General features: G+C 43.3%; 48 protein-coding genes (2 of these 48 cut by a window edge). 10 read left to right on the top strand and 38 right to left on the bottom strand.

The genetic code is table 11. From position 1 onward, the window contains the following. The 3 genes in view from proB to DKT75_RS03070 are tightly spaced (at most 33 nt apart) and all read right to left on the bottom strand, a layout consistent with a single transcriptional unit that may run on beyond the window. On the bottom strand, positions 1-977 hold the 5' portion of the coding sequence (gene proB, locus DKT75_RS03080; RefSeq protein ID WP_109821960.1) for a glutamate 5-kinase. It extends 151 nt beyond the left edge of the window; 977 of the gene's 1,128 nt are visible here — the first part of the coding sequence; the start codon lies at positions 975-977; the stop codon falls past the left edge of the window. 11 nt (positions 978-988) lie between these two features. Next, the gene (cgtA, locus tag DKT75_RS03075) at positions 989-2,029 is read right to left on the bottom strand and encodes an Obg family GTPase CgtA (protein ID WP_109821959.1); all 1,041 of its coding nucleotides are present in this window, start codon (positions 2,027-2,029) and stop codon (positions 989-991) included. 33 nt (positions 2,030-2,062) lie between these two features. Continuing rightward, positions 2,063-2,551 carry an FKBP-type peptidyl-prolyl cis-trans isomerase gene (locus DKT75_RS03070; protein WP_109821958.1) on the bottom strand — a complete coding sequence of 163 codons (489 nt, stop codon included), beginning with the start codon at positions 2,549-2,551 and terminating at the stop codon, positions 2,063-2,065. 180 nt (positions 2,552-2,731) lie between these two features. On the opposite strand from DKT75_RS03070, the gene DKT75_RS03065 reads away from it, so the two are divergent. Together DKT75_RS03065 and waaA are read left to right on the top strand one after the other, a co-directional pair. Next, on the top strand, positions 2,732-3,136 hold the full coding sequence (locus tag DKT75_RS03065) for a DUF4332 domain-containing protein (RefSeq protein WP_109821957.1): 405 nt from the start codon (positions 2,732-2,734) through the stop codon (positions 3,134-3,136). Between the two features lie 44 nt (positions 3,137-3,180). Continuing rightward, entirely contained in the window at positions 3,181-4,449 is a 1,269-nt protein-coding gene (gene waaA / locus DKT75_RS03060; RefSeq protein WP_109821956.1) for a lipid IV(A) 3-deoxy-D-manno-octulosonic acid transferase, read from the top strand. 22 nt (positions 4,450-4,471) lie between these two features. On the opposite strand, the gene DKT75_RS03055 is transcribed toward waaA, so the two are convergent. The 7 genes from DKT75_RS03055 to DKT75_RS03025 form a co-directional block, all read right to left on the bottom strand. Continuing rightward, complete coding sequence (locus DKT75_RS03055) at positions 4,472-5,701, bottom strand: PilT/PilU family type 4a pilus ATPase (protein WP_109821955.1); 1,230 nt, start codon at positions 5,699-5,701, stop codon at positions 4,472-4,474. Positions 5,702-5,877: 176 nt separating this feature from the next. Continuing rightward, complete coding sequence (locus tag DKT75_RS03050) at positions 5,878-8,565, bottom strand: hypothetical protein (RefSeq protein WP_109821954.1); 2,688 nt, start codon at positions 8,563-8,565, stop codon at positions 5,878-5,880. A 91-nt stretch (positions 8,566-8,656) separates the two neighbouring features. Continuing rightward, positions 8,657-9,436 (bottom strand): OmpA family protein, encoded by a 780-nt coding sequence (locus tag DKT75_RS03045; protein WP_109821953.1) that lies wholly within the window; start codon positions 9,434-9,436, stop codon positions 8,657-8,659. A gap of 2 nt (positions 9,437-9,438) precedes the next feature. Then, a complete protein-coding gene (locus tag DKT75_RS03040) occupies positions 9,439-15,834 on the bottom strand; it encodes a DUF11 domain-containing protein (protein ID WP_109821952.1) in 6,396 nt (2,131 codons plus the stop codon). Positions 15,835-15,992: 158 nt separating this feature from the next. Continuing rightward, positions 15,993-18,998, bottom strand: a complete 3,006-nt coding sequence (locus tag DKT75_RS03035) for a beta strand repeat-containing protein (protein WP_109821951.1) — start codon at positions 18,996-18,998, stop codon at positions 15,993-15,995. A gap of 158 nt (positions 18,999-19,156) precedes the next feature. Continuing rightward, the gene (locus DKT75_RS03030; RefSeq protein ID WP_109821950.1) at positions 19,157-19,654 is read right to left on the bottom strand and encodes a DUF11 domain-containing protein; all 498 of its coding nucleotides are present in this window, start codon (positions 19,652-19,654) and stop codon (positions 19,157-19,159) included. Positions 19,655-19,895: 241 nt separating this feature from the next. Further along, positions 19,896-20,681 (bottom strand): inositol monophosphatase family protein, encoded by a 786-nt coding sequence (locus DKT75_RS03025; RefSeq protein WP_109821949.1) that lies wholly within the window; start codon positions 20,679-20,681, stop codon positions 19,896-19,898. A gap of 53 nt (positions 20,682-20,734) precedes the next feature. Between DKT75_RS03025 and DKT75_RS03020 the strand changes: the two genes are divergently transcribed. The 3 genes from DKT75_RS03020 (at position 20,735) to DKT75_RS22350 (ending at position 21,727) form a co-directional block, all read left to right on the top strand. Then, positions 20,735-21,052: a DUF3301 domain-containing protein gene (locus tag DKT75_RS03020; protein ID WP_109821948.1), complete on the top strand. Its 318-nt coding sequence runs from the start codon at positions 20,735-20,737 to the stop codon at positions 21,050-21,052. Positions 21,053-21,157: 105 nt separating this feature from the next. Then, positions 21,158-21,358, top strand: a complete 201-nt coding sequence (locus tag DKT75_RS03015; protein ID WP_109821985.1) for a dodecin family protein — start codon at positions 21,158-21,160, stop codon at positions 21,356-21,358. A 234-nt stretch (positions 21,359-21,592) separates the two neighbouring features. After that, a complete protein-coding gene (locus DKT75_RS22350) occupies positions 21,593-21,727 on the top strand; it encodes a hypothetical protein (RefSeq protein WP_281271400.1) in 135 nt (44 codons plus the stop codon). A gap of 90 nt (positions 21,728-21,817) precedes the next feature. Here DKT75_RS22350 and DKT75_RS03005 read toward each other — a convergent pair whose 3' ends face one another. The 5 genes from DKT75_RS03005 to DKT75_RS02985 form a co-directional block, all read right to left on the bottom strand. Then, positions 21,818-22,747 (bottom strand): Nudix family hydrolase, encoded by a 930-nt coding sequence (locus DKT75_RS03005; RefSeq protein WP_109821947.1) that lies wholly within the window; start codon positions 22,745-22,747, stop codon positions 21,818-21,820. Continuing rightward, a complete protein-coding gene (locus DKT75_RS03000; RefSeq protein WP_109821946.1) occupies positions 22,748-23,572 on the bottom strand; it encodes a polysaccharide deacetylase family protein in 825 nt (274 codons plus the stop codon). Further along, complete coding sequence (gene argJ, locus DKT75_RS02995; protein WP_109821945.1) at positions 23,572-24,780, bottom strand: bifunctional glutamate N-acetyltransferase/amino-acid acetyltransferase ArgJ; 1,209 nt, start codon at positions 24,778-24,780, stop codon at positions 23,572-23,574. Before argJ ends, DKT75_RS03000 begins: the two co-directional genes overlap by 1 nt. 22 nt (positions 24,781-24,802) lie before the next feature. Then, positions 24,803-27,526, bottom strand: coding sequence for a preprotein translocase subunit SecA (secA, locus tag DKT75_RS02990; protein WP_109821944.1), 2,724 nt, complete (start codon positions 27,524-27,526; stop codon positions 24,803-24,805). Positions 27,527-27,777: 251 nt separating this feature from the next. Beyond that, complete coding sequence (locus tag DKT75_RS02985) at positions 27,778-28,671, bottom strand: M23 family metallopeptidase (protein WP_146201311.1); 894 nt, start codon at positions 28,669-28,671, stop codon at positions 27,778-27,780. A gap of 57 nt (positions 28,672-28,728) precedes the next feature. Here DKT75_RS02985 and DKT75_RS02980 point away from each other — a divergent pair, with 57 nt between their 5' ends. Then, positions 28,729-29,094, top strand: coding sequence for a DciA family protein (locus DKT75_RS02980; RefSeq protein ID WP_109821942.1), 366 nt, complete (start codon positions 28,729-28,731; stop codon positions 29,092-29,094). Here the strand turns inward: DKT75_RS02980 and lpxC are convergent. The 13 genes from lpxC to gspG form a co-directional block, all read right to left on the bottom strand. Next, entirely contained in the window at positions 29,091-30,008 is a 918-nt protein-coding gene (lpxC, locus tag DKT75_RS02975; protein ID WP_109821941.1) for a UDP-3-O-acyl-N-acetylglucosamine deacetylase, read from the bottom strand. The two genes, DKT75_RS02980 and lpxC, sit on opposite strands and share 4 nt — an antisense overlap. 136 nt (positions 30,009-30,144) lie before the next feature. Then, positions 30,145-32,025 carry a 1-deoxy-D-xylulose-5-phosphate synthase gene (gene dxs, locus DKT75_RS02970; RefSeq protein WP_109821984.1) on the bottom strand — a complete coding sequence of 627 codons (1,881 nt, stop codon included), beginning with the start codon at positions 32,023-32,025 and terminating at the stop codon, positions 30,145-30,147. A gap of 6 nt (positions 32,026-32,031) precedes the next feature. Further along, complete coding sequence (locus DKT75_RS02965) at positions 32,032-32,919, bottom strand: polyprenyl synthetase family protein (RefSeq protein ID WP_109821940.1); 888 nt, start codon at positions 32,917-32,919, stop codon at positions 32,032-32,034. After that, positions 32,912-33,136: an exodeoxyribonuclease VII small subunit gene (locus tag DKT75_RS02960; protein ID WP_109821939.1), complete on the bottom strand. Its 225-nt coding sequence runs from the start codon at positions 33,134-33,136 to the stop codon at positions 32,912-32,914. The genes DKT75_RS02965 and DKT75_RS02960 overlap by 8 nt, the downstream gene beginning before the upstream one ends. Positions 33,137-33,427: 291 nt before the next feature. After that, a complete protein-coding gene (gene rpoH / locus DKT75_RS02955) occupies positions 33,428-34,291 on the bottom strand; it encodes an RNA polymerase sigma factor RpoH (RefSeq protein ID WP_109821938.1) in 864 nt (287 codons plus the stop codon). Positions 34,292-34,411: 120 nt separating this feature from the next. Next, positions 34,412-35,692 (bottom strand): glutamate-1-semialdehyde 2,1-aminomutase, encoded by a 1,281-nt coding sequence (gene hemL, locus DKT75_RS02950; RefSeq protein WP_109821937.1) that lies wholly within the window; start codon positions 35,690-35,692, stop codon positions 34,412-34,414. 27 nt (positions 35,693-35,719) lie between these two features. Further along, positions 35,720-37,138, bottom strand: a complete 1,419-nt coding sequence (locus DKT75_RS02945) for a dynamin family protein (RefSeq protein ID WP_109821936.1) — start codon at positions 37,136-37,138, stop codon at positions 35,720-35,722. A 190-nt stretch (positions 37,139-37,328) separates the two neighbouring features. Next, positions 37,329-38,096 carry a tetratricopeptide repeat protein gene (locus DKT75_RS02940; protein ID WP_109821935.1) on the bottom strand — a complete coding sequence of 256 codons (768 nt, stop codon included), beginning with the start codon at positions 38,094-38,096 and terminating at the stop codon, positions 37,329-37,331. A 27-nt stretch (positions 38,097-38,123) separates the two neighbouring features. Beyond that, complete coding sequence (locus tag DKT75_RS21720; protein ID WP_146201310.1) at positions 38,124-39,629, bottom strand: hypothetical protein; 1,506 nt, start codon at positions 39,627-39,629, stop codon at positions 38,124-38,126. Between the two features lie 275 nt (positions 39,630-39,904). Further along, positions 39,905-40,498 carry a type II secretion system minor pseudopilin GspJ gene (gene gspJ, locus DKT75_RS02930; RefSeq protein ID WP_109821934.1) on the bottom strand — a complete coding sequence of 198 codons (594 nt, stop codon included), beginning with the start codon at positions 40,496-40,498 and terminating at the stop codon, positions 39,905-39,907. Continuing rightward, entirely contained in the window at positions 40,495-40,881 is a 387-nt protein-coding gene (gene gspI, locus DKT75_RS02925) for a type II secretion system minor pseudopilin GspI (protein ID WP_109821933.1), read from the bottom strand. The genes gspJ and gspI overlap by 4 nt, the downstream gene beginning before the upstream one ends. Then, positions 40,868-41,398: a type II secretion system minor pseudopilin GspH gene (gene gspH, locus DKT75_RS02920; RefSeq protein WP_109821932.1), complete on the bottom strand. Its 531-nt coding sequence runs from the start codon at positions 41,396-41,398 to the stop codon at positions 40,868-40,870. The genes gspI and gspH overlap by 14 nt, the downstream gene beginning before the upstream one ends. Further along, on the bottom strand, positions 41,399-41,833 hold the full coding sequence (gspG, locus tag DKT75_RS02915) for a type II secretion system major pseudopilin GspG (protein WP_109821931.1): 435 nt from the start codon (positions 41,831-41,833) through the stop codon (positions 41,399-41,401). 130 nt (positions 41,834-41,963) lie between these two features. Between gspG and rrtA the strand changes: the two genes are divergently transcribed. Continuing rightward, complete coding sequence (gene rrtA / locus DKT75_RS02910; RefSeq protein WP_158278786.1) at positions 41,964-42,491, top strand: rhombosortase; 528 nt, start codon at positions 41,964-41,966, stop codon at positions 42,489-42,491. Here the strand turns inward: rrtA and purD are convergent. After that, the gene (gene purD / locus DKT75_RS02905) at positions 42,488-43,777 is read right to left on the bottom strand and encodes a phosphoribosylamine--glycine ligase (protein ID WP_109821929.1); all 1,290 of its coding nucleotides are present in this window, start codon (positions 43,775-43,777) and stop codon (positions 42,488-42,490) included. The two genes, rrtA and purD, sit on opposite strands and share 4 nt — an antisense overlap. Positions 43,778-43,939: 162 nt before the next feature. On the opposite strand from purD, the gene ispH reads away from it, so the two are divergent. After that, complete coding sequence (gene ispH, locus DKT75_RS02900; RefSeq protein ID WP_109821983.1) at positions 43,940-44,881, top strand: 4-hydroxy-3-methylbut-2-enyl diphosphate reductase; 942 nt, start codon at positions 43,940-43,942, stop codon at positions 44,879-44,881. Here the strand turns inward: ispH and DKT75_RS02895 are convergent. The 9 genes from DKT75_RS02895 to def form a co-directional block, all read right to left on the bottom strand. Beyond that, a complete protein-coding gene (locus DKT75_RS02895) occupies positions 44,878-45,438 on the bottom strand; it encodes a GspH/FimT family pseudopilin (RefSeq protein ID WP_109821982.1) in 561 nt (186 codons plus the stop codon). The genes ispH and DKT75_RS02895 overlap by 4 nt on opposite strands. A gap of 84 nt (positions 45,439-45,522) precedes the next feature. Then, complete coding sequence (locus tag DKT75_RS02890) at positions 45,523-46,974, bottom strand: TrkH family potassium uptake protein (protein ID WP_109821928.1); 1,452 nt, start codon at positions 46,972-46,974, stop codon at positions 45,523-45,525. A 5-nt stretch (positions 46,975-46,979) separates the two neighbouring features. Further along, positions 46,980-48,356 carry a Trk system potassium transporter TrkA gene (trkA, locus tag DKT75_RS02885; protein WP_109821927.1) on the bottom strand — a complete coding sequence of 459 codons (1,377 nt, stop codon included), beginning with the start codon at positions 48,354-48,356 and terminating at the stop codon, positions 46,980-46,982. Between the two features lie 3 nt (positions 48,357-48,359). After that, complete coding sequence (locus DKT75_RS02880; RefSeq protein WP_109821926.1) at positions 48,360-49,754, bottom strand: sigma-54-dependent transcriptional regulator; 1,395 nt, start codon at positions 49,752-49,754, stop codon at positions 48,360-48,362. Then, positions 49,744-51,966 (bottom strand): sensor histidine kinase, encoded by a 2,223-nt coding sequence (locus tag DKT75_RS02875; RefSeq protein WP_109821925.1) that lies wholly within the window; start codon positions 51,964-51,966, stop codon positions 49,744-49,746. Before DKT75_RS02875 ends, DKT75_RS02880 begins: the two co-directional genes overlap by 11 nt. After that, positions 51,951-52,538, bottom strand: a complete 588-nt coding sequence (locus DKT75_RS02870) for a DUF4390 domain-containing protein (protein ID WP_158278785.1) — start codon at positions 52,536-52,538, stop codon at positions 51,951-51,953. The genes DKT75_RS02875 and DKT75_RS02870 overlap by 16 nt, the downstream gene beginning before the upstream one ends. A 1-nt stretch (position 52,539) precedes the next feature. Next, positions 52,540-53,829, bottom strand: coding sequence for a 16S rRNA (cytosine(967)-C(5))-methyltransferase RsmB (gene rsmB / locus DKT75_RS02865; RefSeq protein WP_109821923.1), 1,290 nt, complete (start codon positions 53,827-53,829; stop codon positions 52,540-52,542). Then, positions 53,826-54,770 (bottom strand): methionyl-tRNA formyltransferase, encoded by a 945-nt coding sequence (gene fmt, locus DKT75_RS02860; protein ID WP_109821922.1) that lies wholly within the window; start codon positions 54,768-54,770, stop codon positions 53,826-53,828. Before fmt ends, rsmB begins: the two co-directional genes overlap by 4 nt. Continuing rightward, a complete protein-coding gene (gene def / locus DKT75_RS02855) occupies positions 54,767-55,273 on the bottom strand; it encodes a peptide deformylase (protein WP_109821921.1) in 507 nt (168 codons plus the stop codon). The genes fmt and def overlap by 4 nt, the downstream gene beginning before the upstream one ends. A gap of 98 nt (positions 55,274-55,371) precedes the next feature. Between def and DKT75_RS02850 the strand changes: the two genes are divergently transcribed. Continuing rightward, on the top strand, positions 55,372-56,571 hold the full coding sequence (locus tag DKT75_RS02850; RefSeq protein WP_109821920.1) for a LysM peptidoglycan-binding domain-containing protein: 1,200 nt from the start codon (positions 55,372-55,374) through the stop codon (positions 56,569-56,571). An 18-nt stretch (positions 56,572-56,589) separates the two neighbouring features. Further along, on the top strand, positions 56,590-57,671 hold the 5' portion of the coding sequence (gene dprA / locus DKT75_RS02845; RefSeq protein WP_109821919.1) for a DNA-processing protein DprA. 46 nt of this gene lie beyond the right edge of the window; the window shows 1,082 of its 1,128 coding nt (coding positions 1-1,082); its start codon is at positions 56,590-56,592; its stop codon lies off the right edge, out of view.

The following is a 57,671-nucleotide window of genomic DNA, read 5'->3' as shown; positions in this document are numbered from 1 at the left end:
TTACCATCGACACAATTAACTCGATCGCCTCGCTTAAACACACCTTCACAACGAACCACCCCGACGGCTAATAAACTTTTTCCTTTATTAGCCAGCGCTGACGCAGCGCCTGCATCAAGATGAAGTGTTCCTTTTGCTTGAGTTTGCCCAGCAATCCACTGCTTACGAGCCGCTAATTTTGTCGCTTCTGGCATCAGCAGCGTGCCTATATTTTCACCATTTCGCAAGCGAGTAAGCACATTTTCTTCACGCCCAGAAACAATCACAGTCGCACAACCTGATTTAGCTGCTCGCCTTGCAGCTTTGACCTTAGTGGCCATACCACCACTACCAATCGCAGTACCAGCAGCCCCAGCAAATTTAACATAGTCAGGATTCATAGCAGAACCTTCACTAATAAACATTGCATCTGGGTTTAAACGCGGATCGCTGTCGTAAAGGCCTTTTTGATCCGTCAAAATAACCAATAGATCAGCCTCAATCAAACTAGCTACCACAGCGCCTAAGGTATCATTATCACCAAGACGAATTTCTTCGAAAGCAACCGTGTCATTCTCATTCACTATCGGAATTGTGCCTAAGCGAATCAAGGTACGTAGTGTGTTTTTTGCATTGAGGTAACGAAGACGATGACTCACATCATCATGCGTCAATAGAACTTGCGCCGCTTGTGCACCGTACTTTTGAAACTCAGTTTGATAGGCCTGAATTAACCCTGCTTGACCGACTGCCGCGGCTGCTTGAAGTTCAGGCAGCGATGTTGGACGAGCGGCCCAACCCATGCGACTCATACCTTCGGCAATAGAGCCGGAGGAAACCAATACGACTTCGATTCCCTCCTCTCTTAACTGAGCAATTTGCTTCGCCCAATCAGCGATAGCCGTATAATCAAGTCCCTTACCATCTTGCGTTAGTAAGGCACTGCCGATTTTAACAATCCAGCGGTGACTCTTTTTTGTGTATTTTATACGGCTCATATCGCATTATTTTAACTGTTGTGGCTAGATGGCTCGACAATCATTGCCTGCTCATCAATGTACTGCATGATTTTATAACCCAAGTCTTTTGTTCCAACACTTGTGGCTGCTGAAATAATAAACGCTGGGCCTTTCCAATCAAGCTTATCAATGATTTGCTGACAGTGTGCTTCAGTTTCATCATTAGGCAGTAAATCAATCTTGTTCAGAACCAACCAACGCTCACGAAGGCCTAATTCATCACTGTACTTCACTAGCTCATTTTCGATAACACGAACCGACTCAACTGGATCGCTTTCGTCAACCGGCGCCACATCAACAATGTGTAATAGCAAACTAGTACGAGAAAGATGCTTAAGGAAGCGCACGCCTAAACCTGCCCCTTCTGCTGCACCTTCGATCAAACCCGGAATATCCGCAATTACGAAACTCTTATAGTTCGCAACCTTCACCACACCCAAATTAGGGTAAAGCGTCGTAAACGGATAGTCTGCAATTTTAGGTCGAGCTGATGACATACTAGAAATCAGCGTCGACTTTCCTGCATTAGGTAATCCTAATAATCCAACATCTGCAAGTACACGCATCTCAAGACGAAGCTGACGTAACTCACCTGGCGAACCAGGCTTTGCTTGACGAGGTGCACGGTTTACAGAACTTTTGTATCGCAAGTTCCCCAGACCATGAAAACCACCCTGAGCAACCAAAATGCGACCACCATCTTCAGTGATATCACCGATTAGCTCATCAGTTTCATCATCGTAGACTGCTGTACCAATAGGAACTTCAAGCTCCTTATCTTCGCCACGATGGCCCGTCATATTACGACTCGCGCCATTTTTTCCACGGCCCGCTTCAAAATGACGTGAGTGACGATAGTCAACTAGCGTACTTAGATCTTTACTACCGACCAAATACACACAACCACCATCGCCACCATCACCACCATCCGGTCCACCGTATTCGATGTACTTTTCTCGGCGGAAACTGACGAATCCATTACCGCCGTCTCCGGCTTTTATCTGAATACGCGCTTCATCTACAAATTTCATTGAATTATTATCTTAAAACCTAAAGGTTATTTCTTAGTGCTGGTGTCCACCAGGACCGTGTGGGTGACCATGGCTGATTTCTTCTTCAGTCGCATCACGCACATCAAGGATATCAACATTGAAATGCAACGTTTCACCCGCCATCGGGTGGTTGCCATCAATTTTAATAGTATCGCCGTCAATTGCAGCAACCGTAATGATTTCAACACCTTGATCTGTCTGTGCTTGGAACTGTGCACCAACGACCATTTCTTCGTCAGGAATGTTACCAAACATGTCGCGAGGAACGTCTTGAGTCAAACTTGGGTTGCGCTCGCCATAAGCGGCTGCTGGCTCAATAGACACAACGATGTTGTCGCCAGCTTTACCTGACTCAAGCGCTTGCTCTAAACCAGGGATCATGCCGCCAACGCCGTGCATGTATAAAAACGGGTTGTTCTCGTCCGCTACGTCCAAAATTTCACCCGCGTCATCTTTAAGCGTGTAATGAAGTGTAGCAATAGAGTTTTTTACGATGGTCATGCTGCTGTCCAAACTATGAGAAAACAACGAATTTTGACACACTTGCTAGTTGAACGATAGTAACTGGTCGGATTTAAATGCAGCTTGTCGAGTGGTAGTTCTCAAGCAGTCAAAGCAAATGATAGAATATTCATCAAATAACACTAATAGCTAATAACAAATATAAAAAGGTACACCAATATGGCTAAGCTATCTGAAATCAAGGGTATTACAATTCGTATATCCTACCTGATCGAAGCTCAAGGCATTAAAACAGTTGAGTCTCTACTAGATTATTGCAGTACTCCTAAGGGTCGTAAAGACTTATGTGAAAATGCAGGCCTAGAACACAAAGACGTTCTCACATGGGCTAATCGTGCAGACCTTGCTCGTATTAAAGGTATTGCAACACAAAATGCTGACTTACTTGAAGCCGCAGGCGTAGACACCGTACCAGAGCTTGCTCAGCGTAATCCTGAAAACCTTCATGCTGCCATTTTAGAAGAAAACAACAAGCACCGTATTGTGTCTAAAATGGCCAGTTTAAACCAAGTTAAGGACTGGGTTTCCCAAGCGAAAGAATTGCCTCGTGTAATCAACTACTGAGTTTGGCACAATGGGCACGGCTTCATTTTCTCTTGGAATAACTCATGTCCGTGTATCTTCTGCTCTACTCATTGTTGTGGTATGTACTGTGCCCTATCATCTTGATTCGTCTTTTTTGGCGCTCTCGACAAAATAGTGCCTACCGTCAGCATTGGCAACAACGACTTGGATATATCAAGCTTGATAAAAAACCACGTATTTGGCTTCATGCGGTTTCGGTTGGCGAAACCGTTGCAGCCAAACCCTTGGTTGATGCACTCATAAGTCGCTATCCTACTCACCAAATTCTTGTTACAAACACAACACCTACCGGCTTAGAAACGTCCGTTCGCCTCTATGGTGATAGCGTTGAACATAGCTATTTCCCTTATGACGCTCCACATATGGTGAGCCGTTTTCTTAAACGAGCTAATCCTGACCTACTAGTCATCATGGAAACAGAGATTTGGCCAAATCTAATTTCTGCCTGTAATAACCATAACGTCCCTACCTTAATTGCTAATGCTCGCTTATCTCAACGCTCCACCAAGGGATATGCGCGACTCAGTAAATTGATTGCACCTGTCCTTAAAAAGGTTTCTCATATTGCCTGTCGTAGTGAACAAGATATTGAGAACTTTATAACTATTGGTGCTAATCCAAACTCACTGGGCATGGCTGGTAATATCAAATTTGATATTTTAAACAATCAGAACACTGACACTAAACCCGCACTAAAAGAGCAGTTAGCTAGTTCTTGTTTGGTCTGGGTCGCTGCCAGTACACACAAAGGAGAGGATGAAATTATCCTCGACTGTTACGCAACACTTAAACAACAATTCCCATCCCTTATTTTGATTTTAGCACCGCGCCATCCAGAACGTTTCAATGATGTTTATACCCTTTGCTCACAAACGCCCTTCACTACCGATCGTCGTAGTGAGAATAAAGTATTTAGTACCAACACTGAAATAATACTAGGCGATAGCTTAGGTGAAATGGCGTACTGGTATGCAGCAGCAGATGTAGTTTTCGTCGGAGGCACATTAGTAGAAACCGGTGGTCACAACCCACTTGAAGCATCAGTCTTTGGCGTACCGGTTGTAACAGGGCCCGCAGTATTTAACTTTGAGGATGTGTTTAAAATATTAACGGAGGCGGATGTTGCTTGGGTGGAGCACTCACCAAAACAATTAACTGAGCGATTAAGCAGCCTATTAACACTGGATATCGAGGATAAAAACGCATTGAAACAACGCGCGATTAAAACACTTGAAACAAACCAAGGCGCTACTCAACTTATTATGGAACAAGTCGAGCAGCTACTGCCCTAGTCGTTTGGCTATAAGGAATTAACTACTTCCCTGCTGCTTTGGCTTCTCGCTCTGCTTTCAAACGAAGTAGCTCTTCTAGCTCTTCGTCTTCAGTCATGACTTTATCTTCTTCTACAACAATTTCTTCAAGAGATAGACTACTCAACTCTTCCGCTCGAGCTTGCTTCGCTTCAGCCGTATCTTGACCTGGAGCATCTTGCATAAGATTGATTTTCACCTTCATGTTATTAGGTGAGTCGGCATTTTTAAGCGTTTCATCAAGTGAAATACGTCCTGCCTTGTAAAGCTTGAGCAAGTGACTATCAAACGTCTGCATACCTAACTCTTCAGACTTCTCCATGATCTCTTTCAAGGCATGAACATCACCCTTCATAATCAAGTCTTGAACCATCGGTGTACCAATCAAAATTTCGATAGCTGCGACACGCTTTCCATCAATAGTGGGAATAAGACGCTGAGAGATAAAAGCTTTGATATTTAGTGAGATATCCATCAACAGCTGCTTATGGCGCTCTTCTGGGAAAAAGTTAATAATTCGATCTAACGCTTGGTTAGCACTGTTAGCATGCAAGGTAGACAGACATAGATGCCCTGTTTCAGCAAACGCCAAGGCATGCTCCATTGTTTCTTCGGTACGGATCTCACCAATCAGAATAACGTCTGGCGCCTGTCGTAATGTATTTTCCAGCGCGTCCTCATAAGAGTCGGTATCAACACCTACCTCTCGCTGACTCACTAAGCATTTTTTATGCGGATGCACGTACTCAATAGGATCTTCAATCGTGATGATATGTCCTGTTGAGTTTGCATTTCGGTGATCAATAAGTGCAGCCAAAGAAGTTGACTTACCAGACCCCGTTCCACCAACAAATAAAATCAACCCTCGCTTATCCATGATGACTTCTTTCAGCACCGCTGGCAGACCTAAAGAGTCGGCATTAGGAATATCAACTTTGATATTACGTATCACCATCGCTAAGTGTGTACGTTGTTTAAATATGTTAATTCGGAATCGACCAATCCCCGGCTCATCAAGCGCTAGGTTCATCTCAGGCTTTTTTTCAAACTGCTTCTGTTGATCTTCATTCATCAACTCAGCTGCAAGTTCATTCAGCGTTTGGGCATCCAGCTTATCGGGGCCAAGTGCACGTAATGTGCCTTGGAACTTAGCCGCTGGAGGTGCATTAAACGTGAGGTATAAATCAGAGCCATCGTTTTTCACGAGGATGCGAAGTAAGTTTTTGAAGTCCATTGTGATCACCGGATCTTGTTATTATATTTACAGTGTATAAGGAGTTAGAAAATAATGAGTTATTTTCCGACAAACAGAGCATTAGTCACTTCTGGCTGTGTTCAAACAAAAAAGCCGCCACACAATACTGTAAAAACTACAGCACCACGTGACGGCTTATGTATCAGCTGTCGCTGTTACTCAACGCGTACACCAAAGGTAAGTGATACCGCGTCTCCTGCAATAACGTTTCCAGCATTTCCAGCAACCATACCTGTGTCACCCTCTGGAGGCTGAGTGGTAATCGTACCCACAGTTATTACTGGTAGAGTACCACCGTTAGTGAAGTGAGTCGTAAACTCAGGAATCGAATCATCAATTCTCACGTTTACAGCTAAGCCAGCACTCTGATTAGTCGCTGTTAACTGATACAGCACGCAAGTATTAGGGCCCGCTTGGAAAGTATCAAAGCTAAAACTGAAACCACTATCAACCGCACCATCACAGTTAGCATCCGGACCTTGACGTTTAGCTATCGTCATATTGCTTTTAGCTACATACGTCATGTCTTGCGCTGAAACAGTTACAACAACTGGAGTACTACCACCCGCATCAGTTGATCCTGAAGCAGTGATACCCGTTAAGTTAGTTGCACCTAGTGGAGCACTAGAGGGCGCAAATACCTTAGCAAAAATTATCTGAGTCTCACCCGGAGCAAGCGTATAAGTTCCAACTGGCTGATCAGCTGATGACAATACACCGTCACCATCAGTATCTTCGTATAGCTTAGTTGTCCAACCTTCAGCAGACAGTGTGTCAGTCGCAGCAAGGGTAATATCTGTAAACGTAGTATTACCTGGATTATGCAAATTATGTACATAAGTCTGCGTTCCACCTGGCTCAACTTGAGCGTGGTGATCAGGCTCTAGAATCAATCTATGGTCTGCAGTCAAGTACACCGCATCATGCTTGATATCACTAACGCCTGTTAACGGTGACTCAGCTTTAAAGTAAATACTAACCGCATTTCCATCAAATGCTGTACCTGCTGCAACACTCACTTGAGCACAGATTAACTTACTCGTATTTGGTGCAATGATTGACGTATTACTAACAACTGGCCCAAGTACTGAACAGTCAGTCGCGCCGGCATCAACATGGAATGAAACACCCCAACCTGCTGGTAATGATCCTTTAGCAAATGGGTCATCTTTACTGTAGCTAAGGTCAAAACTATCAGCGACGTCACTGATGTTATTGATGTAAAGCTGGAACACTCCTGACTCGCCCGGCGCAAACACTAACTGCGTTTGAGCGGTTGTTTCAGGCCCTATGCCTTCACCCTTGACACCTGCACCACCAATTGCTGCAACGTTAGTAATATCGACGCCACTACCCGTAATTTCAACGAGGTGATCTGTTACTGAGCTAGTTATAGATGGGTCGGTTGTTGACGTTGCTGTCTTAGTTACGTCAAATCCCAAACCACTATTATCTCCAACTGAACTGCCAGTCATTGGTAGCTTAGCTTTCAGTACAACATTATAGAACTCGCCAGCACCTAAAGGGCCTGTATCAGCCACGCTTGAGTTGTCGGTATCTAACAACGGTGTAAAACCATCACTTTGATACAGCGTAAACGTCGTTCCAGCAGGGAATGTAGAAGCAACCTCGTCTACACTAATATCAAAAGTATCCGTGCTATTACCACGATTCCAAATAATATTATCAAACGCTACTGTACTACCTAATGTGCCTGTCGCTTGATTGACTGGCTCTTCAGCACCTTCAGTATTAATAGTATCCGATCCGTTAGCGACAACACCCGGTGTTGAGATAACTTCTAATGGCACTGTATTCGTTTCTTGGTCTGCAATGACTACGCTACCGTTATTGTAGCTAAACTCACCCGTATTCAAAAGAGTCTGAGCGTCAATATCGCTATCCAACTCTACTTGGAAGCTAATCGTACCGCTATCGCCCGAAATAACCTGAGCTATGACTGCCGTTACTTGATCTTCTATATTGGTACAGCTTGTATCATAAGCACAATAAACAACGGTATCAGTACCGACACCCTGTGCATCACCTGGGTTAGCATCCGTAAGTACAACAGCACTCCCAGTTAAGCTCCACTCAGCTGAACCATCAACATAGGTCATACCTACTGGCAGCTCATCGATTAACGTTACGTCTGTAGCGTCACTCGTGCTTTGGTTACCATACGTTAGCGTTACCGTGTATGGACCAGTTCCTGCTTCACCACTATTAGCGCTAATGCTCTTAGTGACAGTAATAACGGCTTTATCAGAAACAATAACTTCATCTGTGTTTATTATTGTCTGTAGTGTCGGATCGAATTCACTGGTACCCGTCACATCAAACTCACCAGTATTTCCATCCAATGCAGTCAATGGCACTTTGGCACTAACAACGAAGTAGAATGACTCACCGGCTGCTAATACACCTGTTGTTGTAATTGGCGTATTACTGTCAGCAACACCATCTTGATTAGCATCAGGATAAATATTGATCGAGTCGAAATCAAAAGTATCACCAGTGTTATCACTGGCGCCTAGTGTAAAGGAGTCATCTCCATTACCTGTGTTAGTTAGAATATGTGGGAACGATGTAACTTGATCCGCAATTCCATAACGCGACTGGCTTTGCTCTAAAGCAAATGCACCAACCTGCTGTATAAGTGTTTCAACTAAGTTAGACGTCGTCGTTTGTTCAATGCCTGACGAATCTTTATAAGTTGCTGTCGCTTGGTTTTTAATGACAGTACCTGCAGCGGGTGCTGCTGCTAACACCGGCCCTGAGATCAATAAAAAGAAGACCATCAGGTAGTTTATTAAATTACGACTTTGTTTATTTTTAATCATTTTACAAGCCTATTATCTTACGTTGTAAGCATATCCCCATACCCACTAATTAAGGCCTTACCCAGTAGGCAAGACCTTAATTGTGTACTATCTACTTCACTGGTGCTGGAGCATTAAAAGATGTACTTTGTGGTCGAATAGTTAGACTCAAAGGACGTCCCGCTGCATCAAGCAACATCAACTCGACACGTCGATTAATGACTCTCTCATTCGTGCTATTACCAAGAATCGGCAACTCTTCACCCAGTGGTGAAACAAGAATACGATCTTTTTCTAAGCCTTTAGCTATCAGGTAAGATTGAACTGTATTTTGACGTTTTAATGCCAACTTACGGTTATAACTTTCAGAACCTTTACTATCCGTAAACGCTTGAATACTTAACTTCAACTTAGGATTCTTCTTCAATACCAATAAGTCACGATCCAATCGAACATGCTCTTCCACATTCAAGGAAGCTAAGTCAAAGCCGAAGTAAACTGCAGGCTCCCAGACTTCGCCCAACATCGGCTGTTTGATGTACTTATTAACCGTTTTAACTCTCTCAACAACTTTGACCTTCTCAACAATCTTAACCTTCTCAACCACTTTAATGGTTGGAACCTCTTTAATTGTCTCAACGATCTTAATGGTTGGAACCTTCTGAATACGATCAACGTATTTAATGGTCTCAACAGGTTTGATCTTTTCAATGATGCGGTCTTTATGAACCACTTCTTTGACTATCTTAATACGTTCCTCTACCTTGGCCTTTGGCACTTCACATAGGTCTTCGTACTTAGCGTACAAATCACTGGTGCTTGCACACCCACCTAAAAGTGTCATCGCACCGACTACCGGCAGGATACGCTGAGCTAACTTGCGACGTTTCATTATTATTTTTCTCCTGTCAGCCAGTTGAGGCTATTTTCATCAAATTTATACTGAAGACCGATATGTAGGCCTTCATCGTTGTAGTTTTCTGGGTCTAGATCTTCATCTTTAAAGCCAACGACATTATAACCAATACCCAGTCTTAGATTTTCTTTAACCAAGTAGTTAACACCTGCGCCTAGTGAGTACAAAGTTTCACCGGCGCCATCAGTCGCTAACGCTCCAGCATGAAGGTCTATATCAAATCGGTTTGTGATATCCCAAGTTAGACGGCCATCCAAGACAACTGCTTCACTAACGTTACCGTCACAATCTTCTTGCTTTCCACCCAATCTTCCAGAGATAAGTACATCCTCTTTAATTGCGTAGTTTTGATGTGTCGACAATATATGCGTACTACAGTCGCCATTATCACCACCACGCTCTTCAATATTTTGGTAGAAGAACAATCCGTGAAGCTTGTTCTCAGTACGAGGACGGTAAGCAAAGCCGACAGTTAATGTGTTATCAACTAAGTCATCACCCTCATCTGGTGCCTCGTAACGAAGCGTGTCTTTAAGCAACATGCTCCAGTTAGTATCAAGACGCTTTACATAGTTTGCCTGTAATCCGTAGTACTCTCTGTCATCGTCATAACGTGTCTCTAAACGAATACCTGCTATCTGGTCTTTAAACCGAGAGTCTTTAACTGCAATAGATGCAGCAACCGAATCTCCTTCAGTACCATCTAAACTTTTCACGTACTCCAAGTGAGGTGCAATAGACAAGCCCTTAGTAATCTCATAAGTACCTCGAACACCCGATGCAGTCTCAAGATCTCTACCATCGATAGCACCACGAACACGATATTCAGAGTAAAGCTCAGTAGACTTCAAGATGTCCGACTTAACACCAATAGAGAATGTATCTTGAGTACTTGTTGATGATGAAAGCCCACTTACACCCGTAAGACTATTAATTCGCTCACCTGTTGCGTAAAGCTTAACTTTGTCATGAACCTGAATATCAGCGGTTATAGCGACACGACGACGGTCTGTATCATCAAAGTCTTGCTCATACTCGGCACCGATAGAACCTTTTTTACCCATAATGTCTAGTGCACGCTTTGCACCAACAATGAAGGTCTGGAAGCTCTCGTCTTCAGTAGAGTTTTTCTGCTTAATATGGCGTACACCACCTTTAAGCGTCCAACCCTGGACTTTAACGTCTGCTGTTACTCCTATACTTTGCTCAGTATCATCCGTATCTAGATTACGACTATGAATAGCTTCAAGTTCAGCACTGATATCTTCATATATACGTTGTTTATGCTTTAAACGTAGCTCTTCACGGTTCTCAGAAATACCCGCTGCACTATTTGTGAAACCTTCTGTAGCACGACCAATCGTCAGTGATGTCTGACTGTCTTTAGTCCAGTCTTTCGACAAGTACATACGAGCCGCTCGACCTTGCGCTTTTGCCCCATCTTCATGAGTCATTTGAGCAATACTGCCTCGAACGACAAGTCCCTTGTCATCTTTATAGTCCAACAGCGCACCATAAACTTCGAAGCCTTCTTCAGCATCTTGGTCAGTGGTATAGCTCAGTCCAACTTTAAAGTTTTCATCTAGCTTATGAGTAAAGCGAGCGCCAGCAACAATATACTTATCGCCACCGTCATCTAGGTCATAACTCGCGCGGATATAGATAGGGTTTAAGTCCTCATCAATACTCGCAACCGTTTCACTAAAGCTCAGCTCACCAGTTACTTCATCCAATGTGTAGTCACCAAAGCGACTTAAGCTCTCAGTACTTAGAACAACACCAGGGTTATCTCTAGATACAGTGATAATCTCGATAGTTTCACTGTTCATAACCAGCGGTGCTTTAGAAAGCTTGTAGTTCAAAGCAACACCCTTACCACGGATCTGCTCTACCACATGCTGTTCATCCTGCTCCGAGATGAAGAACTGCCATTCATTTTTATCACTTTTGCTTATTACGTTAGCGCCAGTCAAAGTACGTTGAACACGTGTTACATCTTCATTGATGGTATTACCATCTGTAACAAAGTCACCCCACATAATGCTGTCGTCATCTTTCTCAAGCTTCGCATAAACCTTACTACGACTCTGGGCTTCATAACCACGCTGCGAGCTATCACCATGTATTGGATACGACTTGTTAGGATTGATATCGCGGAACAACTCAGCATCATCTTCTTTATCAGTATCAACTGACATTGTCAGATGCATATCACCACGGATACGTCCTTTCAAAAATCCAGAAACTCGACCATTAATATCTTTGTCATCAATTACATCTGGTGAAGCATCATCTCTGTTGAATCGATTAGCACCGATCTCCACAAGACCAATGGCAATCAATGGACGTAGCGGTGCAATTTGAGTGATTTCTAACTCATCTCTCATTGACCCATCCGTTACACGGATACGCACATCACCACTACGCTCTGAACTCTTAAGGTGAACAACACGCAAACCGTTAATGACTCGAATCTGGCGCCCTTGGATCTGATCCTGGACGTCACGCTCAACCCACTCACCATCACTTGCTTCGATAGTAACAAAGTTCACTCCACGAGCTAGATAACCATTAGCATCAAGTAACTTGATTGTTACTGGCAGGTACGAACGGCCGCCATCTGCTGGTAACTTCTTAACTTTTGTCACAACTTCTATTTTTTCAGCTGAAACAGGTCTAGTGAAAGTACCTTTAGCTAGTACACGCTTGTTACCAAACATGTCTTTAGCAACAACCTCTAGCTCATTTTTACCTGGCTCTAGTTGAACACCATACCAAGCAGCAACCTGTGCTTTCTCACGACGGTTTTCAATCTGCTCACCAAGCTGTGATTTAGGTACTGCCTTACCATTCACCATCAATGTAGGTGAAAGACCTTTTCTTACTGTGACCATAAAGCGGCCATCAAAACTCACATCTGTTTTAGGCCATAACCAAACACCTTCTTTAGCTTGTTTATTATTAACAGACTTAATCGCTTCTTTTGCTTCTATCATTGTCTCGAAACCGCGCGGTGTTTCTAATTTATCCGCAACTTCATCTGAAACCTGTTCATAGACAGTAGGAACAACTCTTGTCCCAGCACCTAAATTTAATGTTTTATTAAGTACTTTCATTTCTTGCTTGTACAAAGAGAAGCCGTATCTAACCGTGAAGAAGTCACCAGCCTGATGAACAAATGATGCTTTACGGATATCAATTGGTAGTTCAGACAAGGCTTTCTGAGCTAATGCCTTCTCTCTGAACTGCGACATTAAAACAGAGTAACCCGTTGTTACCGATTGTTTTTTCAGGCGCTTTCCGTTAGTACGTAAAAGACCAGTTTCACGACTATCAATACCGTTAGAAATATCGCCATCTGTTTCTGACTTACGCTGCTCATCAGTGGTCAGAACTTTGTCTGGGTCATATTTCTGTGCATTTTCAAGCATCCAATCAGTCTGGCCTTGATTACGCGCTTTAATTTCTGAATAGATCTCTTCACTGTTTTCTTTTGGACAAACTGCTGCAAAGTCAGCACGATGAAACTCACCATCCTTCAAATCAACTAAACGACTATTTGGGTCAGCCATTTGACGGTTATCAGTTGGCTTAAAGATAAGACCTTCTGGCAAAGTTATCGGGTCCATCTTGATAGCATGGTTACCAGGACTTAGCCCATAGATGCTGTACTGACCGTTAGAGTCGGTGATTGCCCATGTACCATCCTGAAGGTATAGCTTAACCCCACCAATCGGCCACTCACCACCATTGTGGATATTATTGCAATCAGCATCGATAAATACCTTACCGAATACAATACCCTTATCTGAAAGTACACCATCACGTTGAACTTCAACCGTGGCACGACTAATGTTTGATGTCACCAAAGCACTTGTGACTGTAAATCCTGTTGCTTGAGCTGTGTTCACGCCATCGCTACCTACTGCTGCAGCTGTTGTACGAACCCGATAGGTTAAAGTGTGCTCGTTAAGTGCGGCCATAACACCAGGCTCACCTGGCTTATCTTCCATAAATGGTAGGTTAGAAAATATCAAATTAGGTCGTGGAGCACCTTCTGGTTCATAGTCACTAAGGTCTCTTCCATCTAGCGTTACAGTTCCCGGAATAAGGTTAAAACCTCTTGGTAAAGCATCATATATTTTGACTGCACTCAACTCATCATTCGAATAATTATTGATTACAACAGTGTAAGTGACAGACCCACCAATACTTACCTCTGTTAAGGAGGCGGTCTTATTAACCGTTAGGTCCATATCAAGCTCAGGATCTAGTGGAATATCAGCAATCAACAATGATGTTAGGAAGAACACACCACTATTCTCAACTTGGTTAAAACCATCTTTACCATATGAGTACTGATTAACTTCTCTTGTAGGGAAGCTAGTTGCGTCCATGTAGCTTGGGAACGTATATTGTTCTGGCGGTGTAACATCTAAGTAGTAGCTTTGATTTGGATATAGGAATGGGAATTGATATACACCATCCGCACCCGTTACTTGAGGCTCATACTCTTGATCTGTCAATGGATCAGTTGCTACCGAACCATCAGCGTTACGAATAATAACAGTCGCACCTTCAACTGGTGTGTTGTAAGCCGAGTCAAAAACAATACCCAGTGGATCAACTAATGCCGCGTCTTTTAGGACTTCGACTGTCTGCGTGTCACTCAATGTAACTAATGCACTTACGTTCAGATCACCGCTTGGGCTAGCGTTTAATACACAATTATCATCAGTTACAGAGTAGTTAGGCGTCAAGCTCGACCCTGCTGGGCAGCTTCCACCCTCACCACTATCGCTATTACTCATACGAATAGGTGAAAGACTACGGAATATTCCAGTGTTTGGCCCTGTCTCTAATAATGTAACTAATAAAGTATCACCTGTTCCAGATGTGACCGTTACAACGATCGACTCAGCAGTGTCTTCACTTGTGTTAACAGCACTAGAGTTAAGCTCAATGTACACACCATCTCTGATAGCGTCGTAGTCTGTTAGTGAACTATCCAGTCTGTAAAAATCAGCATCTTCAAAGTTACTGTCATTATAAAAGTCTGGAGTTGCATTGTTATTAGTAATATCACGTTTGGTGTCTAATGTAGGTGCCAAGAAGCGAATCTCAGCGTCAAACTGAGTATCAGGCTGTCCACCCTCATCTCCTCGCGTATTACCTGGCTCGATTGTGCTACATACAGTGTTACTTACAAACTCTGCTTCTCCACCAGTCACTAAGTCAAACTCAGCAGTGTTATAAATATTTGATGTTGTTACGTTAGCGTTTACTGTTACTTCGAACTCAAGCTTACCACTCTGATTTGGCTGCATTTGTTCTTCAGGAATATATAGACCTAGTTTTGAGATAACATCCGTACCATTCCAGCTTGAGAAACGAGTCCAACGATCAGTGTCTTCGTCTTGTGCTAGCTGTACAAGTGTAATGCTTAAGTTTGGCGCTACTATTGGAGATAGAGTATTTCCTAGCGTTATATTAGGCGGCAAAGTATCTTCAAGAACGACACCTTCGATATCATCACCATCAATGCTGATTACTTTAGTAACAGGAACTGCACTACCAGTATTATTGAAGTTAATGCTGTACGTGATTGTCTCACCCGCTTTAACTGGCACACCACAAGATGGCGTCGCTGACTTTGAGATAGTTAGGACAGCACCTTCTACGATATCAATTAAGTCATTATTTACCCAATGGCTAGGCAACGCAGTTGATGCAATAGCATCGATAAATTCTGATGTTACATTTCTTGCTACAAGGTTTTCGCTAGTAAGCAACTCTTCATAGTTATAAGGAAAAGTACGGATATTTATCTTGTACTCGTCATCAACTAACGCATTTGTTGGTGTAAAACCAGTGATAACAAATTCAGTAATATCATTAGGGTCCATCTCTGGCACAAAATAACAACTAACATTGTCTTCTAATGGCTCACAAGTAATCTCTGACCACTCTGGCTCACCCGCATTTGTTAAACCATTACCATTAACATCGCTAACCACTTTTAAATCAGTTAAATCACCTTCATCACCCGAGTCATGGCGAATTCTAATCTCATACTCTGAAGCTGTATTACCTGTATTCGTCAAACGATGAGGCAAATCTACCTTCTTACCTGCCTGTGTATGACGAACGTTATCAGGCACTAAAATTAAGTCATATTGCTTTTTCACAACTATCTGTGAAACATTGGAATATGCCTTATATATAGAACCGTCATTGCCATACCAAGAGATGTCTGCTTGATTGGTAATTACAGTACCCGCAGCTGTTTTAGCTGACAAAGGTGACGAGAAAGCCACAAGAAGCAAAATGATGAAACTAAGGGATTTGAAGCCCAACCAATCAGTAATTCGCATTATAAACTACCACTTTATTATATTTATTATGTCTCAGAGTGAATCCGACTTGATTGCCAAGCCATGACTTTTTCAATTTCTGAATACACCCGTGTGAGCAGATGTATTCAGAAATCCTCTCAAATAAGTTTGAGAGGAAATCTGTCAGTCGATACTAATTACTCAACTTCTACCGTGAACTGACCTGTTGCTGTTTGACCAGCGATAAGATCACCTACTTCGAAAGTAACTACGCCTGTACCAGCATCGTAAGCAGCATCTGCACTTCCAACGACTGGAAGACAACCATTACCATGACAATACTTCATTGTACCGTCACCATTAGTAGCGTCTTGTACTAGGAAGGTATACTCAGGAGCAGCATCAGAAATAACAACGTTTTTAACTGTTGTACTACTTTCGTTAGTTGCTGTTAGCTCCCATACGACACATTGTCCTGGCTCTACTTCAGCAGACTGAGTCGCTGCAAAAGAGTTAGCATCATCAGCATCACCGTCACAATTAGCATCAATTGCAGCTGATTTATCCAAACGAACCTGACCATCAACAACTGTAGTATTATCTTCAGCCGTTACAGTTAATGGATCACTTAATGGTGTTGTGGTAACAGCGGTTATTGTAGACAAATCAGTCGCACCCGCTGGTGCATTAGATGGAGAACTTACAGTCGTTGTAAAGTCTACATTTTCACCTGGCTCAAGGTTTAGAACTGGAACGCCACCAACTACTGTTACTTCAATATCAACAGGAGCGCCATCTTCATCAACACCTGAAATAATAAAGCCACCTGGATTTGCACTTACTAAAGAACTTAGTACTGAATCAGGAGTGCCATCGCCATTAGTGTCTACGTTAATGATTGTAGACCAGTCTGAGTTACTGTTATCAACAGTAAGCTCAACCGCTTCGGTTTGGTTACCGTTGTTTTCTAGCTTGTGACCATAGTCAACCGTACCACCAGCCTGAATCTGGTTTTGACCATTAGGAGTGATTGCAACTTCACGCTCTGGTGCAACATCTACAGCATTTGTAACTGTATCGCTAAGACCAGCTGTTGAAGTTGAAGTAGCACTGAAACTTATTTGATAATCATTATCCGTATCAGTACCAGCATCAGTAGATGCATTACCAATAGAACCATTATCAGTCGAGTCATAACCATCTACATCGCCCACTCTATCTGAATCACTTTTAGCTTCAGCAGGGTCTGATGAAACTGTTACTTCAGCAGTATATGCGAACTCTCCGCCACCAGGTACTAATGTCGTTGTTGTAATAACATTACCCGACAAGTCTTTAAACACAACATCCCAACCTGTTGGAACATTATCTGAGCTCAATGTAAATGAATCTGGGTTACCCGACTCATTAGCAAGTATCAGGTCAAAAACAACTTTACCACCAGTAACAGCATCGGCCAGAACAACAGGACCTTCGTCTTGTGCATTTACTGAACCATCATCATTAAAACCATATAGGTTGCTTGGTGTAACTGTATCACCTTGGCTCGAGCCAACAGGAGATGTCACGTTTGCAATATCAACCTGTGCTTCCGTGATCACACCAAGAGTAAGAGTCGCTGTATCAACAGAGCCATTAGCTACAGAAGCATCAGGGTCTTCTGAAGAAGTTGCCGTTATTGTTGCAGTGAATGGGTCACCACCAGCAGCTGTACCATCTACGCCAGCTGGAAGGTCAGCTTTAACTACGATAGTCGTTGGATCCAATTGATCTGGCCCGATAACACCAGTATCTGGAATACCGTCATTATCAGTATCTGTCAGTTGAACCGTTCCAGTAGCATCCCAAAAAGTAAATACTGTACCCGTTGGGAAAGTACCTGGATCAATATCCAAATTGAAGATATCGTCGCCATTACCATCATTGGTTACTTCATGAGTGAATAGAACGACAGAACCTGTTGCAGCAGAAGTTACATGCTGGATATCGTTCTCTGCACCATCATCATCAGCGCCATCTGTTGCTGCTGCATCACCGGTATCTTCTATTTCAACGCCGTAAGTCTGAGGGATCACATCAACTGTTGTATTTGATGGGACAGTTACAGTGTCATCAGTAGTTGGGTCACCATCATCTTCTTCATAAAATGCATAGAACGTGTTCTCGACTTCATCATCAGCTAGCAAATCATCAGGGTTATACTGGACAGTGTAGGTTACTGAAACCTCTGTATTTGCTGGCAAGCTAGCATCTTCAGCAAGAATGATAAGTAGGTTATCGTCATCACCTGTAACGCCGTTAGTATTTAGGTCACCATAAGCGTGACCTGATGCAGCTATTGATGTTGTAGTTGGAGCAATATCACCATCAGCAGTGTTTACTAGACCCTGTACATAGATAGTTGACCCTGTAGCTAGCGCTAACTGAGGATCAACAGTCACACCATCAATTGAACCACTGTTATCCGAATCAGCTTGTGGAAGAGCATCTACAATTTTTACGCCTTCAGCCGCACTGCTACCATTATTTTTAACAGTAAGAGTATAAGTAATAGTATTAGCATCTTCGTTATGAACAGAAGACTTATTCAATACTAGTACTGGACCCGTTGTTACAGTCGCAACGTTATCTACTGTAGCTTCAGTAGTATCGCCATTATCACCAATATCGTCTACAACAACACCACTTGCAGCGGTTGTTGTTAACTTGCTTGTGAAGGTATCTCCACTCACTGCATCAGTATCAATAGGCAATGCAACTACGACGTGTAACTTTTCACCAGCTGCAACTTCGATTAAATCAGTTGGAGACAATGCAGGCTCACCCGGATCAGGCTGACCATTATTATTTACGTCGTGATAAACAACACCAGCATCAGCAGCAAAAGAGTAAGAGTCAGCCGTGTTACCTGTGTTGCTTACTGTATGAGGGAAATATACTGTTTGACCAGGAGCTGCTGTCAAAGAGTTATCATTTTCAACAGTCGCACTTGGTACAGGAGCAACTGTTACAACAGCTTCATTAGACTGAGCTGAGTATTCATTACCATTCTCATCTTCATAAGTTACTGTCGCTAGGTTTTTGATCAAAGTACCAGCAGCAGTCGCTGCAAATGCTTGAGCACCAAAACCGGCCATAGTACCTACTGCCAGAGACGTGGCAATCAGGCGTGCCAACGGCTTCATTTGATTTTTAGTTTTCATTATTTGTTTTTCTCTTTATCAATTATAATTTTAAAGAAACGATCGCTGGGCAAAGACAAAAGACAGTCCACCCGTTGAAAATGTAGTAATGGTAAGATCAAGGTTATTTTTTTATTGACCAATCAAACATGACTACGGGGTCTATTGTGAAATAAAGCTTATTTCACCTGAACGCGGTAAGAGTAAAGCTGCTTACCCAGTGAAGAGATTGGCTGCTTAACTTTCCAACGAAGGTTTGTGTACTTATCTGCAGGTACAACAACAGTCTTCATCTGACCGTTCGCCATTCTTTCTTGACGACGTACTGGCTCAGATTCAAACGTTGCACCACCATCAATACTGACTAGTAGATCAGCTGGAACGCCTGTCTTAGCACTTTGACCAACATACATAGTATTAGCAGGGATTGGGCCGCTAACAACTAAACCACTTAGTGGCTTCTTCATTTGGTTTGTATAAGTCAGGTTGTACTCAAGTACTTGGCCTGGCTCTGTTTGTTTTGCAGGTTGACGATACTCTTTACCTTGAGCATTCGTTTTAACTAAATAAGCCTGCATATTGCTAACTAAAGTCGGCTTATTCTTCGCCGTAGCGTTAAACATTACACCAGCAGATACAGCCACTAGACACAATGCAATTGCAATTTTCTTCAACATTTTCTAACCCCAGATTTGTTTTTATTAATTAAGTCTAATTTTGACTACAGTCTATATTTAACAACTATACCAAATATAGTCAGCCTTATAAGCCGCAAAAAATGCAAAAGATCAGCAATTCATGCAGTACAGGATTAAGCATAAGGGTTAGATGCTGAATGGATTATTAACTTGCTATGAGATTATTGGCACTGCGACGAACAGTACCAATTATCCTATGTTGGCTTGTTCTAACGACTTATTAGCTACTCAAGTAGGCGAACCATTTTTTATACAAATCCTTACTCGGTGACGCTACAACTGAACAAACTGTCTTCTCAATATTGAACACAGGCTCACCTTCTAAAGTTGATGAGTAGCCTCCCGCTTCACTAAGTAATAGAGTACCTGCCGCACAATCCCACAGTTTCAATTGACCATGAAGATACAACTGACCCCTTCCGGCAGCCATCCAAGCCCACTCTAAGACACTAGAACCTAGGTTACGTTGAGAACGATAAGGTATCTCCTCAACTATTTTAAGCGTTAAGTGCTTAGGTAACCTTTTGAAGTCAACGATAGCGACTGATGATTTAATATCGTCCGTTGGACATCCACCCAGCAAGCGTACGCCATTCAAATAAGCCCCCTGCCCTTTAACAGCTGTAAACATTTCGTCACGGTTAACATCGTAAGTAACAGCAATTACAACTGCCCCATCTTTAATAAGTGCTAACGAGGAAGAAAATAATGGAAAACCCGCTGCGAAGTTACTGGTGCCATCCAGAGGGTCTAAACACCAGATCTCTGGCTCAGTTTGCAATAGCTGAGTCTGCTCAGACTCTGTCATTTCCTCACTCATAAATGCGATGTGAGGATAATGTTGTTTCAACAGTGATTGAATTTTCCGGTCAGCGGATAAGTCAGCTTCAGTAATTAAACTTCCATCTGCCTTAAGCTCATAGCCAATCTTGTTAAAGCGTGGCAATATCTCTTGCTGTGCTGTTTCATGGATAATTGTTTCTAGTATTTTTATATCTGGCAGCATCTTAATGTCCCCGATTATCGTATTGGCCTTATGGCCCAAATGAGTTAAAGAATATGAGCAGTTTATTCGTCATTATATTGTTAGCGCTGTTAGCATGGTTTTGGTTTGATTCTGCTCGAGCGAAAGAAACAGCCACCACCGCTGCAGCACAGGCATGCCAAACAATACAAGCGCAACTGCTGGATCAAACAGTATCACTTAAAAAGTTATCTTTTGCGCGTAATAGCCGTGGTCGAATAGAAATTGAGCGTACTTATAACTTTGAACTAAGCATCAACCGACAAGATCGCGCGGTTGGACGCGTCTTTTTATTAGCGCAAGCTGTTGACAGCATCCAACTAGATCATGAGGATGGTACCACCATCCTTTAAACTTTTTCAGACTCTCTGACAGCCTATCCATGCCGAATTTGTATCCTATTAATAAGTAGTGATATGCTATTCGTTCCTTAAAATAAATATAAACGGAGTCTTACAATATCTATCGCAAAAGTTACAGAAATCACCTCTACTTCCACTAAAAGCTTTGACGACGCTGTTTCAGATGGTATTGCTCGTGCTAATAAGTCACTTAAAAACGTCACTAGCGCATGGGTTGCAGACCAAAAAGTAACAGTAGAAGACGGAAAAATTACTGGTTATCAAGTACGCATGAAGATCACTTTCATCCTACAGTGATAATCTGACATACCCACTAAGGTGTTGCTCTCAAAAAGACGACAACACCTTGGTGGTTACTTTTATTGTACCCCCCCTCTCCAAGCCTTATCATTACCCGGTTGATTAAACTGAGTTAAAACAATGGGATGACCTAGATGTATTAGTGCATGCCATTGCATTTGCTCCAAAATAGCAACTTGCAGGCAGCATCGTCGATAATACGACTCGTGAAGGTTCTGCTGTTGCTCATGAGTGAGTGCTTACAGCTTCTTAGCAATGGCTAAATATGCTCGACCAATGATGAAAGATCGTGGCGAAATTACTTATGTAGATAGTGGACATAACACCGTCGGAATGACAGACTGCGTTGTAGCGGAAGACTCGTAAGTCGCTATGCATTCAATCCTAATACACAATTTTTTTGTTTTTTAGGAGAAAAAAAGCTGCATTTATATGCAGCTCTTTTCGTTGTTTCTCTTAAGAAAAGCTCGTACTAGCGATGCCTTGCGCACCGTACTCTCGAGCTAAATCCAAATCTTTATCACTCAAGCCACCTGCGGCATAAACAGGAATGTTTACTCTCGAGGCTAAGCTTTGGAACATTGGCCAACCTAGTGCCTCACGTCCACTTGAAAACAAGTTCATCAAGACTGGCTCTATCAAAATAAAGTCCAAACCTAAACGCTGCGCTTTAAACAACTCCCCAGGACTGTAACAACTAGCAGAAACTCGGTTTGCTACAGGTTTTTCATGGATTTTTAATAGGGCTTCAGAGTCTAAGTGGATACCAAAATCACTACGAACCAAAGCAGGTGGAGATTGAAAAATAACTTCCGCATTTTGCTCTGCAGCAGTATCTAAAAACCAATTTAACTGTTCATGACTAATCGGCTGTTCATCATAATTATGTAGAAATAAACGATAGCCAGATGAGAGTGAGGTAGAAATTTGATCTCTAAAAGCACCATCAGTAGCGACTGGCTTTAAAACCTTTAACAGTTTTGGCAAGCAGACAGCATCAATAATTGGCGCATTGGCAGCAGGAAATTCAAAATTCTTTAGCTCATCAGGTTCAAGCCATTTAATCGGCTGACCCTCACAACCCAAAGGTTCCCCTTCCCAACTTGTCACCTCATAAACATCCAGATAAATCGACTTGTCTTCATACTCATGATAAATACTAATCAACCGCGTACTGCTAGATATTTCGATACCAAGTTCTTCATTAAGCTCTCGTCCAAGCGCTGAACGCCTAGACTCTCCTTTCTCAACCTTACCGCCGGGAAACTCCCATTTCCCGCCCTGATGTTTATCAATGGGGCGTTGCGCAACCAACACTTTCCCATCTTCACCACGTATAACGGCTGCCACTACTTCTAGCGGCTTAATTCCCTCTTCTTCATCCACTTATTTTACTCGTAAGTCTTTTTTGAAATATGTTAACGGTACAAAGTCCGCTGCACATCGCATCGTTGGAATCCAACGTGCTAAGTTATCAGCAGTATAAGTACGGCCCACATGCTCATTTTCAAATACACCATCATGGAACAAGATAACACCAACACGTCCTTTGCCGGCACACATTTGAGTCATGACATTATCTAAAATCTTATCACCCTTTTGGTGATCAGGATTCCAGTCGTAAGCAGTCATTTCCCAACCGATATGTTTAAAATTGTTACGCTCCAACGCAGCCATCACTTGTGGCTTTGTCTTTTGATTAAACCAGCCGTCGCCATAAGGTAAACGGAAAATAGCAGGCTCAGTCGTGAAGTAAGGCTCTAAAATAGCGCGTGATTTTCTAATATTGTATTCAAGTAACTGTGCCGGTAACTCAGAATGACGATCATGCTTATAACTATGAGAGCCGATCATATGGCCTTCATTTTTAATACGCTTAAGTGTATGTACACGCTGTTGGCATAGCTGAAATGACTGACAAGACTGACTTTCTGGATTTGTTGAGCAGTCATTTTTGTAGATACTACAATTGACCTTATTACCCAACACAAAGAATGTGCCTTGGATTTTTTCGCGATTAAGTACATCTAATACTTTAGGTGTCACATCAGCGACACCATCATCAAAGCTTAGTGTTATTTTTTTCTTTTCTATTGGGCATTGGTACTTTTCACGTACTTCTGCACAATCAGCTGCAAATAAGCTACTTGAGAACGCACATAACGCTAAAACAGTTAGTAGTGCTGCAGCTTTTTTTCTTATATTTATCATTAACTTCTATACTCCGCATTTATAGTTACATAGTCATGCGATAAGTCAGAAGTCCAAACCGTTGTAGCAGCAGAACCTTCATTTAAGCTAACACGCAGGGTTATTTCCAACTTATCCATCTCAAGTTGACCTTGTTCTTCGGTATAAGTTGCAACAGGCTCACCTGCTTCAATTAATTGGGTATCACCTAACCACAATGAAAGTTTACTCACATCTAAAGATTTCACAGGTGCACGGCCGATAGCCATTAGGAAACGCCCCCAGTTTGGGTCGCTTGCAAACAGTGCTGTTTTAACTAATGGCGAACGAGCAATAGTGAAGGCAATTTCACGAGCTGTTTCCATATCAGGTGCTGTATCTACCTCGATAGTCACAAACTTGGTCGCACCTTCAGCATCACGAATGATCGCTTGCGACAAGTACTGACACACCTCATTTAGCAGTGTGAAAAACTCAGGCTGATTAGCGTCATTAACAACAACACCCGACTTGCCTGTAGCAATTAGCACTAGCGCATCATTAGTTGAAGTATCACCATCAACCGTAATTGAGTTAAATGATAAATCAGTCGCTTGCTTTAATAATGACTGCAATAGCGCAGGCTCAACTTGAGCATCTGTCGCCACATAAGCCAACATGGTTGCCATGTTCGGTTCAATCATCCCCGAGCCTTTCGCCATCCCGGAAATAGTAACCGTTTTACCATCAATTTCTAGTTGCTTACTAATGCCCTTAGGTAAAGTATCTGTAGTCATGATCGCTTTTGCAGCGTCCAACCAGCAGTCTTCAGACAAACCTTTTAAGGTAGCAGGAAATGCTTTCTTGAAAGGTGCTACAGGTAATTGCTCACCAATAACACCCGTCGAAAATGGGAGAACCTGTTCTGTTTCAACACCCGTTAAACTCGCCAACTCAGCGCAAATTTCACGTGCAGCGTCCAAGCCTTTTTGGCCGGTCACTGCATTAGCATTACCTGAGTTCACCACCAAATAACGTGGTGAGTGAGATTTTAAAAACTCTCGACACAATAAGACAGGTGCAGCACAGAAACGGTTCTGAGTGAATACACCCGCAACAGAACTGCCTTCGGCAATCTCAACTACCAGTAAATCGTCACGTCCTTCGTAACGAATACCAGCTGCATGAGTTGATAAACGAATACCATCTACCGGCAACACTTTTGTTGCCGGGGTGTAATTCACAGCCATACTTATTTCCTTATCTGGTAACTTACTTCAATTGACCATGACATTGTTTGAACTTCTTACCAGAGCCACAAGGGCAAGGGTCATTACGTCCAACTTTCTCATTATCACGCTTGAATGTATCAGAAATTTCAGAACCTGCTTGGCTATCCTCTTCGCCTAAAACACTTGATGCTTCAGCATGAGAATATTCCATTGGTGTTGCTTCTGGCTCTGGTGGTGCAATGTTTTCTTGTGCTTCTTGAGTGATTTGGATTTTCGTTAAGAAGCTAATAACTTTCTTCTTAATGTTAACCAACAAGTCTTCAAACATTTCAAATGCTTCACGCTTGTATTCTTGCTTAGGGTTCTTCTGAGCATAACCACGCAAGCCAACACTCTGACGTAAGTAATCCATTGCGGCAAGATGCTCTTTCCACTCTTCATCAAGCACGTGCAACATCACATCACGCTCAAGCTTACGCATATTCTCAGCGCCAATCAGTGACTCTTTGTCCTTCAGCGCTTTATCAACAGACTCTTGAATACGCTCACGCAATGGCTCTTCGTGAAGCTTGTCGTCCTTATCTAACCAACCTTGAATATCTAACTCAACATCAAAGTCTTCTTTCAATGACGCAGTCAAACCAGCGATATCCCACTGCTCATCCAAACTCATTGGAGGAACAAAGCGACTGATTGCATCATCGATTACGTCATAACGAATTTCTTCGATTGACTCTTGAACATCTTCATCTTCCAGTAACTCTGAACGCTGCTTATAAATAACCTTACGCTGGTCATTGGCAACATCATCGTACTCAAGCAAGTTCTTACGAATATCGAAGTTATGCCCTTCAACTTTACGCTGTGCATTTTCGATAGACTTAGACACTATTTTCGCCTCAATAGCCTGACCTTTTTCCATACCCAAACGCTGCATAATGCTCTTAACACGATCAGATGCGAAAATACGCATCAAGTTATCTTCAAGCGACAAGAAGAAACGAGATGAACCTGGATCACCCTGACGACCTGAACGACCACGTAACTGATTATCTACACGACGAGACTCATGGCGCTCAGTACCTATAATGTGCAAACCACCTGCTGCCAAAACAGCATCATGACGTTTTTGCCAATCAGCTTTGAGTTCAGCTTTCTTAGCCTCATCATCACCAACCAACTTCATTTCAGCTTCTAACGAACCACCCAATACAATATCCGTACCACGACCGGCCATATTTGTCGCAATTGTTACTGCGCCGGGAAGACCCGCGTTTTCGATGATATGCGCTTCACGCTCATGCTGCTTCGCATTTAGAACTTCATGCTCGATTTTTGCTTCAGTCAATAAGTTAGCAAGTAACTCAGAGCTATCGATCGATGCCGTACCAACAAGTACTGGTTGGTGACGTTTTTGTGCATCACGAATATCTTCAACAATCGCATCGTATTTTTCTGCATGCGACATATAAACCAAATCGTTCTCATCAACTCGAGCGGCAGGTTTATTAGTTGGAATAACGATAACTTCAAGGTTATAGATAGACTGTAATTCGAACGCTTCAGTATCAGCCGTTCCAGTCATACCCGATAACTTGTCATATAGACGGAAATAATTCTGGAAGGTAATAGAAGCCATTGTTTGGTTTTCAGGCTTAATTTCAACGCCTTCTTTTGCTTCAATCGCCTGATGTAAACCTTCAGACCAACGTCGACCTGGCATTGTACGACCAGTAAACTCATCAACGATAACAATCTCGCCATCAGTAATGATGTAGTCCACATTCTTCTGGAACAAAGTGTGAGCACGTAGGCCAGCGTTTAAGTGATGCAATACCGACACGCTTGCGCTGTCGAACAAACCTTCGCCTTCACCTAAAATGCCTGCTTCTTGAAGTAACTCTTCAGCACGCTCATTACCTGCATCCGTTAAGAATACTTGCTTAGACTTTTCATCAACTGAGTAATCACCCGGACCTTCTTCATCTTCCTTAGGCTTCTTCTCATCTTCTTTAGCCTGAGGCGTCAGTTGAGGAACGATTTTATCAATGACTTCGTACAAGTTTGCGGAGTCACTTGATGGACCAGAAATAATAAGAGGTGTTCGTGCTTCATCGATAAGAATCGAATCTACTTCATCGATTACCGCATAACTAAGCTCACGTTGAACACGCTCATCTTGGCTAAATGCCATATTGTCACGAAGATAATCAAAACCAAACTCGTTGTTTGTTCCATAAGTGATATCGCATGCATATGCCGCTTTACGCGCAGTCTGATCGATACCGCCAATGATTACGCCCGTCGTTAAACCGAGGAAACCATATAGCTTAGCCATCCATTCCGCATCACGACTCGCAAGGTAGTCATTCACCGTAATAACGTGAACACCTTTACCCGGCAGCGCATTCAAGTAAGCCGTTAGTGTTGCCACTAGCGTTTTACCTTCACCTGTACGCATTTCAGCAATACGGCCTTCGTTGAGAACCATTCCACCAATCATCTGTACGTCGTAATGACGCATACCCATAACTCGCTTTCCGCCCTCACGAACAGTAGCAAATGCTTCTGGGATTAAAGAATCAAGTGTTTCGCCTTTTTCTAGGCGTTCGCGAAACTCTACAGTTTTAGCCTGCAGTGCCTCATCAGTCAGCTTGCTGTACTCATCTTCCAACGCGTTAACTTGCTTAACAACTTTAGCGTAACCTTTTACAACTCTGTCATTGCGACTACCGAAGAGTTTCCTAGCAACCGATCCTATCATGATATGTATTTTCTCCCCGGATGATCCGGTGTTATCTGTTCCCGTAGATTACGGTTTAAGCGTGTTTATCGCCCCCGAGGCATAAACACCTTATGAATTTTTTACTTTAGTAAATATATTGGGGGTTTTACCTTGGATTACAAGGTTGAACTAAGACTTTTACCTATCCCCTAAGAATCTTTACCTAGACCCACATGTTGCCGATTATAGTATAGATCAGCTGATAAATTCACGCTTAACGGTAGGTATCGCTATTTATTATTCACAGATAACAAAGGGGCATTCCGACCGAGATAGTCGATGGGGTTAACATGCTGTTTTTTATTGATAATTTCTAAATGCAAGTGTGGACCAGTCGATCGACCGCTACTACCAATTTTCGCAATTTTATCACCAGCGTTGACCTTATCGCCTTTTCTGACCAGGTAGGAGTCAAGATGTGCGTAGCGACTAACCACATCTTTACCATGATCAACCTCAACAACTCGGCCATAACCACCGTTACGACCAACAAACGATACTATCCCAGCAGCAACACTCATCACAGGCGTACCACGCTTCGCCGCAATATCAATACCGTCGTGCTTTCGTAAAACACCTGTAAATGGATCTTTGCGCCAACCGAAGTTTGATGAGATATAACCTGAAGCCACTGGCCACTCGGACAAACTCACCGCACCACCCAATACTCTAGACTTTAAAATCAACTGAATACGCTCAAGTTGATTACTGTAAGCCAGCATTTTTTGGTCTAACTCTTCAATATCATTACCCAAGCGCTTTAAGTTAGGTAAATTTCGATTAGATCGAAAATCTCCCCCACCTTGACCAGCCGCTTTATCAAAAGCAAATACGCTGATATCGACATCCGCTAAGGTCGCCATTTTTTGTGCAAATGCTTTTAAGCGCTGACTTTCACCATCAAGCGTTGCCACTTTCTGGCTCAACTCTCGCATCTGTGTTCTCTGCTTTAAAGAACTAAACTGTTGATTAAGCCCCAAATCACCAGTGTTTCGTTCGACTAAAAAGGAGATACCAATAATAAACAGGCTTAGAAAAATAGCAGGCAGCAGCAGTTGTCGCCCGAGCGCTATTTCTAGCACAGGCATCTGTCTGTTTTTAAAGCTGTCAAATTGAATTTTCAAGATAGGTGCCTTCAGCACTCGTAGCACAGGCTTATTAAAGTAAGTTACACTCACACTATGAAAGATATCGCCACACTTCCCAATACTTACTTGAATCAAAGCATCAATAATATTGATAAGCTGTCAGAAACTGTACGAACACACTTGGGAATAGTGAATACTCAAATGCCACTTTACGTCGTAGTGAAACAGCAAGTAGTATCATTAATTGTTGAAAGTCCTATCTTAGCTAACCAGTTAAAGTATCAACAAAAAGATATTTTGGACCATATTAACCGCACATTCTTGAGAGAGTTCAAGCAGATTAATGTGAGGTTGGCGCCACCGGTGATGCAGCGAAAGAAAGTCACTATCGAGCACAAGCCTTTATCAAAAGGTATAACAAATATGCTCGATAGCATTAGAGATGAACTCAATAATTAAGCCGTAGCGTAACCCAACTCACCTGCATAACTCACGGAAGACTCTTTTTCTTCTTCCATCGTCGTAAGCTCCCACGCATCAGGTTGAGCAATCAACTCACGTAGGAGTAAGTTATTAATCGCATGTCCCGACTTATGACCGTGGTAACCACCGATAATACTGTGGCCTAGCACGTACAAATCACCGATAGCATCTAGCATCTTGTGTTTCACGAACTCATCTTGATAACGCAGACCGTCTTTGTTTAAAACACGGTATTCATCAAGAACAACCGCGTTACCCAAACTTCCACCTAAGCCTAAGTTTTTCGAACGAAGCATCTCAACATCACGCATAAAACCAAAGGTTCTAGCCCGACTGATCTCACGGCTGTAAGAAGCTTTAGATAAGTCGATAGAAAAAGTTTGATTAGTAGACTTTACTGCTGGGTGATCAAAATCAATTTCAAACGACACTTTAAAACCATCGTAAGGTGTTAATTCTGCCCAACCATAATTGTTTTCAAAACGCACCGTCTTTTTGATCCGTACAAAACGTTTTGGAACGCCTTGTGACTCAATACCTGCTGACTGAATCAGATAGATAAATGGTGCGGCGCTACCATCCATTACTGGGATTTCAGAAGCCGTTAGGTCTACATACGCATTGTCAACGCCCAGACCAGCAAAGGCTGACATGATATGTTCAATCGTCTGAACCCTAACACCATCTTGCAATAGCGTTGTACTCAGTATTGTTTCACCAACCATTTCAGGCTTACACACGATGTCGACTGGATTTTCAAGGTCAACTCGTCGGTAGACGATCCCCGTATTAGGTGCTGCAGGATGAAGAGTTAAGCCTACTTTCTGTCCTGAATGTAGGCCAATTCCGACGGTACTAACCGTACGTTGTAATGTTCTTTGTTCTAGCATATATGCCCCCGATATCGACCTATAATTATTATTGTCGCCGATAAGATTGTGTTGGGTAATTCTATTTTAAAAATCAAAACCTAAGCTTAACGTCCGCTAAACCGTTTTGAATCATGCTATAAAATCAATGAGCTGTCTATAGACTGACAAGCTTTGAGGACTCTTGGGATACGTACTTACCCGACCCAAAGGCACATACTTGCTTAACAATTCCTTCCGCTGAAAGACCAATTTCAGCCAGCTGACCTTCACGCTCAGCATGCTCTATATAGCTATCAGGTATACCTAAGTGAAGTACCGACACCTTTAAATCGAGTTTTACTAACACCTCAGACACAGCACTCCCCGCACCACCCTGAATTGCATTATCTTCAACTGTTACGATTAAGTCATGTGACTTCGCCATCTCAGCAATCATCCCTTCATCGATCGGCTTTACAAAGCGCATGTTTATTAAAGTAGCATCAAGCGTTGCTGCCGCAGCTTGTGCAGCATCAAGCAATGAACCAAACAACAATATTGCGATTCGCGCTTTACCTTGTAGTAACGGCTTAGCCTTACCTACTTCCAATGCAACCATCTCGGCTTGCGGCTCTACGCCAATACCTTTACCACGAGGATAGCGAATGGCCGTTGGGCCATCTTGCAAGTAAGCGGTGTATAACATCTGGCGACATTCATTTTCATCCGCCGGCACCATCACCATCATATTCGGTATGCAACGCATGAATGAAATATCGTAATTACCAGCATGGGTTGGACCATCTGCACCCACTAAACCGGCACGATCAATCGCAAAAATAACAGGAAGGTTCTGAATGGCTACATCATGAATCAATTGATCATAAGCACGCTGTAGGAAAGTCGAGTAAATCGCAACAACAGGCTTTAAACCGTCACACGCCATACCTGCCGCTAATGTCACTGCGTGCTGCTCTGCTATCGCCACATCATAGTAACGATCTGGAAAACGCTCGGCGAACTCAACTAAGCCAGAGCCTTCGCACATAGCAGGAGTAATACCTACTACTCGCTCATCTTTCTCGGAAATATCACACAACCAGCGCCCAAATACCTGAGTATAAGTAGGCGTAGATACACTCTTGCTACTGACAATACCCTGATCTAAATCAAACTTAGAAACACCATGGTACTTACAAGGGTCAGCTTCAGCAGGTGCATAACCTTTACCTTTTTTAGTCACTACATGTACAAAGCGCGGCTCGTCAATATCACGAATATTTTCGAACATCCGAACCAGCTCTAGTACATCATGTCCATCGACAGGGCCGTAGTAGACAAAACCCATTTCTTCAAACATCGTGCCGGGCATTAACATGCCTTTCGCATGCTCTTCCGCACGACGCGCAAAGTCTTTCATGCTTGGTGTGCCTGAGAGTATTTTTTTACCTTGTTCTCTAATGCTTGAGTACAGAGGGCCAGACAACAAACGTGCTAGATACTTACTGAGTCCGCCAACGTTGGAGGAAATCGACATATCATTGTCGTTGAGTACAACCATCATGCGAGCATCCAAATCACCTGCGTGATTCAAAGCCTCATATGCCATACCTGCGGTTAGTGCCCCATCACCTATAATAGCGATAGCTTGACGATCCAACCCTTGCTGTTTAGCCGCCATCGCCATACCAAGCGCAGCGCTAATTGAAGTGCTTGAGTGCCCGACACCAAATGTATCGTAGTCACTTTCAGAACGCTTTGGGAAGCCTGATAATCCGCCTTGCTTGCGAATACTCGATAGCTGATCACGTCGTCCAGTCAATGCTTTATGCGGGTAGGCTTGATGCCCTACATCCCATACTAAACGATCTTCTGGCGTATTGAAAACATAGTGAAGTGCGACTGTTAGCTCAACCGTTCCTAACCCTGCCGAAAAGTGACCGCCAGAAGCGGATACCGACTCTAAAAGAAACGAGCGCAACTCCTCACACACTTCAGGAAGTTGCTCTTTTTCTAAAAGACGGAGTTCATCGGGGGTTAAAATTTGATCTAGCATAGACATCTACTTAATACGCTTAACAATAAATCGAGCTATATTCCTCAACAGATCGGCTTCTGAGCCAAATCCACTTAACGCAGTTAGTGCCTCATCATGAAGCGATTCTAACTTTTGCTTTGCACCAGCCATCCCGAGGATTGAAGGATAAGTTGGTTTATTTGCTGCCAGATCGGAACCTTGTTGCTTACCCAACGTTTCCGTATCACTCTCAATATCCAAAATATCATCTTGAACTTGAAACGCTAGGCCAATGGCATCGGCATAGCTATTTAAGGCTGTTCTTTGCTCGTCTGTAACACTATCGTTACAATAACTTGGCATCATCACACTAGCATTGATCAACGCACCGGTCTTATGGGCATGCATAACTTCCAACTGCTTTTCAGTAAGAGATATGCCTACCGATGCTAAATCTATCGCTTGGCCTCCCACCATACCACGGGAGCCGGAAGCTGCTGACAAAACCTTAATCAATTTAAGTTGATGCTCTGCTTTTATCCCTTCTATTGGTTCACTCAACCAATCAAAAGCATAAGCCTGAAGTGCATCGCCTGACAAAATTGCCGTTGCTTCTCCAAATGCCTTATGAGCTGTTGGAAGACCACGTCGAAGATCATCATCATCCATAGCCGGTAGGTCGTCGTGGACCAATGAATATGCATGAATACATTCAATAGCAACCGCAATTCGATCTAATGCCTGGATGGGTATATTGAGTGCCTGACCGCTTGCGTACACCAAACTTGGCCTAATACGCTTCCCACCCGCTAAAGCAGAATAACGCATCGCCTCGTGTAACTTTGATGTTCCTATTTCCTGCAAAGGTAGGGCTTCTGACAACACCTGCTCTAGACGAATACGGTGTACTTCTGACAAGTGTAAACTAGTCATCACTTAAAAAGTCTTCCTCACCATCAGCCGTTAACAAAGTAACACGTTGCTCTGCCTCAGCTAATAACTGCTGACACTCACGACTCAGACGGATACCTTCTTCAAAAGATTGCAACGCATCCTCTAAAGACATATCGCCTTGCTCCATCTTTGTGATTGTTGCTTCTAAGTCAGAAACAGAAGTTTCGTAATTGATTTTCTTTGTTTTCTTGCTCATGAAAATTATATTGATCTTTCAGTTAATGAATTGCAAGCAGATAGTGGATTAGAAAAGCCAATCATGCAACTTGAACTCACTATTACAATCCACTACCATTAAAAAAAATTATTAAAGTGAGTATTATTATGTTCGATCTAAAGTTCGGCTTCCCTATGCTACTTGTTGTATTGCTTATAGCTTTTTCGTGGTTTAGCTTTTTTTCAGTTATTTTCTTTGGCTAACACCAAATTCGAAGATAAAAAAGGCCGCATAAATGCGGCCTTTTTAGTACTAGCTTTCAACTTTTACTTAAGCAGCAACGCTAACTTTTAACTTTTTAATTGCTGTACTCTCAAGCTGACGAATTCGCTCAGCAGAAACACCATACTTATCAGCCAAATCTTGTAATGTCGCTTTCTTATCTGACAACCATCGCTGAGATAAAATATCCTTACTACGGTCATCAAGCTCAGAAAGTGCGCCATTAAAGCGTGACTGAGTATCGTCCTGCCAGTCTTGAGCTTCCAACAAATCAGCAGGATCCTGACTTTCTGGTGCTAACAAGTACTGACTCGGTGAGTAAGCCCTATCATCATCTTCCTGCCCAACAGACAAGTCGAATGAAATATCTTGGCCACTCATGCGTTTTTCCATTTCAACAACATCCTTACTCGTGACACCAAGGTCAGTTGCAATGTCGTTAACTTCAGCCATATTCAACCAGCCTAAACGCTTCTTACTGCTGCGTAAGTTGAAGAACAACTTACGCTGCGCCTTGGTTGTTGCAACCTTCACAACTTTCCAATTACGCAAAATAAATTCGTGAATCTCTGCACGAATCCAATGTACCGCAAACGATACTAGACGCACATTAACTGAAGGATCAAAGCGCTTCACCGCCTTCATCAATCCTATATTACCTTCTTGCACAAGGTCGGCTAATGGTAAACCGTATCCACTGTAACCACGGGCAACCTTGATAACGAAACGCAAGTTATGCATAACTAATGTTCTAGCCGCTTCAACATCACCGTGGTCAAATAACTGTGTTGCGTATTTTCTTTCTTCTTCTACGCTTAAGACCGGTACTTCATGAACCGACTGGACATAGCTCTCTAGGCTACCTGTAGTAACAACTAATGAAAAACTATTTAATGCCAGTGACTGAGTCATAATGTCTTATCTCCAAATTTCATGCTTTTTAGCACTCAAGCAATGAGAGTGCTAATCTTCGGGTTAGTTCCGAATAAAGTCAAGTTATTGGCCCTTTATACCGCCAAATGGTAACAATACTCATAAATTTACGAATACTTTACGCGCTGCGGCAATGGTATTATCAATATCTTGATCGGTATGCGCTGAGGATACAAAGCCCGCTTCATAGGCCGAAGGCGCTAAATTTACACCCTCTTGTAACATGCCATGGAAGAAACGATTAAAGCTTCCAATATCACACTGTTTTACTTGAGAGAAGTTAGTGATCAACTGTTCTTTTGAGAAGAACAAACCAAACATAGCCCCCACTCTATTTGATGTCATTGGGACGCCATTATCGCTGGCTGCCAATAACATGCCCTTAACCATACGGTCAGTTTTGCGATCTAGATCTTCATAAAAGCCATCACGGCTAATAATCTCTAGTGTTTTTAAGCCAGCGGCCATTGCAATAGGGTTACCTGATAGCGTACCTGCTTGATAAACAGGACCTGTTGGCGCGAGCTGCTGCATGATGTCAGCACGACCACCAAAAGCACCTACTGGCATACCTCCGCCAATGATTTTCCCCAAGGTTGTGAGGTCAGGTTTAATATTATAATAGGCCTGTGCACCACCTTTAGCAACACGGAAGCCTGTCATCACTTCATCAAGAATAAGTATCGCACCATACTCGTCACACACCTTACGCAAGGTTTCTAAGAAACCTGGAACAGGTGGAACACAGTTCATATTTCCAGAGACTGGTTCGACAATAATGCAGGCAATAGAGTCACCTTGAGCTTTAAACAACGCCTCAACCTGTTCACTATTGTTGTAATCCAATGTCAGCGTGTGCTTTGCAATATCAGCGGGCACACCCGGAGAATCTGGCTCGCCCAGGGTCAAAGCACCTGAACCAGCTTTCACCAACAGCGAGTCGGCATGACCATGATATCCCCCTTCAAACTTAAGGATATTGTCACGACCCGTAAAGCCACGCGCCAAACGAATAGCTGACATAGTCGCTTCAGTACCCGAATTAACCATACGAACCATTTCAATTGACGGCATTATTTCGCAAATTCGCTCAGCCATATCGACTTCAATACTGGTTGGCGCACCATAACTAAGGCCATAATCAACCGCTTCTTTAACAGCCGCAATAATTTCAGGGTTAGCATGACCCGCAATCATTGGCCCCCAAGAGCCCACATAGTCTATATAACGCTTGCCATCAGCATCAAAAAGATAAGCCTGCTCTGCACGCTCGATAAATAACGGCGTGCCACCAACACTTTTAAATGCTCTTACTGGCGAGTTAACGCCACCTGGTATAACTTTCTGCGCGCGCGCAAATAACTGCTCTGAATGACTCACACTATTCCCCTAGTCTTGAAATACAATTTAGCTATTATCGCCATCTGGACGACTGAAATTATCATTTAGCTTCTGTACAAATTGGTCTACATCATTTCGGATGGCAAATAATTTACCACTGACTCGCTTACTCCAACCAACTGGACCACTCTTTAAAACACTAGTCCAAGGTCGAGTACTCTTCATAAATGCATTCGACACATCGCCATAGACGGCTTCATTACTTAATTTCTTAGCAACACCTTTTGCTGCCCATCCACGAATAACAAAGTGAATAAATAGAAGTAGCAGTAGGAAAGCGACCAATAACCCTAGGCTAAAGAAGTCAGTCAACAAAGAGAGTGGGTTAGTAAGCCATTGTGGCAACCAACCGGTAGTCCATGCTAGCGCTCCTAAACCAAGTGTTACTGAGCCTAGTGCAATTGCATCAAAAAAGAACACTCTCTTGCGCCAAGAATCACGCGCCACACTAACCAAAGGCACTGCCTGCTGTTCGATCTGGTTTGACAGTGTTTCGAGGTTACCTATGAGTCGGTAGACTCGCTCAACATTGATCTCTTCCATACGTGCGGTAATCGCGGCGTAATCCGTATCACGTTTTGAGACATAACGATTCCAAACACCTTCATCTTCAACGGGTACCGCTAAATCTTTGTTAAACATCACGTAAAAACGACCGGTGCTTAAACCACACTGCACAAGTGCTTTATGCCACGAAGCAACAATTGACTCTAAATTGTCTTCTTTTGCAGATGTATCAATTTGATTCAAGATGAAAAGAAACTTACTACTATCATTTCGACGCTGCGCGCCTTTTACTAAATGCTCAAGTGTATCCTGCATCGCACCCGGCTCTGGGTGACGCGCATCAAAGAACACTAATACTAAATCTGAAAGATCAATAATATGGTCTGTTAACTTCAGCGTTGATTTACGCTGCTCATCTGCGTCAAAGCCAGGAGAGTCGATTAATATCTTTCCGCGAAGCGCCTCACTTGGAACAACTTTCATTTGAAGATAATTATCAATTTTTGCGCCTTCACCTTCAGTGACTTGCTCTATCTCTTCACTAATTTGATAGAACGGAAAACGTGGATCACCATCCAATGCAATACCCGGTAACGTACGACTCTTATCATCAGAGCTATATGAGATAACGGTAAAACGGTCATCTACCGCTTGATTACCTGTATCTTGTAACTTCATACCCGTATATGAGTTTATGAAGCTAGATTTTCCCGCTGAAAAAGTACCTAGCACTGAAATAAGCGGCCACCAAGAGATCTGAGTCGCATATGACTCACCTGGTTTTAATAAGCCCATCTTTAGCGCGACAGCATCAAGTTTTTTGTAGCGGTCAACGACAGCTACTAACACAGGGTTTTCTTTTTTTAGATGAGTTTGCAAGCTCTCAAGGCGTTGCTTCATTCGCTGCGCAGGAGTCATTGTAGAAACCTTCTTATTTGTAATTTTAAGGGTAATCGATCGGAGTCGAAAGGCAAGAGTACTTATAACAGTATACGGTAGCTACGATAGAGGCATAAGCAAACTAAACGCAATTTAATGCAATGTTAACCTATACAAAAAAGCCGAGACTCACTTTCGTAAGACTCGGCTTTTTAACAACGCTTAGCAATTAGTTCGCGGCTAGTAGCTCACGAATGCTTGCTGCACGTGCTGGGTAGAACAACCCAATAAAACCAACCATGTTGGATACTCGCTCGCCATTACCCTTCTCAATCATTGGTGCTGCAATCTCAGCATATAATTCAGCAGCTTTAGCAGGGTAGCCTTGTTTCCAAAGTACATTACCAAGCTCACCTTTATGCTCAATCACATTAGGCTCACGCTCAATTAAGAATCCGTAAAGCTCTGCAGCTTCATCTAGACCGTTATTCCAATAAGCTTCACGTGCCATCATTAGGATGTCATCGCTAGACTTACCTTCAACACTCGCTGAATCAAGTACCGCTTCTGCTTCTATGCTTTCTACTGCCAAAGCTTCTTCTACAACAGGTGCTTCAACAACTGGAGCTTCAACCTCAGTCACCTCTGCTACGACTGCTTCATCTGTAGCAGGAACTTCAACCACGACTGTATCTACTACTTCTGTTGAAGCCTCAGCAACTGCTTCTACTGGAGCAGCTTCTTCCTTAACTTCTGTAGAGACTGCAGCAACTGCAGTTGTTACCGCAGCGGTTGCAACAGCTGCTTGTACAACAGCCACTGGCTCTGCAACAACTTCAGCTTCCGCTACTACTTCTATAGGACTAGTTTCAACTGTCGCATGCTCATCCGCAGACTTTGTGCCGCCGAAAAGAAATGCTAATGCAACAGCCAAAAGTCCTAAACCCCAAGCCACTTGAACAACAATGTTCGAGGCCAACCAACGTATCATGTCCATCAATATTCTCCTTACGCCCTGCGATTATTATTTAGTTGTCTCTACAGCTTCTTCAGTAACAACAGGATGGTGCTCTGCCATCATGTTAGACATATCCATAGCTGACATACCGTGATGCTGACCGCCCATGAACTGAGTACCCATATTCATACCAAAAGAATAAGCAGGAACTGGGACAATAATTACACGCTGAACTTTAGTTACTTTGCCATTATGTGCTTGTGGCTGAGCATTCTGCTGTACTAGCATTTGATTGAAGTAGTTCATCATAGTCTGCTGCTGCATCATCATTGCCTGACGATACTTAGCTTCCATACGCTGAAGCTGCTGTTCATGACTTAGTGATGTGGTACTAGCTACTGCTTGAACAGGTGCTGGAGCCGCAACGTCCTCAAGAATAGCGTCTCCTACTACCGCTGCAACAACTTCCTCAGCAATAACTTCTTCTACTACAGCTGCAACAACTTCTTCAGTAATAATTTCTTCTACTACCGCTTCAGCAACTTCCTCAGCAATAATTTCTTCAACTACCGCTTCAGCTACTTCCTCAGCAACAACTTCTTCCACTACCGCTTCAGCTACTTCTTCAGCAACAACTTCTTCTACTACCGCTTCAGCTACTTCCTCAGCAACAACTTCTTCCACTACCGCTTCAGCTACTTCTTCAGCAACAACTTCTTCTACTACCGCTTCAGCTACTTCCTCAGCAACAACTTCTACTACTACCGCTTCAGCTACTTCTTCAACAACAGCTTCTGCTACTTCCTCAGCAACAACTTCTTCCACTACCGCTTCAGCAACTTCTTCTGCTTCAACTTTGTCTTGGAACGGACCTGGAGGAGGTGGAGGTAAATCTGCGCTAGCAACCTGCTCAGTATCAGCTAATGCTTGAACTTCTTCAGCTACAACCGCTTCTTCAACTGCTTCAGCTACAACTGCCTCTTCCACTGCTTCAGCTACAACCGCTTCTTCAACTACAACTGCCTCTTCCACTGCTTCAGCTACAACCGCTTCTTCCACTGCTTCAGCTACAACAGCCTCTTCCACTGCTTCAGCTACAACCGCTTCTTCTACGGCCTCAGCAACAGCTTCTTCAGTCGCTTCTACTTCAGCAACCGCTTCCGTTACTTCATCTTTAGCTTCTTCAGCACCTGACGCTACAACTGCTGTAGTAGCCGCCACTGCACCAGCAACAGCTGCAACCGTAGCTGAGCTAGTATCGCTTACTGCTTCTTTAACGCCATCAATCGCACCATCTACAGAGGCGACATCAGCAACTTTTTCAACTGCACTTGTCGCAGCAGCTTCTACTGTTTCAACAGCATCTGTTGCACTAGAGGTTACCGCGTCTACAGCTGTTGTTGCTTCAGCTTTTATCTCAGTAACTACCTGAGAAGCTGTTGCATCCGTAGCAACTTCACTAACAGTTGACTGAGCAACCTGTGGAGCGTCACTGTCAGTCATTAATATTGCGCCTGAGGCTAAAATAGTTGCACCTGCAACTGCTAAGACACCTTTCTGCATCGATTTCATAACGTTTCCTTCATGCTAAAATTTAAATTTAGTATCCGCCGCGAACAAAGCGCGACCAGGAACTTTCATAATTCTTGTAGGGTGAAAGTCGTAAAGAATGACTATCAATCTCATCAAAACTCGATGAGTTAGTGGGGTAAACCCTCTCTTTTGGTTCATCCATTGTAAGCTGCAACCATTATAGACAAAACTCTTGTCAATTGTCGCCTTCGTTGCCCTAAATATTTCTATCCTAGGGCAGATAAAACAGTTAAATATACAAATAGTTAAAAAAACTAATAGTAAAGTGGGAGAACGCGGCGAATTTGACCCCAACGCTCTGTTGTCAAAATAACTTCAACACCAATCGGTAACTCATCAACTTTAGTCCAATCATTAACCTCTGTGCCACTAGCTGGCAAAAAGGACAATTCCACATCAGTCACGCCATCCATCAGCGTCACTGCAGTCGATTCAATATCTGAGTGATCAACCAAACTCCATGTCATGCGCTGGAGCTTCTCTTCCTCTAAAAGGTAACGTACGCGCATTAAACTACTGCGTTTCAAATTTGTTGGGTTTGAGTTTCCCGCACGAGTAAACTCCAAAAAGCCAGTACTTGTATCATCGTCAGCATTCAGTGGAGGGAGCAGACTAGTTGAATAACCATCATTACGTGTACGTATGGTTACCTGACGCAAGTCTTTTTCAATAAACATCATTGTTCGCTGTAAACGCTTTAAATCAGTCTCATGGTCCGCAGAGATTTTATCATTAGCCATGATCGAACCGATACCGGCATACGCCACCACCGTCATCATCGAAAATATAGCAATTGACACTAATAACTCAATAAGTGTGAAGCCACGCTGACTAATATGCTTTTTCATTGTAATTTTGCCACAAAGCCTGAAACAGAGGCACTTAGGTCATCGTCATCAGCACCTTCTAAACGAACATCAATAGTGACACGTATTACATTATCATCTGGTGTCACTTCAGCACGCTGCTCCCACAACCATGTGCGTTCCATCATATCTTCTTCACCGCTCTCTGAACGAACAGGCCACTGCCGCCTAAGCTTTAGTGTAGACATTTGATTTAAACCGACCCATTGAGCAGCGGTCTGATCAGCTCTTACAGCACCCGAATTAGCCGCTCCCAACATGATTTTAGTTGCGGTACCTAAGGCAGTTGCAACAATCAACAAAGCGATAAGCACTTCAATTAATGTAAAACCAGAACTAGAGGTAAGGCGTTTATTGAGATTCATCGACAGACTCCCGTACAACTTCACCCAATAAGTTGTACTTCAAGCGAATGAACTGCTGTTCCGATAAGGCTAGTTGGTATTCAAACGGACTAATTTCACCACTAGAAAACAATATAACCGTCGGCACAAAAGCCTCCTGAAATGGATCAGGCTCAACTTCACCACCTTCAACGTATAAAGTTTGAGTTAAATAGTCTTCAAGCTTCTGGGGACTTAAAGGGTCTGCGTCCATAGCTTCCCAAGTACCTGCTACTTGCTTCAGAAAACTATAGCTAGAACCCTCAACCATCAAACCAAAGTCTTGTGACTGTAAGATAGCTTGAGTTTGAGCATAAGAGATTAAAGATTCAAACCGATCAGCATCGGTGCGCATGCGTTCGGTTTTATCAGTAGGGATATAGGGCAAAACAACAGACGTAATTAACCCGATGATTGCAATGACAACCATCAACTCAATCAGCGTATAGCCTGCTGACTGAGTTTTTTTATAGAATCGACTAGCTGTGCAAGTAGTCAATTACTTTAGCTGCCAGCTTCCAATATCATCATCACTCTTACGACCATCTTGGCCATAAGAGAAAATATCGATATCTTCATGTGTACCTGGATTTAAATACTGGTAAGGATTACCCCATGGATCTGTCGGCACCGATTCCAACTGCTTTTTCCAACGAGCACTAGGCTCAGGTGACCCGCTCGGCTTAGTAACCAACGCCTCTAAGCCCTGCTCTGTACTTGGTAAGTTAAAGTTTTCTAACTTATAAAAACCCAGAGTTGATTTAATACGCTTAATTTCTGTTCGTGCCACATCTTCCTGAACGCCAGAGAATTTATCAATAATATTAGGGGCGACAATCGCACCGATAATGGCAATAATTGTTACGACCACAATGATCTCGAGAAGCGTGAAACCCTTCTGCAAAGACAGTCTGCGTATATTATTTGTTCGCATGTATTTCAAACCTGTTATTGTTTAATAATTTATCTTAATTGGCATTTTGCCATAGTTATTGCACTTACCCAACCACATGAATATCAAACTCATATCCACTATTGTTTCTATCGCTTTTGTGAGTTTTATCATGCAATGGTGGCAAGCAGATTTTATATATACCCGTAAAGCGATGGAGCTTGGTCAGTGGTGGAGAATTGTCACAAGCCAATTTGTTCATACAAACTGGGCACATTACTTACTAAATATGAGCAGCCTTGGACTTCTCGGCTTGCTATTTTATACCACGCTTCACGTTAGAACCTTTACGATAAGTTTATTTTTGTTAGTTTTATCGGTAGGTACTTGCCTTCATATCTTCGTAACGTCACTTCACTGGTACGCAGGTCTATCTGGTGCGCTCTACGGACTCTACGTTGTCGCTGCTTACTCAGCACTTAAGAAAAAAGATTACTTTATGGGTATTAGTGTCGGCTTACTCGTCAGTGGCAAAGTTGCCGCAGACCATTTTTTCGGTGCTATTCATGATAACTCGTCACTGATTGATGCACACGTAGTGATCGAAGCTCATAATTACGGCGTATTGAGCGCCTTTGTTTTAATTGCGCTTGATGCAATTTATAACTACATCAAACGCAAGCCTAATAAAACTATTTAGCTTTTCGCTTCACGCTCGACAGCTCTGTAACCAATATCATCTCTATAATAAACATTTTCCCAGCTAACTTTCTTCGTTAGTTCATAAGCTGCTTTTTGCGCCTCAGTAACATTTTCACCCAAACCAACAGCACATAAAACACGGCCTCCAGCGGTAACAACATTATCACCCTGCTGCTTTGTACCCGCATGAAATATCTTTGCGTTATCGTCTGATGTCGTAGGAATGCCTTTGATAACAGTCCCCTTATCCCCACTTTCTGGGTAAGTACCCGCTGCCAAAACAACACCTAACGCTGCACGAGAATCCCACTCGCTTGTCGCTTGATCTAGCGTGCCATCAAGTGCATGCTCAAGAAGATCAACGAGGTCAGAGCGTAAACGCATCATAATTGGTTGAGTTTCAGGGTCACCAAATCGCACATTAAACTCTAGTACTTTGATTTCACCATTTGGAGAAACCATAACGCCAGCATAAAGGAAGCCTGTAAAGGTATTACCTTCGTCGGCCATGCCTTTAATTGTTGGCTCGATAACCTCTTCAACAATACGGTTATGGACTTCTGGAGTAACAACCGGCGCAGGAGAGTAAGCACCCATTCCCCCAGTGTTTGGACCAAGGTCGCCATTATTGCGTGCCTTATGATCTTGAGACGTCGCCATTGGCAAACTATTTTTACCATCCGCAATAACAATAAAACTTGCCTCTTCACCTACCAAAAACTCTTCAACAACGACACGGTGCCCAGCCTCGCCAAAAGCATTACCTGCAAGCATGTCGTTAATAGCCTCAATGGCTTCTTGCTCAGTTTGAGCAATGATCACGCCTTTACCTGCCGCTAAACCATCAGCTTTGATAACAATAGGTGCGCCAACTGATTTAACGTAAGCCACTGCTTCGTCTATATCAGTAAAGTTCCCATAAGCCGCTGTTGGAATATTGTGACGAGCCAAGAAGTCCTTAGTAAACGCTTTTGAACCTTCTAGCTGTGCAGCAGCTTTAGTAGGACCAAAACAACGCAAACCTTTTGCCGCAAATATATCAACCAAACCAGCTACGAGTGGCACTTCTGGGCCAACCACAGTTAGCTCGATATCATTCTCAATCGCGAAGTTTAGTAGGCCATCATTATCATCAACCGAAATTGATACGTTTTCGACGCCTGCTTCTAGCGCAGTACCTGCATTACCTGGCGCAACAAACACCTTAGATACCTTAGGTGATTGAATAATTTTCCATGCAAGGGCATGTTCGCGCCCACCATTACCTACTAATAAAACCTTCATGAGTCTCTCGTATATTTGGCAAAAATCAACGCAGATTACTATAACTCAATTCATAACAATACAGAACTTTACTTGTTAGTCCTCCCATACATTTACTTAGGCTTTATCAAAAACCCACTAAGACCTGCTACACTTCTAATTTTGACAACTCAGCACTTTATTATGCAAGTTACTTTAGCCAACCCTAGAGGTTTTTGTGCCGGCGTTGACCGCGCCATCGATATCGTTAACCGTGCAATAGAGCTACTTGGCGCACCTATTTATGTCCGTCACGAAGTCGTGCACAACAAGTTTGTGGTCGACAATCTTCGTAATAAAGGTGCAGTCTTTGTTAAAGAGTTAGATGAAGTGCCTGATGACGCGACCGTTATTTTCAGTGCACACGGTGTCTCTAAAGCCGTTCAAGATGAAGCCAAGCGACGCGGCTTAAAAGTGTTTGATGCAACCTGCCCACTAGTCACTAAAGTTCATATGGAAGTTGTTCGTTACAGTCGTGAAGGTCGCGAAACTATATTAATTGGTCACAAAGGACACCCTGAAGTTGAAGGTACGATGGGCCAATATGACACCAGTTACGGCGGTGCTATTTACCGTGTTGACTCTGACGAAGAAGTAAATGCGCTAGACATCAAAAATCCTGAACAGATTGGCTTTGTGACTCAAACAACGCTGTCAGTAGATGACACCAATACGATTATTGATGCGCTTAAGGTTCGATATCCGTCAATACAAGCACCTAAGAAAGACGATATTTGTTATGCCACTCAAAATCGCCAAGACTCGTTAAAGCAGTTAGTTGATGACTGCGATGTGGTACTTGTTGTCGGGTCTCCAAATAGCTCCAACTCCAATCGTCTGCGTGAAATTGCTGAAAAACGTGGCATTCCAGCGTACTTGATCGATGGTGCTAGTGATATTGACCCTGGCTGGCTGAAGGACAAGAAAAGTGTGGGCCTCACCGCTGGCGCTTCAGCACCAGAAATATTAGTACAGGAAGTGACTCAGCGATTGACTGAACTAGGTGCAAATATCAAGCCTGACACTCAAGGAATTGTTGAAACGGTCTCTTTTGTACTGCCTAGAGAGCTACGAGGGGATAATTAGTCCACAGTAGTTAGTTTTGCGCGCCCTGTTACTGCGACAGTGATTTTACGTTTTGTTGTTGCAGTATCAGGGCCGATGTTAAACGTCAAAGTACTAGAACCTCTTCCGGAAAGATCATACGAATAAAAGTCTTTACTAGTGCTTGCTGCAGATACAATTGAGATATTTTTTAAACCATCATTAACCCTCAACAATCTGTCTGGATCAGCCGTACCGTCGCCATCCAGATCACAAGTTGTTGCTGTGGTATCTAGCACACCATCCTCATCGCAGTCGGTAAAAATCAACCAACCCTTAGCGTAGTCATCCAATGAAACCGCGCAAGTTGATCCGTTATCACTGGTGCAAATACTGACGGTCTGACTACGTTTAGCAGCTTCACTTCTGGTAAATATCAATCCGGCTAAAAAGTCATTAGCGCCGGAACTAAGTCGATTACTCTCAACCATACTTGCGAAATTAGGAATAGCAATACTGGCTAAAATAGCGGCGATACTAATCGTGATTAGCGCTTCAATTAGCGTAAAGCCAGAAGCATGTGATTTGGTTATTTTCATTATTATTGTTATCCATTAGATACCTTTTAATTTAAACACAAATATAGGCACTAAAAGTAACCGTTAGACAGGCGGTAAAAACGCTTATTGACGCCAGAACATGGGTGTTAAGACCACCAACAAAGTGAATATTTCTAAGCGACCTAACAGCATAGCAAAGCTAAGTAACCACTTGGCAAAATCATTGATAGGAGCAAAGTTACTCGCAACATCCCCTAAACCCGGGCCCAAGTTATTCAGTGTTGCTGCGACCGCTGAAAATGCAGTGACCTGATCCAACCCACTAGCCATGACTAGTAGCATCAAAATCACAAAAATCCCGATATAGACCGAGAAAAACCCCCAAACTGCTTGAAGCACTGCGTCTGGCACTGGCTTACGATTGAGCTTTACCGATATTCTCGCACTAGGATGAATGAGTCGTATAATTTCTCGTATACCCTGCTTAAACAGCAGCAATACTCGAACTACTTTCATTCCACCTGCAGTAGAGCCTGCACAACCACCCATAAAACTGGAAAATATCAACAATACAGGGAGGAATGAGGGCCAATAGGCATACTCCGCCGTAGTGAACCCAGTTGTCGTGATCATTGAGACTGCTTGAAATAGTGATTTATAAACCGTTTCACTAATTGAGCCAAAGAAATGGCCTATTTGGAAATATACGATACACGTCAACGTCACAGCCGCGATGCAATATAAGTAGAAGCGGAACTCAGAATCTTTAAAATATAACGCTGGACTACGCTTACGCCACACCAAAAAGTGCAAACTAAAGTTAGCGCTCGATAACAGCATAAAGACGATCGCCACACTATCAATCGCATGACTCTCGAAATATCCCATGCTTTTATCGTGTGTTGAGAATCCACCGATCGCTACTGTTGAGAAGCTATGACCAATCGCATCGAACCAATTCATCCCTGCCACTTTATATGAAATAGCACACGCGACGGTGAAGCCAAAATATATTAACCAAAGCAGCTTAGCTGTCTCTTTAATTCTTGGAGTAAGCTTGGAGTCTTTAACCGGCCCAGGTGTTTCAGCTCTAAAAAGCTGACTTCCACCAACGCCTAAAATAGGAAGAATTGCGACAGCCAGTACGATTATTCCCATACCACCTAACCACTGCAGTTGTTGACGATAAAACAATATCGATCGAGGCAAGTCATCCAGTTTTGTGATTACCGTCGCGCCCGTTGTCGTCAATGCGGAAATAGACTCAAACACTGCATCCGTTATTGATATATCAAGCTGCTTGGACAGCAACAACGGTAACGCACCTGACACGCCCAGCACCGTCCAAAATAGAATAACGACTAGAAAACCATCACGTAAGCGTAACTCACTACTGTAAGACCTAACCGGATACCAAGCAACAGCGCCACCGACTAGTAACACAAAGAATGCTTTTAAGAATGGCGTGACGTCCACATCACCGCACAACCATCCAACAATCATGGGCACTAGCTGAGTAAAGCTGAATAGCATCAGCAACAAACCAAGGATTCTAAGTATAACGAAATATTGCATGAGGTTTACAGGTAACCCATTCCGACTTGGAACATTTTTTCAATCACTGGGATGTAACGCTTGTCCGAAAGGAAAATAATCACGTGGTCATTCTCCTCAATAACAACAGAGTTACTTGGCAAAACCACATTACTCCCTTTCACAACAGCACAAACTGTAGAGCCGGGAGGAAGCTTTAATTCAACTAACGTTCGACCGACGACACGAGATGTTTGTTGATCACCATGAGCGACAACCTCCAACACTTCTGCAGCACCTTTTCTCAAGGCATGAACTGAAACAATATCACCCTGACGCACATGCGCCAGCAATCCACTCAACGTAATTTGCTGTGGGGAGATGGCCATATCGATAATACCACTCTCCACCAAGTCCACATAACTGGGTCTATTAACTAATGCCATAACCTTACGTGCACCTAAACGCTTAGCAAGCATCGCCGACAGTATATTTGCCTCGTCATCATTAGTAACCGCGCAAAAAACATCTATATTGCTAATATCTTCTTCTTGGAGCAGATGTTCATCCGCTGCATCACCCTCTAGTACCAAAGTACGGTCTAACTTCTCAGCGAGGTAACCTGCGGTCTCAGGGTTCTGCTCAATAATCTTTACTTGGTAGCGTTCTTTTTCCAACAAGCTAGCCAAGTTACCCCCCACATTTCCACCACCAGCAATCATGATTTTTTTGTATGGCTTTTCAACAATACTAAGCTCACTCATCACCACACGAATGTGCTGAACACTAGCGATCACAAAGATCTCATCATCAACTTCAATGACAGTGTCACCGTCGGGTAGTATTGCGCGCCCTTTGCGGAAAATCGCAACAACATGCACATCCACATCAGGAATATGATCAGCAAAATCACGAATTTCATGATCAATTAATTTCCCACCCAACTGTGCTTTAACTGCAACTAACTGGACTTTCTTATTCGCAAAATCGAGTACTTGAAGCGCACCGGGGTGAGACATCAGCTGATAGACATGTTCCGTAATTAAACTCTCCGGACTAATTAATACATCAATAGGAATAGCGTCTTTGGAGAACAATTCCTGATGGTCTAAGTAGCTTACCGAGCGTACACGAGCAATCTTTGTTGGTGTGCGAAAGAGTAAAAAGGCCACCTGACACGCAATCATATTGACTTCGTCACTGCTTGTGACGGCAATAATCATGTCCGCATTAATCACATTGGCGCTTTCTAACACATCAGGCTGGGATGCATTCCCTTGATAGGTATCAATATCTAACTTTTCACGTAAATACCTTAGGCGTTCTGCGTTCTTGTCGATAACCACCACGTCATTATCTTCAGTAGCTAGACTTGCAGCCAAAGAACTTCCCACCTGACCCGCGCCAATAATGACTATATTCATGGTCTACTTACTGTACTGTTTTGGATCGATGTTTAACGAACGCATTTTTCTATATAAATGAGTACGCTCCATTTGCACACGCTCCGCAAGCTGACTGACGTTGCCGGCACATTGCTCCAACTGATAACTCAAGTAGTCATGCTCAAATTGCTCTCGCGCTTGACGCAACGGTAATTCAAACAAACTCACAGGTAGCTTCTCAACACCTTGACGGAAGATTGGAATACTGCGACCCAGCACTTCCTCAACCTCTTCTTGAGTAATTTCCGTATCAGTACCCAATATCAATAAGCGTTGTACTAAGTTGCGTAGCTCACGAATATTGCCTAACCAACGGTAATTACGTAAATAGTTTTGCGCCGCAACAGAGAAGTGACGATAAGGAAGACCATCTAAGGCAATCAACCGGTCGACATAAAAATTCAATAACTCCGTTACATCTTCAGAGTGCTCTCGCAATGCAGGAATCATTAAAGGCACCACATTGACTCTGAAATACAACTCTTCAGAAAAGCGGCCACACTCAACGTCGTCACGCAAGTCATGCTGAGAGGAAACAATCAACGCAACGCGTAGATCAATTTTATTCGTCCCGCCAAGTCGCGTGTAGTTTTTATCTCGAAGTGTTAACAGCAATGCTTCCTGTGACGCCGCATCAAGCGCAGGAATATCGCACAAATAAAGTGTGCCATCTTGTGCCTCGTCAAATAAACCCGGTGTGATTTTACCGTCTTCTTCTCGTCCGAATAACTCGCTCAGAAAATTATCTGAGGTGTGGGACGACACAATGGATTTAATAAACTGACTATTAGAGCGGTCACTTTTTCCATGAATATAGCGAGCAAAGACCTCTTTACCCGTACCCGACTCACCGTACAAAGTTACAACCACATCAGTATATTGAGCGATACGTTCAGACTGTAAGCGCAAGTCGCGCATAGCCGTACTAGAACCAATTGGCTCAGATGGCGCTAGTACCTGCTTTTTTAAGCCTTTATTCTCCTGTTCAAGCTGATTAGCGCGCAAGCCATGCTCAACGGACAGCAGTAACTTTGCCATAGATAATGGCTTTTCAATAAAGTCATAAGCACCAAGACGTGTCGCCTCCACAGCCGTTTCAATCGTTCCGTGACCTGACATCATTATTACTGGGCAACCCAATACACCGCTTTCATACCAACTTTTCAGTAAGGAAATACCATCTTCACCAGGCATCCAGATATCAAGTAATATAAGCTCTGGACGACTCACTCGCACTTGCTCACGTGCCATTTCAGCATTTTCAGCAACAACCACTTTATAGCCTTCATCCTGAAGGATCTCGCTTACTAGTTGGCGAATATCTGGCTCATCGTCAACAACAAGTATGCGGTGTTTTTCCGTCAATTTAAGTGACATGCTTAACCTCTAGGGACTGACCCTTCTTTAATTTCACCCCAGCTTCAACTGGGAAGTAAATACTAATTGTCGCGCCATGCTGTTCATTATTTTTTGCAATGACACGCGCAGAATGCTCTTCAACGATCTTTTTGACGATGGATAGACCTAAACCAGAACCAGCCTGCTTGCCACTCACATAGGGATCAAACAAACTCGGTAAAATATCATTCGGAATGCCAGAACCCGTGTCTGACACTGAGAAACACACTTCTGGACTATCCTCATTAGAATGCAAATACTTGGTACAAAGTGATACCTTGCGGTACTCCGTGTCACTTTCAAGCGCCTCAAAGGCATTTTTCAGCAAATTAACAACCAACTGTCTTATCCTTCCTGAATCTAGATAAATCGTCGGTAATTCTTCTAAATCTAGCGTTACATCAATGTGTTGATCGTTGATACGATACAACTCAGCAACTTCACTGACGAGTGCATTCAAGTCAACCGGTTGCAAGCGTAAACTCGGTGCTCGTGCATACTCACTAAACGCATCCACCATGCCTTTCAGGTTATCCACCTGATTCATAATGGTACGGCTCATCCGTTGTAATAAGTCCGCAGACTCCTCGCTTAACTCGGGAAGCAATCGATGCTGCAAGCGCTCTGCAGATAGTCGAATAGGCGTCAATGGGTTCTTAATTTCATGAGCTAAGCGACGTGCAACCTCACTCCAAGCAGCTTCATGCTCTGCTTGAACAACATCCGTAATATCATCCAATACTAATACGTGACCTTTCGAACCATCAATAAGTTGTGGCAAGGCCGTTCCACGACAAACCAACATCTGACGACCTTGCGGCAACATCAAACTGATTTCACACTGCCACTCACTCTCTTGCCTAATAAGATAAGGCTGAATGACTTCCAGCAATGGTTTTAGCGCCTGATGCGTCTCTCCGACTTCAAACAGTCTATTGTTTATAAACTCCGACAACGGCACCTGCAATATCTGCTCAGCGGCAGAGTTAATCCGTCGTATCACTTGCTGATCATCAATGGTAATAACACCTGACGTCAGGTGATCAAGAACCGTGTTTAAGTAATCATGCTGGCGCTGAACTTGCTGCTGACTCTCCTCACTTTCCTGACGTGCATCAGACAAACGAGTCGTCATGGTGTTAAATGAACGCGCCAACAGACTAAAGTCATCTTTATCAGATACGGGTAACTTCTTATTCAAGTCTCCGGAGGCAACGGCTAGCGTTCCTTCCAACAGCTTACGAACAGGGTTAGTTAGTCTGCGTGAATAAACAAAGGCTCCCCAGACAGAAAACAGGATCGACAACACCATGATTAGAAACAGTGTTAAACGAAAGCTTTGTTTAATTAAGTCACGCTGATAGTTAATATTTTGGTATTGATTTCGCGCTTCCTGAACATTATTCGACAGACTACGCTCTTTATCTGAAAACGGAAATAGCGCTGTTAATATCATCGTGTCGCTAGTCGCACTCGGGCGTAAAGTAATCGCGACTCTAGAGTACAAACTGATACCACCAACATATTCCAAGCGACTCATATAACCACGACTAGATAAGCTACGTAAAATCTCATCCGCAGGGAAATGCGGGATAATAGTCCCAATCTCTGCATTATCACCACTGTAAACTAAGACTCGCTTACTTTTACCCAATAGCACCATCTCGTAGGCACCAAGTTGTCGCATACGGGACTCTATCGTTGATGCGTAATCTAACTCATCAGTCACGGTTAATTCACGTGCAACCTTTTCAACATTATAAAGATGCTGACGGGTTCTGACGGTCAGTGAATTTCTCGCAAGCTCCAAGGAGTCATCTAAAGCGCCCTCAATTTTGACATTGAACCAACTATCGATTCGATCCCCAAGGAAGTTCATTGAGAAGTAAGACACGATCAATACAGGGAATACAGTCAGTACCGAAAACGCCATCATTAAGCGCAGGGTAAACCGTGAACCCGCTTGCTGAGTCCTTAGACGAATAACGGCTTGGTATAAATTAAACAACACCAAGAAACTGAGTATCAGTAATATGGCGATATTTAACGGCGCCAACCACCCAATGATGTCATCAGATGACTCCGGGTTTCGCGTCGATAAATTTAATATAAAGAGAGAGATGCCCAATAAAATGGCCGTAAGCACGACCGGAGCAATCTGGAATACAACAGTTCTTACGGTAATGGCCACGAAATGACCTCGCTTGCCATACTATATTGACTACTAAATAGTGATTGAATACGTAGCGGTAACCGCAATGTCGCAGGTGACAACCTGATATTCATATAAATGTAGTGCTCACCATCCTTAACTCTCGGGGATAGTTCAGGCAACTTATAATTGACGACGCTCCCCATTTTTCGCAGAGCAGTCGATAGTGAACGGTAGTTCCAATTTTCATGAGTATCATTTCGCGTCAGCAGAAAGTGACGGCTGAGCGCATGATATTTAATTTGATAACTAATAGTGCTGAGGTTGTCGGTCTCATTCCACCACCACCCCCGTCGCTTACCTAAACCAATGAACGTGTTGACGTTAAGTAACACGCCATTTAACAGCGCCTGCTCTAGGTAAGGTGATAATTTAAAATCAACTTGAGCACTCACCAAATACACGTTTTTAGTCGCATCAACCATATGTATATCATGGCGATTGAAGTAAATACCGGGCTTATCCTCAGCCAAGCTCGGACCACTGAGACTGAGCAGTAGTAAGAGTATCGGTAGGCACTTCAATATTCGGAGAGTGATCAAGGTTTTCATATTAAGACTTTTCGATGACTGCGTAGTAGAAACCATCCATATCATCAATACCTGTAAGCACTTGTCGACCGTATTGCTGAGCTAATCCCCACTCGGCTTCAATCGGTACAATCTTAGCTTCTGGATGGGACTTAACAAACTCAGCAACAATCTGCTCATTTTCAGCGGGTAGAATAGAACACGTCGCATAAACCAAACGGCCGCCATCATTCAATAATCCCCACATCGTATTTAAAATACCGATTTGCTGTTCATGCAACTGCTCAATATCTTCTTTCCAACGTAGTACTTTAATATCTGGATGACGACGAATAACACCCGTTGCAGAACAAGGCGCGTCCAACAAAATACGATCAAACCCAGGTTTAGCCCATTCATCCGAAGGCTCACTAGCATTACCCACCGTAATTTGAGCCTCTAAACCTAAACGCTCAAGGTTTTCACCAATGCGCAGTAAACGAGTATCAACATTATCAATCGCGACTAAATCCAAACCCTCAGTCATCTCCAACAAATGACCTGTTTTACCGCCGGGCGCAGCACAGGCATCCAAAACACGCATGCCTTTCTCGCACTTCATCAAAGACGCTGCAATTTGTGCGGCAGCATCTTGAACAGATAGGAAGCCTTCATTAAAACCTGGAAGCTCAAATACACTCATCGGCTTTTCAAGCATCAAAGCAGACTCAACAAATGGGTGCGCTCTACTCTCAATTTCTTCTGCCGCTAAAGCTGCCTGACACTGCTCTCGTGTTTGCTGTGACAAGTTCACTCGAAGCGTCATCGGTGCACGCAAGTTACTCTGCTCTAAGATTGACTCCCAATGTTCCGGCCAAGCGTCTCTTATAGATACAATCATCCATTCAGGAAAAGCGTACTTTGCCGTTTCAATGGATTCTATCTGGTGCAGCATCGACTCTTTACGACGTAAGAATGTACGTAAAACACCATTAACAAACTTAATCGCCCATGTCTTACGCAAACCTTTAACGGCAGCAACCGTTTCATTAACAGCAGCATATTCTGGCGCGCTTTGGTAAAGAATTTGATACAAGCCAACACGTAATAAACACTCGACGTCTTTATCTTTCGCTTTTAGTTTTTTGGTCAATAGTAGATCAAGCAATGCACTTAATCTCTCATGCCAGCGCAGACTTCCAAAACAAAGGTCTTTAACCATCGGGTCAATCGAATCATCATTGTCTGATAAAAGCTGACTGAGTGACGTGCCACCGTAAATTACTTTGTCTAATATAATAGCGGCTGTTGCACGCGGATTTCGTTGACTCATGAGGGAAATTTTTCTCCAGATAAACTGCGACCATTTAAGAACTCGCTAACCGACATCGCTTTTTTACCGGGTAGTTGTAAACGAGAGATAGAAATCACACCCTCGCCACAGGCAATTTGAATGCCCTGTTTGTTTTCTGCAAGTACCGTACCTGCTTCTGCACTCGTCTTTTCACCCTCTACTACGCTAGACATCAACAAGCGCATCGCTTGCCCATTCTGCTTAGTGTAAGCCACTGGCCACGGGTTAAAAGCACGAATACGACGATCAATTTCAACCGCTGATTGAGACCAATCAATTTCAGCTTCTGCTTTGGTCAACTTTGACGCATAGCAAGTCAATGACTCGTCCTGAACTTCTGGGGCCAGTGTACCTGTTTCTACCTGTTCTAACACGGTCATTAAGGCACTAGCGCCATCGGCAGCCAAAGCATCATGAACGGTTGCGCCCGTATCTTCAGCACCGATCGTATAATACGTTTTTAGCAACATGTCGCCAGTATCTAAACCTGCCGCCATTTGCATAATAGTTACGCCCGTTTCTTTGTCGCCCGTTTGAATAGCACGGTGTATTGGTGCAGCACCGCGCCAGCGAGGCAGCAAAGACCCGTGAATATTTAAGCAACCATACTTAGGCGTATCTAACACCACTTGTGGCAAGATTAACCCATAAGCAGCCACCACCATTACGTCGGCGTTATAGTCAGCTAACGTTTGACGATCAGCCTCTTCACGGAAATTCACAGGTTGCTCAACAGGAATACTAGCATCCAAAGCGACTTGTTTTACTGGGCTAGGTTGTAACTTACGACCCCGCCCTGCTGGACGATCGGGTTGCGTATAAACAGCCACGACCTCATGTCCTGATTCGATAAGAGCGGCCAATGCTGGCACTGCAAAATCAGGCGTACCCGCATAGATAACCCTAAGGCCATTACTCATTTGCCGCCCTGCTTTGCTAATTTCTCTAATTTTTTACGAACACGCTGCTGCTTTAGAGGCGAAAGGTAATCAACAAACAATTTACCGTCTAAATGATCCAACTCATGCTGAATGCAGATAGCCAATAGACCTTCAGCGTCTATTTCATACGCTTCACCGTCATAACCCAAAGCAGTCAAGGTTACTTTTTCTGCACGCTCTACCTCAGCATAATACTCAGGCACCGACAGGCAACCTTCTTCTGAGATTTCTTTGCCAGACTTCGCTGTAATCTTAGGGTTAACTAAGTAAAGCGGATCATTTCCATCTTCCGACACGTCAATAACAACAATTTGTCGATGAATATCTACCTGAGAAGCGGCCAAGCCAATACCCGGTGCTTCGTACATTGTGTCTAGCATATCGTCCATAATTTGACGAACTGCATCATCCACTGTCTCAACTGGCGCAGCCTTAGTGCGCAGACGTGTGTCGGGAAAGCTTAATACTTTTAAAACTGCCATTTAATAAATTACCGTAAGTCTGAAAAACATGCGTGCTTGCTAGGCCCTAAGATACTATAGCTGACATAAAATAACGAATAAGAACGAGAGGACAAACCATGTCTTTCACTATTTCACGACAGATATTTACATCTGTTATCGTGCTTGGAACCATTTTACTGGGCGGCTGCGACAAAGACACGATTAAAAGTAATTTTTCGTCACCTATAAAGCCGGCGGCCAAATTTGACGAGCGTCAATTCGATAGCTACTACGGCATGCCTCCTGGCGCTAGTGGTTACAATGACAAAGGCCCTCTAGTTAAGCGTACTGTCACTCGTACCAAAGGTGTCCTCAAAGGGACTGCCCCAAAACGTTATAAAGTCCGCAAGGGCGATACGATGTGGGACATCGCAAACAAATTCTTGAAAAACCCTTGGTTTTGGCCGGAAATTTGGGACAAAAACCAACGGATCACTAACCCGCACCTCATTTATCCTGGCGATGTTCTTTACATCTACTCAGGCCCAAGACAGGTGCGCGGAAAAGATACGGTCACTATTAAAGACCATATGAAGCCTCAAATTCGTGTTGAGCGTACTGGTGGTGTTGGAGAACCAATTTCAACACTGGCTCCGTTTTTAGCTTTCCCACGTATAATGAACGAAGGTGAGATTGATAACGCGCCGTATCTGGTCAAAGGGCAAGATACAAATATGCTCATGATCTCCGATAAGAATATTTACATTAAAAACTTCCGTGGCAAGCCTATGGAACGTTATGCGGTATTCTCAAAGGGTAAGGAAATAGTCGACCCTGAGAATGGCCAAAAACTTGGCTTTGAGGTGAACTTTGGCTCACATATCCAAATTGAAAAGGTGGGCCCTATTTCAACCGCTAAACTACTCAATATGAAACGAGAAGTCCGCGTAGGTAACCGACTCCTAAACATGGTCAATCAGGAGCAAAACCTAAAAGCACCAATGCTAATTCCACGTCAAAAAGTACGCGGATCAGTGATGTCGCTTTACGATGCAGACCTAATAAGTGGTAAAGGCATGATCATTACCATCAACAAAGGGAAGCGCGACGGGATAAAACCTGGCTATATGCTTGGTGTCTATAAACCTAGCTACATGACTATAGACCCTTACCCAACGGCCAAAAAAGGCTACGGATCACTGACAGACAAGGTGAGAATACCGCCTGAAAGAGCCGCTACAGCTGTTGTTTACAATGTAACTGATCGCTTTAGCTATGCCCTGATCACAAAGTCTGATCAAGAAGTCAGAAATGGGTATAAGATAGGTAACCCTTAACGGAACCGATAATAACTCGTGACTGATAATAACTCTCTACAAGCTTGGGTCTCGCTATGGCGGGCCCCAGGTATCGGCTGCCAAGCATTTCATAAACTACTCGCTCACTTTGGTGATCCGACGGCAGTTCTTAACGCCAACTCAAGTCAATTAGAAAAAGCCGGCCTCAGTCGCAAACAGAGTGACGCCATTACCTCCATATCATTGGACGCGGCTAAACCTGACATGCTCTGGCTTGAAAAAGAGGACCACCATCTAATTACCTTTTTAGATGACGACTACCCTCCTCTATTGAAACAGATCAGCGCAGCACCACCGCTACTCTATGTTCATGGAAATACTCAATTATTAAGTGACCCACAAATTGCCATTGTCGGCAGTCGTACACCTACACCTAATGGCGCTCATAATGCTTTTGAGTTTGCAAAACACTTTGCAAATATGGGCCTGTGCGTCACAAGCGGCCTTGCCATGGGTATTGACGGTGAAGCACACAAAGGTGCACTTGCCGATGGCGGCGTTACTATCGCTGTTACCGCCACAGGCTTAGATCGGGTTTACCCTGCCAAACACCGCCAACTCGCTTATCAAATAGTAGAACAAGGTGCCATGGTGAGTGAGAACCCTATCGGTACAACCCCTAGAGCGCAAAACTTTCCAAGACGAAATCGCATTATTAGTGGTTTGAGTCACGGTTCGTTAGTTGTTGAAGCCGCACAAAGGAGTGGATCACTCATCACCGCTGATTACGCTAATGAACAAGGCCGTATGGTATTCGCTATTCCTGGCTCTATTCACAACCCGCTAGCTCGAGGGTGTCATAAGTTGATTAGACAAGGCGCTAAACTAGTCGAAACAGCGAATGATGTAATGGAAGATTTAGCAGGCCAAATTGACCTAGAAATTCTTACTCAAGACACTCCTAAAGCAGATGCAAACGCAGCAGCTGAAACGCCAGAAATAGAACGAAATGACGATAACAGCCGACTACTGGCGGCAATGGGTTATGAACCCGTATCAATTGACCAATTAGTCATACAGACGGGATTGACCCCTGCATCGCTTTCATCCATGCTTTTAGTCATGGAATTGCAGGGCTT

The organism is Leucothrix arctica, assembly GCF_003172895.1.
Classification (GTDB): Bacteria; Pseudomonadota; Gammaproteobacteria; order Thiotrichales; family Thiotrichaceae; genus Leucothrix; species Leucothrix arctica.
The sequence above is the reverse complement of the archived record's forward strand: the minus strand, read 5'-3'. Positions and strand labels throughout refer to the sequence as shown.

Excerpts from the sequence above, each read along its gene's own strand:
- cgtA (WP_109821959.1), bottom strand. The coding sequence starts at position 2,029 with ATGAAATTTGTAGATGAAGCGCGTATTCAGATAAAAGCCGGAGACGGC.
- DKT75_RS03070 (WP_109821958.1), bottom strand. The coding sequence starts at position 2,551 with ATGACCATCGTAAAAAACTCTATTGCTACACTTCATTACACGCTTAAA.
- DKT75_RS03065 (WP_109821957.1), top strand. The coding sequence starts at position 2,732 with ATGGCTAAGCTATCTGAAATCAAGGGTATTACAATTCGTATATCCTAC.
- waaA (WP_109821956.1), top strand. The coding sequence starts at position 3,181 with ATGTCCGTGTATCTTCTGCTCTACTCATTGTTGTGGTATGTACTGTGC.
- DKT75_RS03055 (WP_109821955.1), bottom strand. The coding sequence starts at position 5,701 with ATGGACTTCAAAAACTTACTTCGCATCCTCGTGAAAAACGATGGCTCT.
- DKT75_RS03050 (WP_109821954.1), bottom strand. The coding sequence starts at position 8,565 with ATGATTAAAAATAAACAAAGTCGTAATTTAATAAACTACCTGATGGTC.
- DKT75_RS03045 (WP_109821953.1), bottom strand. The coding sequence starts at position 9,436 with ATGAAACGTCGCAAGTTAGCTCAGCGTATCCTGCCGGTAGTCGGTGCG.
- DKT75_RS03040 (WP_109821952.1), bottom strand. The coding sequence starts at position 15,834 with ATGCGAATTACTGATTGGTTGGGCTTCAAATCCCTTAGTTTCATCATT.
- DKT75_RS03035 (WP_109821951.1), bottom strand. The coding sequence starts at position 18,998 with ATGAAAACTAAAAATCAAATGAAGCCGTTGGCACGCCTGATTGCCACG.
- DKT75_RS03030 (WP_109821950.1), bottom strand. The coding sequence starts at position 19,654 with ATGTTGAAGAAAATTGCAATTGCATTGTGTCTAGTGGCTGTATCTGCT.
- DKT75_RS03025 (WP_109821949.1), bottom strand. The coding sequence starts at position 20,681 with ATGCTGCCAGATATAAAAATACTAGAAACAATTATCCATGAAACAGCA.
- DKT75_RS03020 (WP_109821948.1), top strand. The coding sequence starts at position 20,735 with ATGAGCAGTTTATTCGTCATTATATTGTTAGCGCTGTTAGCATGGTTT.
- DKT75_RS03000 (WP_109821946.1), bottom strand. The coding sequence starts at position 23,572 with ATGATAAATATAAGAAAAAAAGCTGCAGCACTACTAACTGTTTTAGCG.
- argJ (WP_109821945.1), bottom strand. The coding sequence starts at position 24,780 with ATGGCTGTGAATTACACCCCGGCAACAAAAGTGTTGCCGGTAGATGGT.
- secA (WP_109821944.1), bottom strand. The coding sequence starts at position 27,526 with ATGATAGGATCGGTTGCTAGGAAACTCTTCGGTAGTCGCAATGACAGA.
- DKT75_RS02980 (WP_109821942.1), top strand. The coding sequence starts at position 28,729 with ATGAAAGATATCGCCACACTTCCCAATACTTACTTGAATCAAAGCATC.
- lpxC (WP_109821941.1), bottom strand. The coding sequence starts at position 30,008 with ATGCTAGAACAAAGAACATTACAACGTACGGTTAGTACCGTCGGAATT.
- dxs (WP_109821984.1), bottom strand. The coding sequence starts at position 32,025 with ATGCTAGATCAAATTTTAACCCCCGATGAACTCCGTCTTTTAGAAAAA.
- DKT75_RS02965 (WP_109821940.1), bottom strand. The coding sequence starts at position 32,919 with ATGACTAGTTTACACTTGTCAGAAGTACACCGTATTCGTCTAGAGCAG.
- DKT75_RS02960 (WP_109821939.1), bottom strand. The coding sequence starts at position 33,136 with ATGAGCAAGAAAACAAAGAAAATCAATTACGAAACTTCTGTTTCTGAC.
- rpoH (WP_109821938.1), bottom strand. The coding sequence starts at position 34,291 with ATGACTCAGTCACTGGCATTAAATAGTTTTTCATTAGTTGTTACTACA.
- DKT75_RS02945 (WP_109821936.1), bottom strand. The coding sequence starts at position 37,138 with ATGACTCCTGCGCAGCGAATGAAGCAACGCCTTGAGAGCTTGCAAACT.
- DKT75_RS02940 (WP_109821935.1), bottom strand. The coding sequence starts at position 38,096 with ATGGACATGATACGTTGGTTGGCCTCGAACATTGTTGTTCAAGTGGCT.
- DKT75_RS21720 (WP_146201310.1), bottom strand. The coding sequence starts at position 39,629 with ATGAAATCGATGCAGAAAGGTGTCTTAGCAGTTGCAGGTGCAACTATT.
- gspJ (WP_109821934.1), bottom strand. The coding sequence starts at position 40,498 with ATGAAAAAGCATATTAGTCAGCGTGGCTTCACACTTATTGAGTTATTA.
- gspI (WP_109821933.1), bottom strand. The coding sequence starts at position 40,881 with ATGAATCTCAATAAACGCCTTACCTCTAGTTCTGGTTTTACATTAATT.
- gspG (WP_109821931.1), bottom strand. The coding sequence starts at position 41,833 with ATGCGAACAAATAATATACGCAGACTGTCTTTGCAGAAGGGTTTCACG.
- rrtA (WP_158278786.1), top strand. The coding sequence starts at position 41,964 with ATGCAATGGTGGCAAGCAGATTTTATATATACCCGTAAAGCGATGGAG.
- purD (WP_109821929.1), bottom strand. The coding sequence starts at position 43,777 with ATGAAGGTTTTATTAGTAGGTAATGGTGGGCGCGAACATGCCCTTGCA.
- ispH (WP_109821983.1), top strand. The coding sequence starts at position 43,940 with ATGCAAGTTACTTTAGCCAACCCTAGAGGTTTTTGTGCCGGCGTTGAC.
- DKT75_RS02895 (WP_109821982.1), bottom strand. The coding sequence starts at position 45,438 with ATGAAAATAACCAAATCACATGCTTCTGGCTTTACGCTAATTGAAGCG.
- DKT75_RS02890 (WP_109821928.1), bottom strand. The coding sequence starts at position 46,974 with ATGCAATATTTCGTTATACTTAGAATCCTTGGTTTGTTGCTGATGCTA.
- trkA (WP_109821927.1), bottom strand. The coding sequence starts at position 48,356 with ATGAATATAGTCATTATTGGCGCGGGTCAGGTGGGAAGTTCTTTGGCT.
- DKT75_RS02880 (WP_109821926.1), bottom strand. The coding sequence starts at position 49,754 with ATGTCACTTAAATTGACGGAAAAACACCGCATACTTGTTGTTGACGAT.
- DKT75_RS02870 (WP_158278785.1), bottom strand. The coding sequence starts at position 52,538 with ATGAAAACCTTGATCACTCTCCGAATATTGAAGTGCCTACCGATACTC.
- rsmB (WP_109821923.1), bottom strand. The coding sequence starts at position 53,829 with ATGAGTCAACGAAATCCGCGTGCAACAGCCGCTATTATATTAGACAAA.
- fmt (WP_109821922.1), bottom strand. The coding sequence starts at position 54,770 with ATGAGTAATGGCCTTAGGGTTATCTATGCGGGTACGCCTGATTTTGCA.
- def (WP_109821921.1), bottom strand. The coding sequence starts at position 55,273 with ATGGCAGTTTTAAAAGTATTAAGCTTTCCCGACACACGTCTGCGCACT.
- DKT75_RS02850 (WP_109821920.1), top strand. The coding sequence starts at position 55,372 with ATGTCTTTCACTATTTCACGACAGATATTTACATCTGTTATCGTGCTT.